Source organism: Amycolatopsis sp. NPDC059657, assembly GCF_042734395.1.
In the GTDB taxonomy this organism is placed as follows: Bacteria; Actinomycetota; Actinomycetes; order Mycobacteriales; family Pseudonocardiaceae; genus Amycolatopsis.
Window position 1 is genome coordinate 1 of sequence record NZ_JBHWEB010000028.1, and the last position, 49,098, is coordinate 49,098.

Below are 49,098 nucleotides of genomic sequence, written 5' to 3' on the forward strand. Positions count from 1 at the left end.
CACCGCCACACACACCCGAACAGCCTGACCCACACCCCTACGACCAGACCACAGTGGACACACCGGATGCGACGCCGGACACCCCACCACGCCCACCCCGCCACCAACAAGATCAACAACCACGCCAAGATCACCACAAAGATCAACGGTGGATCCAGGCTCACCGTTGCGAACGGGGCGTTGACCACCGCCAGGCCGCATGCGGGCCGAGGGGCTAGGTGGAGATGCTCGCCAGGAGCTGGCCGTTCTCGCCGCGGATCTCGAAGCGTTCGATCTCGCCGGGGCTCAGTGCGGTGCTCCCGGTGACCCGCAGCGGGTCGGGGGAGCCGTCGACGCCGTAACCCTTCACGGGCACGGTCCACGTCGTCACCACCCAAGCCGTGCCGCCGGCGCGTGGGATCGCCAGCAACTGGCAGCGCTTCGGTCCGACGATGCCGCGTAGCTCCAGGTCGACCGTGCTGCCCCACTCGCGGCCCTGCACGACGACCTCCGCGCCCACCGCGCTGCCCGCGTCGGACCAGCCGAACGAGCTCGAGCCACTACCGGGGGCTTGCGGCTTGGCCGAGCTGGGCGCCGCCGGCGCCGACTCGATGGGTGCGACGAGCGTGGTGCCGTCGACCGAGGAGGGCGTGAAGAAGGTCAGCGTGACCACAGGGCCCGCGATGATGAGCGCGACGGCGGCCGCGATCGCCAGCTGGCGGCCACGCCGTCTTTTGCGGCGGGTCGCCGCGGCCTCCTCGAGCAGTGCTCCGAGCACCCTCGGCGCCGGTTCCGGCACCGGCGGGCGTGGCCAGGTCGCCTTGACCCTGTCCAGCACGTCGGGCAGATGGTGCAGCTCAAGCAGGTCGAGCTGGCAGTTGGGGCAGTCCATGAGGTGCTCTTCGAACGCCGCGTTCTCCTTCTCGGAGAGCAGGCCGAGAACGTAAGCGGCGACGTCGGTATGGGTGGTCCCGCCCACCTCAGCTCACCCCCGTTCCTGCAAAGCGCGGCGCAGAGCGCGTACGGCGTGATAGATCCGAGACTTGACCGTACCCGGAGGGACACCAAGTGTCGCGGCCACTTCGTTCACGGTTCGGTCACGCAGATAGGTCTGCTGGAGTGCCTCCCGGTGTTCCGGGGACAGGTTGCGCAAGGCGTCATAGACCACTAACGCGGCGAGTGTCTTCTCCGACTCGTCCGGAACGCCGATGGTGTCCGCGTCGGCCTCCTCGACCTCTTGCGGGCGCGCGCGGCGGCTGCGCCAGCCGTCGATCACGATGCGCCTGGCGACGGTGAAAAGCCACGCGCGGAGCATCTCCGGCTGGCGGTCCAATTTGTCGGCGTTGCGCCAGGCCTTGATCAAAGTCTCCTGCACGACGTCTTCGGCCCACTGACGGTCATGTCCGGTTAAACCCAGAGTGAAGGCCATCAGTGGTCCGCCGAACTCGGCGTACAACGCTTTTGCCAGGTCATCATGGACACTCGAATCGGCGCCGTGATCGACAGTGTCGATGACGGGCTGCAGAGTTCGGCTGTGGCGTCCCACGGAACGACATCCTTACGGCGGCGGGGTTGCTCGTCTAGTGGCAAAACGGACTGAATGTTTTTTGAACCGTGTCGCGACCGTGACCGTATCCCCGTCCGAAGGCCCCCGACAAGCGTTGTTCCCCCGCAACGCCGAAAAAATCCACTATGGACGGTGAATGTCCAAAGTGGATCAAGTGCGCCCTTTTTCCGGCGCGGTCGTGCTTCCCCGGCCCCCGACAGGAGGAAGTCATGAAACTACGCACCACAGTGCGGCTCGCGGTCTGTTTCGCCGCGATGACAGCCGCCACGGCGTGCACTGCCACAGGATCTTCTGGATCTTCGAACACCGGCTACAACCAAGGAACAAACGCAGGTCACGGCGGTATGCAGATGCCGAAGGCCGACCCGAACGAGAAGCCGGCGATCCATGCGGTACGGGCATTCGATCTGGGCACGCTGGTCGTCGACACCCAGGGTCTCACGCTCTACCGCTCCGACAAGGACACCGCCAGCCCGCCGAAATCCAACTGCCAGGGCAATTGCGCCCAGGTGTGGATTCCGGCACGCGCGAACGGTGACCTCGATGTCACCGGCATGGACAAAGCGCTGATAGGACGGGTGACCAGGACTGACGGTAGTGACCAGTTGACGCTCGCGGGCTGGCCGCTTTACCGGTACATCAAGGACGAGATGCCGGGGGAGACCGGCGGCATGGGCGCCGACCAGGTCTGGTACCCGATCGCGCCGGACGGCAAGAAGATCGCGACGACAGTGGATGCGCGGCAGGCCAATGCACTCGGTTTCTGAACGTCTGCGCGCCGCGTCGGTGCTACTGGTCCTGCTGGTGTTCGGCCAGTTCGCGCTCGCCGCCGCGGCGGGTGCCCAGCCGCAAGCTCAGCCCATCACCTCATCCGACGAGACCCTGATCGTGAAGGTGCGTCTGGCCGGGCTGTGGGAAATGCCGGCAGGCGACTGGGCACGCACCCGCGGCGCGAGCCCGCGCGTCAAAGAGGTCGGCATGTCCATCATGGTCGACCACGGCAGGCTCGACGTGCAGGACCGCGCTCTCGCCGCTGAGCTGGGGATCGGCTTGCCTGACCGGCCCACCGCCGAGCAGCAGGGCTGGCTCGACGAGATGCAGAACGCGCGTACACCCGCCGAATTCGACCGTATCTTCGTGAATCGCCTGCGCGCGGCGCACGGCGTGATCTTCAGCGCCATCGCGCAGATCCGGGCAGGCACCCGGAACGACCGCATCCGCGCGTTCGCCACCACGGCGAACCAGGCGGTACTGCGCCACATCACGCTGCTGGAGAGCACCGGGCTGGCCGAGTTCGACGCGCTGCCCCAGCCGCAGCTGAATTCGGCGCCGGCGAGCGCGGCACTCGACCTCAAGGCCACCGACATCATCACCGTCGTCGTGCTGGCCTTGCTGCTGGGCGGCGCCACCGTGCTGCTGCTCTGGCTGATCCGCAACTCACGGACCCGCCTCAAACTTCGACCGGGAGAACTGAATGAGTGACGGCGTCCGGTCCATCGCGCAGATGTCCGCGCGACTGGCCTACGCGTTCATGTGCCTGACCTTGTGCTGGGGCGTGCTGACCGCCACCGGCTGGGTCCGCAATGTCACCGGCCGCAAGGCGCTGCGCGGCGGGCATCTCGCGCTCGCCGTGCTGACCTTGTCGTTCGGCGTGGTGCACGCGCTGAGCTTCCTGTTCCTGTCCACCGGCGCGTTCACGCTGCCGATGCTGACCTTGCCGCTGATGCCGGGCACCATGGCGCGCCACACGATCGGGATCATCGGGCTGGAACTGATGCTGGCGATCGCGATCACCGCGGGCCTGCACCGGTTCACCTCGTACCGTCGCTGGCTGTGGTTGCACCGAACGGCCTATCCGGCCGTGGCGTTGACCGCGTTGCATTCCCTGCTCGGCGCGATCGCGAACGGCAACATCGCGATCCTGTGGCTGGGCGGCATCACCCTGCTCGTGCCGACGGTGACGTTGGCAGTTCTGAGGTTCCTGCCGGTGCGCACCCTCGAGCGCATCGGCCTGGTGGAGGAGCAAGTCGCATGAAATTAACCTTGCGCGCCGGACCGCGGGTCAGCGTCGACAACGACCGCTGCGAGCTTTACGGCATTTGCCAGTACGAAGCACCCGACATCTTCCAGCTCGGCCGCGACGGCCGCCTGCGGTTCCGCCGCCAGCTCACCGAGGCCGACATCGAGCCGGTCATCGCCGCGGCTCGCTGCTGCCCGATGCAGGCCGTCAGAGTGAAAGGTCTGGCCGATGAGTGACGGCGACCGGATCGTCATCGTCGGCGCGGGCGTCGCGGGCCTGCGCGCCGCGGAGCGGCTACGGGAGCTCAACTTCGACGGCGAGATCGTCGTCGTCGGTGACGAGGCCCGCCGCCCGTATCACCGGCCGATGGTGTCGAAGCAGCTCATCATCGGCGCCGCCCGCCCGATCGACGTGTCCTTGCAGGCGTACCGTGACATCGATGTCCGCTGGCGCCTCGGCACCAGGGCGACGCACCTCGACTGCGCCGAGCGCACGGTCTACCTCCCCGGCGGCGAGTCGCTCTGGTACGACGGCCTGATCGTCGCGACCGGCTCGTATCCTCGTCACCTTCCGGGCGCGCCCCGGCACGACCCACGGGTACGCATCCTCCGCACGGTCGACGACGCCATGGCCGTCAAGCGCGCGCTCGGCGTCTCCACCAAGCCCGCGGTGGTGATCGGCAGCGGGCTCATCGGCTGCGAGTTCGCCGCGAGCATGCGCCAGATGGGCCGCGACGTGACGCTGGTCGGCCATTCCGACGCCCCGCTGCACCGGTTCGGGCCGATGATCTCCGAGTCGGTGACGAAACTGCAGCAGAACCATCGTGCGCGGCTGGCGATGAACAGCTCGGTCCGGCATTGGATCAGCACCAAGGACACGGTCGGCATGCATCTGACCAACAACAAGCTGATCGTGGCGAGCTGCGTCATCCTCGCCATCGGCAGTACCCCCGCGGTCGAATGGATGCGCGGCTCCGGCCTCGACCTGTCCGACGGCGTGCTCTGCGAGTCCAACCTGTTCGCCGAAGGCGCCCATGACGTCGTCGTGGCCGGCGACGTCGCCCGCTGGCCCAACCTCCGTTTCGACGAGGAACCCCGCCGCGTCGAGCACTGGATCAACGCGGTCGAGTCCGCCCGCGCGGCCGCCGAGAACCTGCTGGCGGGCCGTGCGGCCGCGAAGCCGTTCACCCCGCTGCCTCGCGCCTGGTCGACGTTGTACGACGTCCGCCTGCAGATGGTCGGCATGCCCTCGCTCGGCGAGGACACGGTCCGCCTCGCCGACGGCCTCACCGGCTTCGTCAGAGCGGGCAGGCTGGTCGGCCTCGCGGGCTGGGACATTCCCCGCACGATGCTCCACTGGACGGCGGAGCTCGAACGCCGTCTGCCCGCTCCCGCCTCGGTCGGCACGCCCGCCGAACCGGCCGCGGAGCCCGCACCCGTCTGGCAGCGGGTCGCGGAAACGCTCAGCGCCGTCTGAGTCAGGCGCCCCCAGGAACCGGCGCGCGATCGGCCCACTCGCGCGTTTCCGGCGTGAGGGTCGCATTCAGGAACTGTGGACTTCTTGGATGCGACCCTCACGACTTTCCCTTTCGGGCAGTGAACCCCGCCCCCGAATACGTCCGAAGTAATCGCTCACGGACGTGCCCTCCGGTCCACAGTGGCGGACAAACCGCCGGAGGGAGAAAACGGATGCGCCGCATCGGCATCATCGGGGCCGGACAGGCAGGATTGCTGCTGGCACTCGGCCTCCAGCAACAGGGCTACGAGACCACGGTCATCACCGACCGCGACGCCACGGCGATACTCGGCGGCCGCGTGCTCTCCAATCAATGCGTGTTCGAACCCGCACTGCGGCACGAACGCGCACTCGGCGTCAACTTCTGGGACGGCACCGCACCCGAGATCGCCGGCGTCTCGTTCACCTCGGGCCCGATCACCTGGAAGACCCCGCTCGACCGCCCTGCCCAATCCGTCGACCAGCGTCTGAAGATGTCCGACTGGCTCGCCGACTTCGCCGACCTTGGCGGTGCGGTCCGGCTCCACAAGGTCACCCCCGCCGACCTCGAGTCCTACGCCCGCGAGTTCGACCTCGTGCTCGTCGCGGCAGGCCGCGGTCCCCAGTTCGATGCACTTTTCGTACGGGACAACGAGTTCTCGCCGTATTCGGAACCCCAGCGGGCGATCTCGATGATGTACGTCGACGGCATCTCGGACCGTGTGTACCCCGGCGTCGACTTCAGCCTGGGGCCGGAGGGCGAGTACTTCGCGCTCCCGGTCCTCACCGCGACCGGCCCCGCCTACGGCATGTACTTCTCGGGAATCCCCGGCGGCCCCTTGGATTGCTGGGACGACGTGGCCGACATCGACCACCACTTCGAGGTCGCCGCCCGCCTGCTCGCCGAGTTCTTCCCGTGGGCCAAGGAACTACTGGACCACGCGACGCCGAACGGCCCGCTCGATCACCTCCACGGCCGCATCACCCCGATCGTGCGCGACCCCATCGGCCGCCTCCCGTCCGGCGCGCTGGTGCTCGCGATGGGCGACACCGCCATCACCAACGACCCGATAGCCGGCCAGGGCGCCAACCTGGCCGCGCACTGCGCCGCCGTCTATCAGGCCCGGATCATCGAACAGGGTGACGCGCCCTTCGACGAGGCCTTCATGCGCCGCAGCTTCGCCGACTTCTGGCCGCTCGCCCGGGTGACGACCCGGTTCAGCAACGACCTGCTCGCGCCGCCGCCTCCGCACGTACTGGCGACATTGGAGACCGCGCAGTCCGTTCCTGCGGTGGCTCACCGGTTCGCGCACCTCTTCGACGACCCGTCGGATTACGAGGGCTGGCTGACCGACGAGGCCGAGGCTTCGCGGTACCTGAGGTCGTTTGCCTGATCAGGGGTCGTGAGTGTTTAGGCCGGTTAGAACCGGCCGTACCACTCACGACCTAGCCGGTCGGGTCGCCGAGGAAGAGCTGACGCTCGGCCGGGGTGAGCTCCCGGGTGGTTCTGGCGTCGGCGAGTGAACGGACGAGGTCGAGTGAGTCGCAGGCCTCGCAATGCCAGACGCGGATGGTGCCGTCGCCGTTGGCGGTGACCAGCTGGCGGCTGTCGGGGGCGAAGGCGACAAGGTTGACCGGGGCGCCGAAGCCGCGGGCGGCGAAGGAGGAGTGGTTGCCCTCGTCGCCCCAGATGCGGATGGTGCCGTCGTCGCCGGTGCTGGCGAGCCAGTTCTCGTCGGCGCTGAAGGCGACGCTCCAGACCGGGCCGCCTTGATGGCCGCGCAGTACGAGTGGGACGCCTGAGCCGTCGGCCCGCCAGATGCGGACCGTTCCGTCGTTGCCGCCGCTGGCGAGCCACTTGCCGTCGGGGGAGAAGGCGACGCTCCAGACCATGCCGCGTTCATGGCCGCGCAGGACCACCGGCGCGGCCGAGCCGTCGACGTTCCAAATACGCACCGTGCCGTCGTAACCGGCGCTCGCGACGCGCTTGCTGTCGGGGCTGATGGCCACGCTGCGGATGCCACCGTCGTGGCCGCGTAAGAGAAGCGGGGTTCCGGAGCCGTCGGTGGACCAGACGCGGAGTATGCCGTCGTTGCCGCCGCTGGCCACCCAATTGCCGTCGGGGGAGAACGCGACGCTCCAGACGAGGCCGCGGTCGTCGGCGGTGCGGACGACCGGCGAGTCGGGCTTGTCCAGGTTCCAGATGCGCAGGGTGCCGTCTTCGCCCGCGCTGGCGACGAGCTTGCCGTCGGGGGAGAAGGCCGTGGCGAGCACGGCTTTGGTGTGTCCCTTGAGGTTGAGGGGATCGCGGCCGTCGGAGGGCCAGACCCGGACGATGGTGTCGTCACCGCCGCTGACGATGCGCTTGCCGTCGGGGCTGACCGCGACGCTCCAGACGGCGCCTTCGTGGCCTTGGAGGACCTGCGGCGCGCCGAGGCCGGTCGGGTCGGAGATCCTGACCGTGCCGTCGGTGCTGGCGCTGGCGAGTTCCTGGCCGTCGGGGCTGAACGCGATACCGGGGACCGAACCCTTGTGGCCGGGGAGCACCAACGGGTCGGTGCTGGCTGTGGTGTCCCAGATGCGCACCGAACCGTCGCTGCCCGCGCTGGCGACGCGCTGGCCGTCGGGGCTGAAGGCGACCGCGTCGACGGTGCCGTTGTTGCCGCGGAGCACCACCGGGTCCTTGCCGGGGTTCTGCCAGAGCCGGACCGTGCCGTCCGTGCTGCCACTGGCGATCTGCTTGCCGTCACGGCTGAAGGCGACGGCGCCGACCGTGTTGCCGTGGCCGCGCAGTATCACCGGTTCGGCTTCGGCGTCCGGGTCCCAGATGCGGACCATCGCGTCGCTGCCCGCCGTGGCGAGTGCCGTGCCGTCCGGGCTGAAGGCGACCGCGAGCGCGCGAGTGTGGCCGCGCAGCACCCGCGCTTCGCCGCCGGTGGCGAGGTTCCAGAGGCGGACCGTGCCGTCGTTGTGTGCGCTGGCGAGCCGTTTGCCGTCGGGGCTGAACTGGACCGCCCAGGTGGTGCCCGACGGCCCGCGCAGCACGCGGGGCTCGACGTCGGAGGTGACGTCCCAGATGAGGATGGCGCCGTCATTGGCGGCAGCGGCCACCGAGCGGCTGTCGGGGCTGAACACGGGAGTACGCAACGGGCCGTTGTGGCCGGCGAGCAGGCGTGGGGTGCTGCCGGGCATGCTGTGGCCGGTGCGTTCCCAGAGCCGGACGGTGCCGTCTTCGCCGCTGGTGGCTTCGAGACGGCCATCGGGGCTGTAGGCGATGCCGTAGGTCGGGCCGTGGCCGGTGGGAAGCACGGCACGGACCTTGGTGTCGACGATCGCCTGGCGCAACGCGGTCGCGGCTTCCTCGGTCGGTGCGGCGTCGACGGCCTTCTTGGCGAGCAGGAGGCCGAGTTCCGGGTCGATCTGGAGCTGGACGCGGGCGGCCGCGGCGAGCTGCCGGGAGTAGGCGGAGTCCTTGCCCGCCGTCGCACGGTCGGCGCGCATGAAGGCCATGCCCGCCAAGGTCGCCAGCATGATCACGACGGTGGCCGCCGCGCCGCAGGTGATGCCGGTGATGCGCAGGCGCCGCCGTCGCGCGGCGCGTTCGCGGTTGACGGTCGCGCGGCCCTCGGTGAGGAAGGCGAGTTCGAGGTCGTTGAGACGGTCGGCGGGGAAGTCGTGATACGAAGCCAGGCGGGTGCCACGGTAGAGGAAACCGTCCTCGCGGCCGTGCTTGTCCCACTCGGCGGCGGCTTCGGTGAGTTTGCGGTGCTGACGCAACAGCTCGCGGTCCTCGGCCAGCCAGCTTCGCAGTAACGGCCAGTTCCGGATGAGCGCCTCGTGCGCGATGGTGACGTTGTCCTCGTCGATCGAGATCAGCCTGGCCTGCGCGAGCTGCTCCAGCACGCGGGAGACCGCGACGCCGTTCGGGTTGTCGAGCAGCTCGCCGTGCCGGGCGCGGCGGCGGGTGTAGTCGGCGCCGTCGGTCAGCGACGTCAGCCGGAGCAGCAGTTCCTTGGCGAACTTCTGGCCCGTCGCGTCCAGCGAGCCGAACGCGCGATCGGCCGTGCGGGCCAGCGCGCCCTGCACGCCGCCGGTGTCGCGGTAGGCGGCGACGCTGAGGATCCGGCCGCGGCGGCGCGTCCAGGTCTCGCGCAACGCGTGTGACACCAGCGGCAACGCGCCCGGCTGGTCGGCCGCGTCCGCGAGCACCGCCTCGACGAGTGCCTGCTCGACCTTCAGGCCGGCGATCGAGGCAGGCTCGAGGATCACCGAGCGTAAGTCCTCCTCGTCCATCGGCCCGACGAGCAATTGACGGTCGCGTAACGCCGCCACCAGCGGCGGATGCTCGGCACAGTGCGCGTAAAAGTCGGCGCGGACGCCGAGTACCACGCGAATACGCCCGTCGATATTGTCGATCGAGTCAAGCAGATCAGTGATGAATTCGTCACGTTCGCGGCGATCCCGGCACAGCGTGAAGACTTCTTCGAACTGGTCGACTATGATGAGCAGCCCTGTTTGCGCGGATTTTCCTTCCAGTACATCCCTGATACGGGAACCGGCGACGGGTGCGCCATGCACCTCCGTCAACTTGGCGAAAAGTTCAGCCGCCGGATACTCACCGGGAGTGATCACCACGGGCAGCCATTCGCGCCCCTCGCCGCTCTTGTCATTCTGCAGCGCGGGAATGAGCCCGGCACGCAAAAGTGAGCTCTTGCCGATTCCGGACGGGCCGAATACGGCGAGAAATGGTGATTCAGTCAGCCTTTTGCACAGTTCGTCGATCAATTTGCCGCGGCCGAAGAACCGTTCGGCGTCCGCACTCTGGAACGTCGCGAGTCCCAGGTAGGGGGCGGTGTCCACCCGGTCTGTCTGTTCTGGACTGTCCTTGGCGCCGAGCTGGGCGTCGAGTGCGCGCCACCGTTCGGCCCACACCGAATCGTCGCCACCGCAAGCACGAACGTAGGCGAGCGTCACCGCGAGCGTCGGGAGCGCGTCGCCGCCCGCGGCCTCGGACAACACGGTGACCGAGTAGTGCGAGCGGCGCGAAAGCTCCCGGTAGCTCGGTCTACCGGCGATCTCCCGCAATTGCCTTAACTCGACCGCGAAAGCCTGCAGCGGGCCCGCGGTGGGATCGATAGCGCGTTCAGGCCGTCCCACGTCGTCCTTCCCCCAGTTGGTTACCAACCCCTGGAACCTGTGTTACACGACTGTTGCTCAAGGTATCGAGCCGATAGGGCGATTGCCGCCGAATGGACCAGGAATAGAGGGCCGTTCGGACGCGTTTTGTCCGGCTCATTGTTTGTCCGGGCACTCGTGAGCACCCCGGACAACTCCTCGGCTGCTAGACCGGGTAGCGGCGCACCGGGCTTTGGGGGCTCGGCGCCGGCGGGTTCGCCGGTGTCACTGCGCCACCGGGCCGCGGTGAGGTTCCCGCTTTCCGTATACGTCGTGTTCCGCAGGAGTGTCGTCCTGGGTGTGGAGCGCACAATTGTATGCGGCGAGTTTTCACGGCGGCCTTGGACAACAAAATGAGGCCTGAATGTTAAGAATCCATTTCACCGTGGAGGATTTGGCGCGATTACGCATGGTCGCGGGGCTGGGCCCGGTCGCGGAGAGTGTCTTCGCGCTCGACCAGTTCGGCAGGACCAGCAGCGTGCCGTTCCTCCGGTGGCGTCGCCAGGTGCGCGGCACACTCGGCACGGCGAAGGACACCCCGCCGCTGGACGAACTCCTGTCACTGCTTGAGCAGGACAGCGATGACCGGCTGGCCGCGAGCGTGTTCGAGTTCTGTTCCGCCGCGGTGATCCCGTACTGGGATCAGGTGCGTGCCCATCTCGAGTCGGTCCGTGACGCGCTGGGCCGGGTCGCGATCACCAACGGTGTCGAAGGCCTGCTGAGCGCGTTGCATCCCAAGCTGAACTGGGCCGCGCCGGTGCTGGAGATACCCAGCGAGACCGACCGCGACATCCATCTCGACGGACGTGGCCTGCTGCTGAGCCCGTCCGTGTTCCTGTTCGGCCGCACCTCCGTGGTGCTGGAATCCGAGCGGACGACCGGTATCCCGGCGCTGGTGTTCTCCGTCCCCGTCACCGGAGATCTCCTGCGCACTGAGGATCCCAACGATCACGCGCTCGAAGCCCTGGTCGGGCACACCAGGGCCGCCGCGCTGCAGGCGCTCACCGAGAGCTGCACGACCGGTGAGCTGTCCCAGCGCCTCGGCATCTCGCTGGCGGGCGCGAGCAAGCACGCGACCGTGCTGCGCAAGGCCGGGCTGGTGATGACCGCCCGCAGCCGCAACTCGGTGCTGCACTCGCTCACCGGGCTCGGCGTGGCGCTGCTGCAGAGCAGAGGGCCGCGCGTGCGCCAGCCCGAAGTCGTCTGAAATCCCCCTTCTCGAAAGACCCCGCTTTTTGAAAGGAATGCATCATGAGCACCAATCCGTTCGAAGACCCCGACGCCACCTACCTGGTGCTGGTCAACGACGAGGGTCAGCACTCGCTCTGGCCGTCGTTCGCGACGGTTCCGGCGGGCTGGACGGTCGCGCTGGCCGAGACGGACCGTCAGTCCGCGCTCGACCACATCACCGCGAACTGGACGGACCTGCGCCCGAAGAGCCTGATCGAGGCGATGGACGCATGAGCGCGCTTCCCCTGATCATCGAGGGTGACGGCGCGTCGATCCACGACCGGATCCAGCTCGACCGCCCCGACATCCGCAAGGCGCTCACCGAGCACGGCGCCGTGCTCTTCCGCGGCTTCGAGGTCGGCGGCGTCGACGGCCTCGACCAGGCCGTGCGCGAGCTCTCCGGCGCGCCGCTGACGTACTCCGAGCGCTCCACCCCGCGCAGCCGGATCAGCGGGAACGTCTACACCTCGACGGATTACCCGCCGCAGGAGGAGATCTTCGCCCACAACGAGAACTCCTACCAGGCCGTGTGGCCGCTGACGCTGTACTTCTACTGCATCGAGCCGCCGCTGACCCAGGGCGCGACCCCGCTCTCGTCGACCCGCGCGGTCTACGAGTCGATCGACCGGGACATCCGCGCCGAGTTCGAGCGGCGCAAGTGGATGACCGTGCGCAACTACAGCGACGAGCTCGGCCTGCCGTGGCGCGAGGCGTTCAACACCGAGGACCGCGCCGAGGTCGACGCCTACTGCGCGCACAACGGCATCGAGACCGAGTGGCTCGACGGGACCAGGCTGCGGACGCGCGCCGTGCGCGAGCCCGCGCACGACCATCCGGTGACCGGCGAGCGGGTCTGGTTCAACCACGCCACGTTCTTCCACGTCAGCACGCTGCCAGCGGAGATCCGCGAAGGACTGCTGGAGATGTGCGGCGAGGAGAACCTGCCCAACAACACCTACTACGGCGACGGCGCGCCGATCCCGGACGAGGTCGTCGAGCACCTGCGCTCGTGCTACCGCGCCGCGTCCACGCGGTTCGACTACCAGCGCGATGACCTGCTGGTCGTCGACAACATGCTCGCCACCCACGCCCGCGAGCCGTTCACCGGGCGGCGCCGGATCGCCGTCGCGATGGCCGAGCCCTCGAACGCCTGACCGGGCCTTTTCGCTGGAGCGTCAAAGGCATAGAGCCCCGCACACGCTTCGGCCAGGCTCCTAGGGGCGTGTTTCACAGGTCTTGTTCGCGATCTCCGCGCCCAGGCGGTCCCTGGCGGCACCGTGCGATCACCCGAGTACAACCCGGTACGAGGGTGATCACACGGCACCGCCAGGAACCACCTGGATCACGAAGCTCATCGAACAGACCTGTGAAACACGCCCCAGAGCGACGAAAGGAAAGCACGTGCAACGCCTGAACCTGCCAGCCGAGGACGTCGACGCGATCTGGACCGTCGTCGACGAGCTCGCGGCCCGTTACGACACCGTCGAGTCCGCCGAGTTCCAGGCGGAGGCCCGTGTCTTCGCCGACGAGCTGCCGCGCCGCGTGCGCCGCGCGCTCAACGACTTCCGGCTCACCGAACCGACCGGCGTCTTCGTGGTGTCCGGGCTGCCGGTCGACGACGCCGACCTCGGGCCGACCCCGAAGCACTGGAAGGACAAGCCGGCGCAGGTCCCGACCCTGCGCTACGACATCGCGTTCTTCCTGATCTCGCATCTGCTCGGCGAGCCGATCGGCTGGGCGACCCAGCAGGACGGCCGGATCATGCACGACATCTTCCCGATCAAGGAGCACTCCGGCGAGCAGATCGGCTGGGGGAGCGACGAACTGCTCACCTGGCACACCGAGGACGCGTTCCACCCGCTGCGCACCGACTACCTCGCGCTGATGTGCCTGCGCAACCCGGACGACGTCGAGACGACAGCCGCCGACATCGCGGACGTTCAGATCGACGACGACCTCAAGAAGGCGCTGTCCGAGGAGCGCTACTTCATCCTCCCCGACAACTCCCACCGCCCGGAGAACGCGGTCGAATCGTCCACAGAGGACGCTCAGATCGCCCAGCTCAAGCTGCGCAGCCGTCAGCGTGTCGAGAAGGCGCTGAGCGAGCCGGAGCCGGTGGCCGTCCTTTTCGGATCGCCGGACGACCCGTACCTCGTCTGCGACCCGTTCTACATGCAGGACGTGCAGGGCGAGGAAGAGGAGAAGGTGCTCGACAAGTTCTTCGCCGCTGTCGACGCCGCGATGGGCGGGGTCGTACTGAAGCCCGGCGAAATCCTCTTCATCGACAACTACCGCGTGGTGCACGGCCGCAAGCCGTTCCGCGCGCGGTTCGACGGCACCGACCGGTGGCTGCGACGGCTGAACATCGCGCGCGATGTGCGCAAGTCGCGGGAATTCCGGCTGAGCGCGGACAACCGCGTCATCTACTGAGCTAGGGGTCAGCGTGAATCTCAGGTTTCTGCTGGAGTCGTTCGACGAGCAGGTCCGCCGCGTCCCGGACGCGACGGCCGTCAAGTCCGCCACGGACTCGGTGACCTATGCCGAGCTGGACGCTCGCGCCACCCGGCTCGCGGGGCACCTCGCCGGGCGCGGGGTCGGGCCGGATGTGCTCGTCGGCATCTGCGCCGAGCGCGGGATCGACCTGGTGGTCGGCCTGCTCGGGATCGTGAAGGCGGGCGGCGCGTACTTGCCGCTCGACCCGGCGCACCCGGCGGACCGCCTGGGATTCATGCTGGCCGACGCCCGCGTCGCCACGGTGGTGACGCAACGGCACCTGGCCGACCGGCTGCCGGTCGTCGCGGATTCGCTGGTGTACCTGGAAGACGACCGGGATGAAGCCCGCTTTATCCCGGTCAAGCCCAGGCCGGAACACCTGGCGTACGTCATCTACACCTCCGGTTCGACCGGGCGCCCCAAGGGTGTTCAGATCGAACACCGCCAGCTCGCGAGCTACCTCGCCTGCTGCGAGCAGGACTACCCGGGCCTCGCGGGAACCGCGCTGCTGCACGGTTCGGTCGCGTTCGACCTGACCGTGACCACTGTCTGGGGGCCGCTGGTCGTCGGCGGCTGCATCGTGGTCGGCGACCTCGACGACACGAGCCCCGGTTGGCGGCCGACATTCGTCAAAGCGACTCCAAGTCACCTGCCGCTGTTGCTCGGCCTGCCTGATGAGTACTCGCCGAGCGCCGAGCTCGTCGTCGGCGGTGAGGCTTTGCCGGGTGACGTCGTGGCTCGATGGCGCGCGCGCCATCCGGGCGCGACCGTCATCAATGAATACGGGCCGACCGAGGCCACGGTCGGGTGTGTGGCGTTCCGTATCGAACCTGGTCAGGACCTCGTGGCCGGCGCGGTCGCGATCGGCGGCTCGATGCGGGATGCCCGTTCCTACGTGCTGGACGAGCGGCTCCAGCCGGTCCGCGGCGACGAGCCGGGGGAGTTGTACGTCGCAGGCGCCGGACTGGCCCGCGGCTATCACGACCGGCCCGCGCTGACGGCCGAGCGGTTCGTCGCGGACCCGTTCCGTGCGGGCGAGCGGATGTACCGCACCGGCGACGTCGTCCGCTGGGACAACACCGGGAACCTGCACTACCTGGGCCGATCCGACGACCAGGTCAAGATTCGCGGCTACCGCATCGAACCTGGCGAGATCGAAGCCGCGCTGGCGAAGCACCCGGCCGTCGACCACGTCGCCGTCGTCGCTCGCGGCGACGAGGACAAGCGGCTCGTCGCCTACATCGTGCCCGCAGCGGAGCTGCCGGACCTGCGTGAGTTCCTGGCGCCGACCCTGCCGGAGCACATGATCCCCAGCGCCTTCGTGACGCTGACCGAGTTGCCCCTCGCACCGAGCGGCAAGCTCGACCGCGACGCACTGCCCGACCCCGCGCAGCCGCAAGAAGCGCTGGTCAGCGCACCGCGGACCGCCACAGAGCAGGTTATCGCCGACATCTGGGCCGACGTGCTCGGCATCGAGGACATCGACGTCGAGAAGGACTTCTTCGAACTCGGCGGCAACTCGCTGCTCGCGTTCCGGGTGGTGCCGCGGATGCGTGCGGCCCTGGGTGTGAAGCTGCCGACCCGGGTGCTGTTCGACACCAGGACCGTCGCCGACCTCGCGGCGAAGGTCGACACCTCCGCCAGCGGTGAAGAGGCCGAGATCCCGGTCGTCGCCCGCACCGGGAAGCTGCCGCTTTCGGCTTCACAAAGGCGGTTCTGGTTCTTCCACGAGTTCGACCCGGCCGCCGTCGAGTACAACGTCCACTTCGGATTCCGGATCACCGGCGACCTCGACATCGACAGGCTCCGTATCGCCTGCCGCGAGCTGCTCGCGCGCCACGAGTCACTGCGGACCACGGTCACGCTCGTCGACGACGAGCCGGTCCAGGTGATCCACCCGGCCGGTGCGCCCGATCTGTCCATTAAGGACCTCGACGACCTCGAAGCGCAGGTGCGCGCCGAGGTGACCGTTCCCTTCGACATCCGTAACGGCCAGGTCGTGCGTTTCCTCGTGCTGCGCGGCGAAAACGAGCACCTCCTGCTGTTCGGCCTGCATCACATCGCGGTGGACGGCTGGTCCATCGGCCTGCTCGCCGAGGACCTCAGCGCGCTCTACAACCGGAAGAAGCTGCCCGCGCTGCCGATGCAGTACGCCGACTACGCCTCCTGGCAACGCGGCCGTCTCACCGAAACCGCTCTGGAACCGCATCTGCGCTACTGGCGCGAGAAGCTCGACGGCCTCGCCCCGCTGCAGCTCCCGACTGATCGTCCCCGCCCTGCCGTGATGACCTCGGTCGGCCGCGACCACCGCTTCAGTCTCTCCGTGGAGACCACCAAGCGGCTGAACGAGCTGAGCGCGAAGCACGGCGCCACGCTCTTCATGACCCTCGTCGCCGCCTGCCAGCTGCTGTTCGCCAGGCACTCCGGCCAGCGGGACGTCGCGCTCGGCTCGATCGTGTCCGGCCGGGTCCGGCCCGAGCTGGAACGGCTCGTCGGCTGCTTCATCAACACGATCGCCATCCGGTCCACTGTGGAGGGACGCGAGTCCTTCGCCGATCTGCTCGCCCAGGTCAAGGAGACTGTGCTCGAGGCGTTCACCCACCAGGACGTGCCGTTCGAACGGCTCGTCGACGAACTCTGCGAGGACCGCGACGCCAGCCGCACCCCGCTCGTGCAGGCCATGGTCGGCCTGCAGACCGGACTCGTGCGTTCGCTCGACTTCGACGGCGCCGTCAGCGAGCGCTTCGAACCGGCGCGCGTGTCCGCGGTCTGCGACCTCTCGATCGAGTTCACCGAGCACGACGGCGGAATCGACGCGATCGTCAGCTACAACACCGATCTCTTCGACACCGTGACCATCGAGCGGATGTGCGAGCGCCTCGAGGTGCTGCTGACCGGCCTGCTCGACGCCGAGGACCGGCCGATGGCCGAGCTGCCCATGGCGGCGGCCGGGGAACGCGCGCTCCTCGCGCGGTGGAACGACACCGCGACCGCCGACCCCGGCGGCACGGTCGTGAGCACGTTCGAGGCACGCGTCCGCAGCACACCCGGCGCGATCGCCGTGGTCTCGGAAGCGGAAACCCTCACCTTCACCGAACTCAACGTCCGCGCGAACCGTCTCGCGCACCTGCTCAGGTCCCGCGGCGTCGGTGCCGAATCACGTGTGCCGGTCCTGCTGAGCCGGTCGGCGAACAGCGTCGTGGCCATGCTCGGCATCATGAAAGCGGGCGGGGCCTACGTTCCGCTGCACGCGAGCTACCCGGCGGAACGGGCACGGTTCGTGCTCGACGAGGTGGGCGCGACCCTCCTCGTGACCGACCGGACCATGCTGGCCAAGGCGCGGTCGATCGGGTCGCCGCTGGTCGTCGTGGAGGACGAGCCCGCGCAGCCGGCCGAAAACCCCGGTCACGAGATCCACGCCGAACAGCTGGCGAACGTCATCTACACCTCGGGCTCGACGGGCACGCCCAAGGGCGTCGGCGTCACCCACCACAACCTGGTCGCGCTCACCACGGACCGGCGATGGCGCGGTGCCGCGCACGAGCGGGTACTGGCCCACATCCCGTACTCGTTCGACCCGTCCGCCATCGAGCTGTGGGTGCCGCTGCTGAACGGCGGCCGGACCGTGATCGCGCCGGAAGAAGAAGTCACGCCAGAGCTGCTGTCCGCCCAGATCACCACGCATGGCGTGACCTGTCTCGTGGTGCCGACAGCCGTGTTCAACCTCTTCGCGGACATCGACCCCGCTTGCTTCACCGGCCTCAAGGAGATCGTGACCGGCGGCGAAGCGGCTTCCGTGGCCGCGTTCGACCGCGTCCGGCAGCACTGCCCCGGCACGACGGTCACCAACTCCTACGGTCCGACGGAAGCGACCGTCGCCGTCACCTCCCATCCGGCGGCCGACGCGATCGGGACGCCGATGGACAACACGCAGGCTTTCGTGCTCGACGGCTACCTCGAACCGGTCCCGCCCGGTGTGCCGGGCGAGCTGTATCTCGCCGGAACCGGGATCGCGCGCGGATACTTCGGCAGGCCCGCGTTGACCGCCGAACGGTTCGTGGCCAACCCGTTCGGCGACGGCCGCCTCTACCGCACAGGCGATCTCGCCCGCTGGACGCCCGGCGGCGAGCTGGTGTATCTCGGCCGCGCCGACGACCAGGTCAAGATTCGCGGGTTCCGCATCGAACTCGGCGAGGTCGAGACCGCGCTGCGCACACACCCCGGGATCGCCGAAGCAGTGGTCGTGGTCCGGGGGGACGATGAGCGTAAACACCTTGTCGCGTATGTGATCCCCGCGGGGGAGTCCATTCCGGACCTGAAGGAGTATCTGAGCCGCTCGCTGCCCGAGTACATGATCCCGGCCGCTTTTGTCACGGTGACGGAATTCCCGTTGACCGCGAATGGCAAGGTCGACCAGCGCGCGCTGCCCGATCCGCGTCCGGAATCCGCCGACGGCTATCTCGCGCCAGTCGGTGCTGTGCAGGAACAGCTCTGCCGAATTTGGGCGGATGCGGTCGGGGTTGACCGCGTCGGTATCGAGGACAACTTCTTCGGGCTCGGCGGCGACTCGATCCTCGCCATCCAGGTCGTATCCAAGGCACAGCGCGCAGGCCTGCGGATGACGTCGAAAGACCTCTTCCGCTGGCAGACGATCGCGGGCCTCGCACCGCATGTCGTCGCCGAACAGGCCGTCGACCGGACCGGCCGCGTGTCGGGCGAGGTCCCGCTCACGCCGATCCAGCACTTCCTGTTCGACCGGTTCACCGTGCCCGAGGTCTTCGACCAGTACGTCGTCATCGACCTGCCGGAGGACCAGACCGCGCTGCGGAAGGCCATCGACGCGCTGATCGAGCACCACGACGCGCTCCGGATGCACTACACGCACGAGCAGGGCGTCTGGTCGCAGTACAACCACGAAACCGCGTCGGGCCGCTTCCTCGACGAGCCGCTCGTCAAGACCGAAGTCGTTGGCGAGAACCTGCGGCTGAGCATTCACCACCTCGTGGTCGACGGCGTCTCGTGGCGGGTGCTGCTCGAAGACCTGCGCACCGCGTACGACCAGGTCCGCGCGGGCAAGCCGGTCGACCTCGGCCCGAAGAGCACCTCGTTCCGCGAATGGGCGTTGAGGCTGACCGAGCACGTCAAGAACGGCGGCTTCGACGACGAACTCGCGCACTGGACCGCGATCGAAGACGGACCGGCGCTGCCACAGGACAAGGACGGCGCGAACACCGTCGCCAGCGCACGCACCACCACCGCCGGGCTGGACGCCGAAACCACCCGCTCGCTCCTGCGTGACGTGCCGGACGTCTACCGCACAGAGATCAACGACGTCCTCCTCGCCGCGCTCACGCGCGTGCTTGCGGAATGGACCGGCGGCGATCGCGTGCTGCTCGGGATGGAGGGTCACGGCCGCGAAGAACTCTTCGGCGACGTCGACCTCGGCCGGACGGTCGGCTGGTTCACCAGCTACTTCCCTGTCGCGCTCACCGACGAACGCGGCGGACACGGCGAACTCCTGAAGTCGGTCAAGGAACAGCTGCGTGCCATCCCGCGCAAGGGCATCGGCCACGGCGCGCTGCGCTACCTCGGCGCGCTCGCCGACGGCCCGCGCCCGCAGGTGAGCTTCAACTACCTCGGGCAGCTGGACACCGCGATCGAGCTGGCGCAGGACCCCGCCGAGGTCAGGGTGCACGCATTGGAGATCGTCGGCCTGGTCAAGGACGGACGGCTCGATTTCACCTGGAGCTACTCGGCGAACCTGCACGATGCCGCCACGGTCGAACGGCTGGCGACCGAGTTCGCCGCCCAGGTCGCGGCTCTGGTCGAGCACTGCCTGCGGCCGGGCGCGGGCGGGCGGACACCGTCCGACTTCCCGCTCGCCGGGCTCGATCAGTCCACAGTGGATCGCCTGGTCGGCGACGGCCGCGCGATCGAGGACATCTACCCGCTCACGCCGATGCAGAGCGGCATCCTCTACGACTCGATGATGGCGCCGGACTCGAACGCCTACGTCGCCCAGTTCGACGTCGTGGTCGCGGGCGTCACCGACCCGGTGGCGCTGGGCGCGGCCTGGCAGCGGGTCGTCGACCGGACCCCGGTGCTCCGCACGGAACTCGTCACCGAAGGCGTCGACGAGCCGTTGCAGCTGGTCCGCCGCGAGGTCCGCGTGCCGATCACGCACCACGAATCGGCCGAAGGTGTCCTGGAGCGCGAGTGGGCGCGGGGTCTGAAGGCGACCGATCGGCCGCTGATGCGCGTCGCGCTGATCCGGTTGTCGGACACCGAAGTCCGGATGATCTGGACCACGCATCACATCCTGCTCGACGGCTGGAGTGGGCACCGCCTGCTCGGCGACGTCTGCGCGGCCTACTCCGGGCTTCCGGCAGGACCGGCGCGGCGCCCGTTCCGCGACTACGTCGAATGGCTGGCCGCTCAGGACCAGACCGTCGCCGAAGCGCACTGGCGCTCCGCGCTCGCCGGGTTCTCGGCGCCGACGAAACTCCCGTTCGACCGGCTGCCCGCCGCGACCTACCGGCCGCGCTCGACCGGCGGGGTCACCGTCGAGGTGCCGGAAACCGTCACGCGGCGCCTGTCCGAGCTGGCGCGCACGCACAAGTTCACGATGAACACGCTGGTCCAGGGCGCCTGGGCGATGACACTTTCCCGGTACGCCGGTGAAACTGACGTCTGCTTCGGCGCGACCGTGTCCGGCAGGCCGACCGAGCTGACCGGCGCCGAGGACATCGTCGGCATCTTCATCAACACCCTGCCGGTACGTGCGGACGTCGATGCGGACCGGGAAGTCGTGCCGTGGCTGCTCGCGTTGCAGGACGCCCAGGCGCAGTCACGGGCCTTCGAGTCCGTCTCGCTCCCGCAGATCCAGGCCTGGAGCACTGGCGCGCAGCTGTTCGACAGCATCGTGGTGTTCGAGAACTATCCGATCGAGCGGGTGACCTCCGCGGCTCATGTGCGTGAGGTCAGCGCCAAGGAGATCAACGGCTATCCGCTCAACGTCGTCGCGTATCCCGGCGAACGACTGTCCTTTGTGTTCCGTTTCGATCCGGCGCTGTTCGACGCGGCGACCTTGGAGCGGCTCGGCGAGAACCTGGTCGCGCTGCTGACCGGCATCGCCGACGACGCCGACCGCAGGATCGGCGCGATCCCGATGCTGACGGACGCCGACCGGGCCGCTTTCGCGGAGTGGAACGACACCACGGCGGAGTACCCGGAGTGCTCGGTCCACGGGTTGTTCGAGCGGCATGCGCTCGCCGCGCCCGACGCGCTCGCCGTGGACGATCTCACCTACGCCGAGGTGAACGGGCGAGCCAACGCCGTCGCGCGCGACCTGATCGAACATGGTGTGACCGCCGAAGCACGGGTGGCCTTGCTGCTGGGCAGGTCGGCGGACGTCGTGATCGCCATGCTCGGCGTGCTCAAGGCAGGTGCCGTCTACGTGCCGCTGCACACCGGCTACCCGCCGGACCGGCTGCGCTGGATCGCCCAGGACGTCGACGCGGTCGCCATCCTCACCGACCGGGACCTGGCGCGCCAAGCGGAAGCGACCGGACTCCCGCAGATCATGGTCGGGCAGGACACGGCCGAAAACCTCGACCTCGCGGTCGATCCGGACCGCCTGGCGTACGTCATGTTCACATCCGGCTCGACCGGAACGCCCAAGGGCGTGGCGATCAGCCACCGCAACATCGTGACGCTCGGGGCCGACCGCCGCTGGCGGGAGCCGCAACGGGTGCTGTTCCACTCGTCGCACGCCTTCGACGCCGCCACCTACGAGATCTGGGTGCCGTTGCTGACCGGCGGCCAGGTGATCGTCGCTCCGCGCGAGCTGGACGCCGCGACGCTGCGGCGGCTGGTGGCCGAGCATGACGTCACCTCGACGTTCATCACGGCGGCCCTGTTCGCACACTTCGCCGAGGAGGCGCCCGACTGCTTCGCGGGGCTGCGCGAGGTGATCGCCGGTGGCGACGTGGTTTCGGTCGCCGCGGTCGATCGGGTCATCAAGCACTGTCCTGACACGACGGTCACGAACGGCTATGGTCCGACCGAGGCCACGACGTTCGCAGCGATGGGACGGCTGGGCGGCACGACCGCGCCCATCGGACGGCCAGTGGACAACATCAGGGCTCACGTCCTCGACGCCCGTCTCAATCCGGTGCCGCCTGGCGTGCCGGGGGAGTTGTACCTCGCTGGTGAAGGGCTCGCGCGTGGGTACCTCGGCAGGCTCGCGCTGACAGCCGAGCGGTTCGTCGCCGATCCGTTCGGGACCGGCGGCAGGCTCTACCGCACGGGTGACATCGTGCGCTGGACGGCCGACGGGCAGCTTGAGTTCATCGGCCGCGTGGACGGTCAGGTCAAGATCCGCGGGTTCCGCATCGAACTCGGCGAGATCGAAGCCGCGTTGCGCGAACAGCAAGGTGTCGTGGTCGCCCGCGAGGACAACGGCCGCAAGTACCTGGCCGCGTACATCGTCGGCGAGGCACCGGATCTGAGCGGTGTACTGCCCGAATACATGATCCCGTCCGTGTTCGTCCAGCTCGACCAGATTCCGTTGAACAGCAACGGAAAGGTCGACCGGAAGGCGCTGCCGGAGCCGAAGGTCCAGGCGACCGCGGAGTTCGTCGCGCCGCGTAACCCGACCGAGAAGGCCATCGGCCGCATCTGGGCCGAACTGCTCCAGCTCGACCGGATCGGCGTGCACGACAGCTTCTTCGCGCTCGGCGGCGACTCGATCACCGCGCTCCGGCTCGTCTCCCGGGTCCGGCGGGCGTTCGGCGTCGAGGTCTCGCCCCGGGAGCTGTTCGACGCGCCGACCATCGGCGAACTGGCCATGACCGTGCAAGACCGCATTCTCGCCACGATTGGGGACGCTCGATGAGCATCGACGACCGGATGGCCGCGATACCCGAGCATCTGCGGGAGCAGCTGCTCGCCCGGCTGGCCGGCGAGGCTCCGGAGGAGATCGACGACGAGATCACCCCGGTCGACGGCAACGGGCCGCTGCCGCTTTCCTCGGCGCAGCAACGACTCTGGTTCATGTACGAGCTGGATCCCGACAGCATCGAGTACTTGGTTCCGCGCGTGCTCCGGCTCACCGGCAACCTTGATGTCGAGGCGCTGAAGCTGGCGGTCAACCGGCTCGTGGCGCGGCACGCCTCGCTGCGCACCACGTTCGACGCGATCGACGGCCAAGGCGTCCAGTTCATCCACGAACCGTCCGAAGTGGACCTCCCGGTCACCGAAACGGCAGACCTCGCGGCCGAGTTGCTCGCCGAGGTGCAGACACCGTTCGATCTTCGGTCGGGCGTGTTCCGTGCGAAGCTGCTGCGGCTCGGTCCCGACGAGCATGTGCTTGTGCTGGCGATGCATCACATCGTCACCGACGGCTGGTCCATGGGCGTGCTCGTCGATGAGCTGAACACGCTTTACAGCGGCGGCCTGCTAGCGCCGATCCCGCTGCGATACGCCGATTTCGCTTCCTGGCAACGGGAGCAGGACGTCGATCTGACGTACTGGAAGGACCGGCTCGACGGGTTGTCCCCGCTGGAGTTGCCGACCGATCTGCCGCGCCCGGCAGTGCGGAACCCGATCGGCGCGGCACGCGTGTTCGAGGTGCCGGAACGGGTCGTCTCGCGACTCAAGGCGGCGGGCGGCCAGCGCGGCGCGACGTTGTTCATGACGCTGGTCGCCGCCGCGCAGGTGCTGCTGTCCCGCTACTCCGGGCAGGCCGATATCGCCGTCGGCACAGCCACCTCCGGCCGGACCAGGGTCGAGCTGGAGAACCTGGTCGGGTTCTTCGTCAACACGCTGGTCCTGCGGTCCACAGTGGACGAGCGCAGGACGTTCACCGAGCTGCTCGACTCGGTCAGGGAGACCGTGCTGGACGCGTCCGCCCACGAGGACGTCCCGTTCCAGCGGTTGGTCGAGGCGTTGCGTCCCGACCGCGATCCGAGCCGTCCGCCGCTGGTCGACGTGATCGTCAACCTGCAGAACACGCCCGCGGTGACCACGAGGCTCCCAGGTCTCCGGGTCGAGGAGATCGAGCCGCCGACGGTCGTTTCCGGCCTCGATCTCGGGTTCGACTTCACCGAGGTGGACGGCGGGCTCACCGCGTACCTGCGCTACAACACGAGCCTGTTCACGGACGCCACCGCCGAACGCGTCGTGACCCAGCTGCTCACCCTGCTGACCGCGATCGCCGCCAATCCGCAGGCCAAGCTCGCCGACCTGGACATGCTCACCGACCGCGAGACACTGACGCGCGTATGGCCGGGTGAGGGCATCGGCCCGGAGACCAAGACGGTGCCGGAACTGTTCGCCGAGCAGGTCGCGGCGAACCCGGGCGCGCAGGCCGTTGTGTTCCAAGACGAGTCGCTCACTTACGCCGAGCTGGACGAGCGCTCGGACCACCTCGCCGCGTACCTGCGCGAACAGGGTGCCGGGCCAGAACGGTTCGTCGGCATCGCGCTCCCGCGCTCACTAGACATGATCGTCGCCGTACTCGCGATCCAGAAGACGGGCGCCGCATACCTCCCGCTCGACCCGGACTACCCGGCCGACCGGCTCCGCATGATGATCGACGACGCCCAGCCCATCCTCGTCCTCGACGACCGGGATAAAGCGGGCTTTACGCCAGAGCGGGATAAAGCCCGCTTTATCCCGGTCGAGCTGAAGCCGGAGAACGCCGCGTACGTCATCTATACGTCGGGCTCGACGGGGCGTCCCAAGGCTGTGGTCGTCAGTCACACGGGCGTGCACGACATGGTGCTGACCCAGCGGGAGCGCATGGGCGCCGGGCCGGACGCGCGGGTACTGCAGTTCGCGTCGCTCAGTTTCGACGGCGCCTTCTGGGAAATCGCGATGGCGTTGCTCTCGGGTGGCACGCTCGTGCTCGCGACGGCCGAGCAGCGCCTGCCCGGTGACGCCATGGTCGAGCTGATCGCCGACCAGCGGATCACCCACCTGAACCTGCCGCCGACCGCGGTCGCCGCGCTGCCCCAGCACGCGATCCCGGCAGGCGCGAACCTCGTCGTCTGCGGTGAGGCGTGCCCGCCGGGGCTCGCCGAGGACTGGTCGGCAGGCAGGCGCATGTTCAACGGCTACGGCCCGACCGAGTCGACCGTCTGCGCCACGCTGAGCGATCCGCTCACCCCGGCCGACGCGCTGACCGGCGTCGTGTCGATCGGCCGCCCGATCCCAAGCGTGCGCACCTACGTGCTCGACGATCACCTCCGGCCCGCGCCGGTCGGCGTGCCCGGCGAGCTGTATCTCGCCGGAACCCGCCTGGCCAGGGGCTATCTGCATCAGCTCGGGCTGACCGCGACCCGGTTCGTGGCCGACCCCTTCGGGCCTCCCGGATCACGCATGTACCGCACCGGCGACCGGGCGCGCTGGCTCGCCGACGGCAGGCTGGAGTTCGCCGGCCGTGCCGATGACCAGGTCAAACTGCGTGGCTTCCGCATCGAACTCGGCGAGATCGAAGCCGTCCTGTCGCAGCACCCCGAGGTGAGCCAGGCCGCGATGGCGGTCAAGGATCGCCGCCTCGTCGGATACGTCGTCGGCTCGCCGGACCTGGCCGAGCTGCGCGGATACCTGCGCGACCGGCTGCCGGAGCACATGGTGCCCGCCGCGTTCGTGCTGCTCGACAAGCTGCCGCTGACGGTCAACGGCAAGATCGACCGCCGCGCGCTGCCGGAGCCGACCGGTGTGCGCGAGGTGGACGGGTACGTCGAACCGCGCACGCTCAACGAGAAGATCCTGACCGAGGTGTGGTCGGAGCTGCTCGGGGTGGACCGGGTCGGTGTGCACGACAACTTCTTCGACCTCGGCGGCGACTCGATCCTCGGTCTCCAGGTGGTGGCCCGCGCGCGGACGGCAGGGCTGAAGCTGACGCCCAAGCAGATGTTCCTGCGCCAGACCGTCGCCGAACTCGCGACCGAAGCCCTCGCCGAGGTCGCCACGGCCGTCGACCAGCGGCCGGTCACCGGCGACGTCCCGCTGACGGCCATCCAGCACTGGTTCTTCGACCACCTGGCCGACAGCGTCGACCGATTCCACCAGTCTGTCTACCTGGAACTGATCGACGACGTGGACGAAGCCGCGCTCGGCAAGGCGTTGAACGCCCTGTACGAGCACCACGACGCGCTTCGCCTGCGTGTCGAGGACGGCAAGCAGTACAACGCGGCACCCGAGCCGATCGAATTGCTGACCAACTTCGATGAGGACGCGATTCTCCAAGCGCAGCAAGGGTTCCAGCTGGACAGGGGGCCGCTGATCCGGGCGCTCTTGTTCGGCGGGAAGCGGCTGTACCTCGTGGTGCACCACCTGGTCGTCGACGGTGTGTCGTGGCGGATCCTGCTCGGTGACCTGGACCAGGCGTATCAGCAGGCGAGCCGCGGCCACCGTATCGACCTCGGCCCGAAGACGACCTCGTTCCGCGACTGGGCACACCGGATCACGACCCACGACTTCGAGGAGGAACGCGCCTACTGGACGTCGGTGCCGTCCACTGTGGACTTGCCGGTGGACGGCACCGGAGCCAACACCGTCGGCTCCATGCGGACCGTGACCACGCGGATGGACGCGGACGCGGTGCTGCGCAAGGTGCCCGAGGTCTACCGCACGCAGGTCAACGACGTGCTCCTCAGCGCGCTCGCGCGCGTGCTGACCGAGTGGGCAGGCGGGGAGACCGCGCTCGTCGAACTCGAGGGCCACGGCCGTGAGGAGCTGTTCGACGACGTCGACCTGTCCCGCACGGTCGGCTGGTTCACCACGATGTACCCGTGTGCGCTCACGCTGCCGCGCGGTGACTGGGGTGACGTCCTCAAGTCCGTCAAGGAACAGCTGCGCGCCGTGCCCCGGCACGGGATCGGCTACGGCTACCTCGGCATCGAGGGCCCGCGGCCGCAGGTCGCGTTCAACTACCTCGGGCGGATGGACAACTCGATCGACGGCGCGCTCTACACCGGCCGCTGCCCTGATCCCGGCGGCGCCGAGCGGGTGCCGCACCAGGCCAGGCAACACCTGATCGAGATCAACAGCGTCGTGCTCGACGGGCAGCTGGAGTTCCGCTGGGCTTACTCGGCCGAGGTACACCACGAGGACACGATCGCCGGTCTGGCCGAGCGGCTCATCGCGGCGCTCGAAGAGATCGTCGAGTACTGCGCGCGGCCCGAAGCAGGCGGCTGCACACCGTCGGACTTCCCGCTGGCCAAGCTCGACCAGGCTGGAGTCGACCGGCTCGGCAAGTCCATTGAGGACGTCTACCCGCTCACCCCGATGCAGAGTGGCATGCTGTTCCACTCGCTGGCCGAGTCGGGCACCGACGTCTACGCGGGACATTTCGGCGCCGTGCTGGACGGTGTCACGGACCCGGCACTGCTGGCCGAGGCCTGGCAGCGCGTACTCGACCGCACGCCGGCGCTGCGGACGGCCGTGGTCTGGGAAGACGTGCCGGAACCGCTGCAGGTCGTGCGTTCGGGTGTCCGGCTGCCGATCACGCACCTCGACTGGCGCGACCGGCCCGACCAGGCCGAGGCGCTGGCCGAATTGTGGGCGAACCGGACAGGGGAACGGCTCGATCTCGCCACCGCGCCACTGCTGCGGATGACGATGGTTCGTCTGACGAACGACCGCGTCCAGCTGTTCTGGACCGCGCATCACCTGCTCGCGGACGGCTGGAGCTTCGCACAGGTACTGACCGACGTGTTCACCGAGCACGCGATCCTCTCCGGCGACCGCACGTTGTCTCCGGTGATCAGGCGGCCCTATCGCGACTACGTGGCCTGGCTCGCCGAGCAGGATCAGGACGCCGCCGAGTCCTACTGGCGTGGCCTGATGTCCGGGTTCGCGGCACCCACCCCGCTGCCGTTCGACCGGTCCTCGGTCAAGGCCCACCGCAGCCGGTCGTCCCGCGATGTCCGCCTGACGATTTCGCCGGAGCAGTCGCAGCGGCTGTTCGAGCGGGCCCGCAAGGCCCGGCTCACGATGAACACACTGGTACAGGGCGCGTGGGCGATCCTGCTGTCGCGCTACACCGGCGAACGCGACGTCTGCTTCGGCTCGACCGTTTCCGGGCGGCCGGCCGACCTGCCCGGCTCGGAGTCGATCGTCGGCCTGTTCATCAACATGGTCCCGGTCCGCGTCGATGTCCCCACCGGCGACGCCGTGATCCCGTGGCTGCGAAGCCTGCAGGACACGCAGGTCGAGTCGCGGCAGTACGAATACCTTTCGCTGGCCCAGATCCAGGGCTTCAGCGATGTCCCGCGTGGGACGACGTTGTTCGACAGCATCGTCGTCTTCGAGAACTACCCGTATGACGACGACGCGGCCGCCCGCTATGGGCTGAGCGTGAGCGACTACTCCGGCGACGAGCACACGAACTACGCGCTCACGCTGTCCGCCTTCGCGGCGGAGGAGTTGCAGTTGCTGCTGGGCTACGACCCCGAGTTGTTCGACGAGTCCACTGTGGACCGGATGATGGGGCACCTGGAGACGCTGCTCGTCTCGATCGCGGACGACGTCTCACTCGGCGAGCTGGAGCTGCTGACCGCGCCCGAGCGTGATCGGCTGCTGCTCGAATGGAACGACACCGCCGCCGAATTCCCGTCTGCCCGGCTGATCCACGAGCTGTTCGCCGAGCAGGCCGCGGTGAACCCCGACGCGGTCGCGGTCAGCCGCGGTGAAAAAGCGCTGACGTTCGCCGAACTGGACGTTCGCGCGAACCGGCTCGCCCATCGCCTGGTCGAACTCGGTGCCGGGCCGGATGTGCTGATCGGCGTCTGCGTCGAACGCGGTGTCGAAGCGATCGTCGCGCTGCTGGCCGTGTTGAAGTCGGGCAGCGCGTTCGTTCCGCTCGACCCCGACTACCCGCCGAAGATGCTGACCACGATGCTCGAAGACGCGGCCGCGCCGGTCGTGATCACGCAGCAGCACCTGGCGGACCGGGTGTCCGGTGCGGTGCTCGTGGACGTCGACACCGAGTTCGACCACCCGGCCACCGCGCCGAAGACCGAGGTCACGACCTCAGATCTCGCGTACGTCGTCTACACATCGGGGTCGACCGGCAAGCCCAAGGGCGTGATGGTCGAACACCGCCACCTCTGCCACATGATGCGGGCGTGGGACGAGCGTTACGGCCTCACCCCGCTGAAGCCGCGTGCGCTGTCGGTGTCGAGCCTGTCGGTGGACCTGTTCTTCGGTGACTTCGTGCTGTCGGCGATGTTCGGCGGCGCGATGATCGTCTGCCCGACCGAGCTGGTCGCCGACCCGCCCGCACTGCTCGCCCTGATCCGCTCCAGCCGGGCCGACCTGATGGTCACCGTTCCCACGCTGGCCAAGGCGCTGGCGGCCGAGGGCGGTTTGGACACGCTCAAGGTCCTCATGGTCGGTTCCGAAGGCTGGCCCGCCGCCGACGCGCTGAAGATCCTCGACGCCGTCGGCCAGGACACCGTGCTGGTCAACGCCTATGGCGCCACCGAGACCACGGTGGACTCGACGGTGTTCCAGGTCGGCGCCGAACCACTCGGCGACGCGGCTTATGTGCCGGTCGGGAAACCGTTCCGCAACACCAGCATCTACGTGCTCGACGCGACCATGCGTCCGGTGCCGGTCGGGGTCGCGGGGGAGTGCTACATCGGCGGCGACGGCATCGCACGCGGCTACTGGAACCGGCCCGAGCTGAGCGCCGAGCGGTTCCTGGATAACCCGTTCGGGCCCGGCAGGCTCTACCGGACCGGTGACCTGGTGCGCTGGCGCGCCGACGGGAACCTCGAATGCCTTGGCCGTGCCGACGACCAGGTCAAGATCCGCGGCTTCCGCGTCGAGCTCGGTGACGTCGAGTCGGTGCTCGCCCGGCATCCTGGTGTCGCCGAAGTCGCCGTCGCCGCGCGCAAGGACGATGGGCCCGCACGACTCGTCGGCTACATCGTGCCGAGCGGTCAAGCGCCGGAGGTGCGGGACCTGCGTGCGTTCGCGGCAGATAACCTGCCGGTCCACGCCGTGCCGTCGGCCTTCGTGGTGCTGGACGCGTTGCCGCTGAGTCCGAGCGGGACGGTCAACCGGCGCGCGCTGCCCGTCCCGGACGGTGTGATCGAGACCGGTGAACCTTATGTCGCGCCGCGCAACGCGACCGAAACCGTGCTCGCCGAGATCTGGGCCGAGGTGCTCAAGGCCGAGCGGGTCGGCATGCACGACAACTTCTTCGACCTCGGCGGCGACTCGATCCTGAGCATCCAGGTGATCTCGCGTGTCCGGTCTCGCCTTGGCGCGGCGCCGTCACCCCGGCAGCTGTTCGACACGCCGACCGTCGCCGGTCTGGCCGAGGTCGTCGAACCGTCCACTGCGGACACCACGCTCGTGCGGGTCGACCGGGACGGGCCGTTGCCACTGTCGTTCGCGCAGCAGCGACTGTGGTTCCTCAGTGAGTTCGAGCCGGACAGCACCGAGTACAACACGACGTTCGCGCTCAAGCTCAAGGGCAAGCTCGACGTCAACGCGCTGCGCTCGGCGCTGGCCCAGCTCGTGGAGCGTCACGAACCCCTGCGGACCACCTTCGGCACGGTCGACGGGCTCGGTGTGCAGGTGATCCGGCCCGCCGCGGTGGACCTCGTGGTGAGCGACGGAGATCTGCAGGCTGAGGTCTCGCGGCCGTTCGACCTGCACGAGGGTGTCTTCCGTGCCACGTTGTTCGAGACCGGGGCGGACGAGCACGTGCTCGCGCTGGTCATGCACCACATCGCCACCGACGGCTGGTCGATGGGCATTCTCGCGAACGAGCTGAGCGCTTGCTACGCGGCCGCGCTGAACGGCACAAAAGCCGACCTGCCGCCGCTTCCGGTCCAGTACGCGGACTACGCGGTCTGGCAGCGTGAACACCTCGCGCTCGACGAGCACCTCGAGTATTGGCGTGGCCGTCTCGACGGCCTCGTCCCGCTCGAGCTGCCGATCGACCGGCCGCGTCCCGCCGTCCGCGAGGCGGCCGGTGAGATGCGGATGATCGAGTTCTCGCCGGAGCTGGCTGGGGCGCTGAAGGCGTTGGCGCGTAAGCAAGACGCGACGCTGTTCATGGTGCTGACCGCGGCCGTGCAGTTGCTGCTCGCCCGGTACTCGGGTCAGCAGGACATCACTGTCGGTACCGCGACCTCGGGTCGCAACCGCGCCGAGCTGGAAGGCTTGATCGGGTTCTTCGTCAACACGGTGATCCTGCGGTCCACAGTGGACGAGTCGGTGTCGTTCGGTGGGCTGCTCGGCCAGGTGCGTGACACCGCGCTGGAGGCGTTCACCCACGAAGAGGTCCCGTTCGAGCGGCTGGTCGAGGTGCTCAAGCCCGAACGCGACCCGAGCCGCAACGCATTGGTCGAGGTCATGGTCGGGCTGGAGACCAGCCAGTCCAGCGGTCTCGCCATGCCCGGTCTGGACGCTGAAGAGCTGCCGCTCGTCAGTGGCGACGTCAGTCATGACCTCACGTTCGACTTCTTCGAGCGCCAAGGTGAACTGCTGCTCGCGATCGGCTACAGCACCGCGTTGTTCGACGAGAGCACCATCTCGCGGATGACCGAGCACCTGAAGACACTGCTCACCGCGGTCGTGGCCTCGCCGGACACCAGGTTGCGGGAACTGTCCACAGTGGACCTGCCCCAGTGGCACGGCCCCGAGCACGAGGTCCCGCGGACCAGCTTGGCCGAGTTGTTCGAGCAGCAGGCCGAGGCGACCCCGGACGCGACCGCGGTCGTGTGCGACGGGAAATCGCTGACCTTCGCCGAGCTGAACGCCCGTGCCAACCAGGTCGCCCATCACCTGATCTCGCGTGATGTCGGCCCGGAGCAGGTGGTCGGCCTGACCTCGTCGAGGTCGCTGACCACGGTCATCGCGATGTTCGGCGTGCTCAAGGCCGGCGCCGCGTACCTGCCGCTGGACCCCGACCTGCCCGACGAGCGGCTCGACTACATGATCCGCGACGCGGCACCCGCGCTGGTGCTCGACGAGCGGTTGCCGACCGGTGGTCCGGTCACGAACCCGGGTGTCCGGCCCCATCCGGAGAACCCGGCCTACGTGATCTACACGTCCGGGTCGACCGGGAAGCCCAAGGGCGTCGTACTCCCGCATCGCGGCCTGACGAACCTGTTCTTCAACCACACCAGGGACTTCTTCCGGCCGGAGAGCGCGGGCGAACGGTTCCGCGTCGCGCTGACCGCGGCGTTCTCGTTCGACACCTCGCTCGAAGGCGTGCTGGCGATGGTCGACGGCCACGAGCTGCACGTCATCGACGACCTCACCAGGCGTGACCCCGAAGCGCTGGTCGCGTACGTCGAGGAGCACCGGATCGACCTGCTCGACCTCACCCCGTCCTATGCCGAGCAACTGGTCCCGGCCGGCCTGGTGAACTCGCCGAAGCACAACCCGAAGGTGGTCATGCTCGGCGGCGAGGCCGCGGGCGAGCAGCTCTGGCGCGACCTGCGCGCGTCCGGCAGCACCGGCTACAACTTCTACGGCCCGACCGAGTGCACTGTGGACACCCTGTACTGCCAGGTCGGGGCGAGCGAACGGCCGCTCATCGGCAAGCCGGTCTGGAACACCCAGGTCTACGTGCTCGACCGCTGGCTGCGTCCGGTGCCGGTCGGCGTGCCCGGTGACCTTTACTTCGCTGGCGTCCAGCTGGCGAGGGGGTACTTGAACCGGTCCGCACTGACGGCCGAACGGTTCGTCGCCGACCCCTTCGGGCCCGGCCGGATGTACCGGACCGGTGACCTCGCGCGGTGGGCGGCCGACGGCGCGATCGAGTATCTCGGCCGGGTCGACGACCAGGTCAAGGTGCGCGGCTACCGGATCGAACTGGGCGAGATCGAGGTCGTGCTCGCCGCGCATCCCGGTGTCGCGCAGGCGACAGCTGTCGTCCGCACCGGGCCGACCGGTGTGCCGCGCATCGTCGCGTACGTGACCGGTGATGCCCCGGCCGTGTCGGACCTGCGCGACTTCGCGCGGCAGTCACTGCCGAACTACATGGTGCCCTCGGCTTTCGTGGTGCTGGACGAGTTCCCGGTGACGTCAAGCGGCAAGGTCGACCGGAACGCGCTCCCGGCACCGGAAGCCGACGCCGAACCGGACGACGGTTACATCGCGCCGCGGTCGGACACCGAGGCGACGCTCGCGGGCGTCTGGGCGGACGTGCTCGGGCTGGAGCGGGTCGGGGTCGAGGACAACTTCTTCGACCTCGGCGGAGACTCGATCCTGAGCATCCAGGTGGTCTCCAAGATCCGGCAGGCCGGACTGGCGATGACCTCGAAAGACCTGTTCCTCAACCAGACGATCGCGCAGCTCGCCACGGTCGTCGTGCCCACCGTCGACACGGCCTCGGAGCAGGGCCCGATCGAAGGACCGGTGCCGCTGATCCCGATCCAGCGCGACTTCCTCGACAACGACCCGGTCGCGCCGCATCACCTGACCCAGTCGATGCTCATCGACGTCACCGCCTCCTCCGGCGATGTGCAGGCCGCGCTTTCGGCGCTCGTCGAGCATCACGACGCGCTGCGGATGCGGTTCGTCCGTGACGGCGAGGGCTGGCGTCAGCACTATGGACCGGTCGAGCCGATCGCTTTGGCGCAACACGACCTGGCCGAGTCGGACGACCAGTACGTCGCGATGAACGAGCTGGCTGTCGAGGCAGACTCCACTTTGGACTTGGAGCACGGGCCGTTGCTGCGTGCGCTGCTGTTCGACCTCGGCACGCGCAAGCAGCTGTTCCTGACCGCGCACCACCTGGTGGTCGACGGCGTCTCGTGGCGCATCCTGCTCGAAGACCTGGAGCTGCTGCTCAAGGGCGAGAAGCTGGCGCCGAAGACCTCGTCGTTCAAGGCATGGGCCGAGCGGCTCGCCCAGCACGTGGCCGACGGCGGTTTCGACGACGAGGTCTCGCACTGGACCTCGCTGCCCGAAACGGGACTGCTGCCGGTCGACGGCACCGGCCCGAACGTCGTGGCGTCCACGCGAACGGTCAAGGTCACGCTGTCCGAAGGGGACACCGAAGTCCTGCTGCACCAGGCCGCCGGGAAGTTCCGGACGCGGGTCAACGACGTCCTGCTCGCCGGGCTCGCGTCGGCGCTGGGCAAGTGGACTGGCCACGAGCAGGTCTCGATCGACCTCGAAGGCCATGGGCGCGAGGAGATCTTCGACGACATCGACCTGTCGCGCACCGCGGGCTGGTTCACGACGCTCTACCCTGTCGTGCTTCCTGCCGCGGCCAAGGACTGGCCGTCGCTGGTCAAGGCCGTGCGCCGGCAGGTGCGCGCGGTGCCCGGCAACGGGCTCGGCTATGGCGCGCTGCGCTACCTCGGGTCGCTGCCCGAGCGGCGCTCGGAGGTGGTGTTCAACTACCACGGGCAGGTCGGCGAGGCCGCCGAAACGGGACCGCTCGGCCGTGAGCAGAGTCCGGACGAACGCGTCGCGCACCTGCTCGAGGTCGTCGGTGCCGCGGTCGGCGGGAGGCTGGAATTCACCTGGTACTACTCGGAAAACGTGCACGCCGCCGAGACGGTCGAGCGGGTCGCCGCCGACTTCCGGGACGCGCTGCGGGCCATGGCCGACTACGTGACGGGACGCTGATGGACGCCGAGACCTTCACCGCACTGCTCGCCAAACACGGCGTGCCGGGCGCGCAACTCGTGGTCCGGCGCGGCGGCGAGACCCTCTCGCTGGCCGCGGGGGAGGAGCGGCTCGGTTCGGGCCGCGCGGTCACCGCCGAGTCGCGGTTCCCCCTCGGGTCCCTGACCAAGCCGTTCACGGCCGCGCTGGCGATGACGCTGGTCGCCGACGAGGATCTCGACCTCGACGAACCACTGGCCAGGCTTCCGGTGACGCTGCGGCAGCTGCTCAGCCACACCAGCGGCCTGGAGTCCAATGTGGACGAGGACGGCTCACGGTCTCGCTGGGCGGCGAAGTACAGGCGCCAGCCGGATTTCACGCCGGGCACGGTGTTCTCCTACTCGAATGTCGGCTACGTCCTCGCCGGGCATCTCGCGGAAGAGGTCATCGGGATGGACTGGGCCGAGGCGCTCGAAGCGATCCTCGAAGTCGCGGTCGAGGATCCCACGGTCAGCGGGCACAGCGGGCGGATCCCGGTTGAGCAGATCATGTCGTCGCTGGAGGCGCCGAACGGCGGCCTCTCGCTCAGTGCGGCGAATCTAGTGAAGTTCCTAGAAAACGACATCAATGCCGAGATGTGCGACGAACAGCTCGACGCTGTCGAAATCGGGCCGTTCGGCATGGCCGACGGCTGGGGCCTCGGCTGGGCTCGTCTCGGCTCATTCTGGGGACACGACGGAACCGGCGACGGCACGTCCGCGCATTTGCGGTTTTCCGACGACGTCGCGATCGCATTGACCGCCAATGCCGGTACCGCACCGGCATTGTGGGTCGACATCCTCGCCGAACTCGATTTCGCGCCACCGACATCCGAACGCGTCCCGGTTCCGGCACCACTCGACCGCGCGGGCGTCTACGTTAATGGCGATGCCGAATTCGTCATCGACGTTTCGGATGGGCAGTTGTTCATGGGCGGCGTGCCGCTCACGTGCTTCGAGGATCTGACCTTCCAGATACGCGACAACTCCGGCACCGCTTACGGCGGCCGCTTCCTGTCCGGCGAACTGTTGCAGGTCACCGGGCGCTTGGCGCGGAGGCGGGTGTGATCCCCCTTTCGCGCAACCGCGGCTACAACATCCTCTGGAGCAGCCAGCTGTTTTCGGAGCTGGCCACCGAGATCACCCAGGTCGCGTTCCCGTTGCTGATCATCGCGATGGCCGGGTCGCCGTTGCAGCTCGGGCTCGTGTCTTCGGTGCTCATGGCCGCGCACATGGCGGCGATCGTGCCTGCCGGGGTGATCGCCGACCGGTGGGACCGCAAGAAGGTCATGGTGGTGTGCCAGGGAATCCGGGCCGCCGTGATGACCGCGCTGACCATCGCCGTGCTGATGGACGCGGCGTCGTTCCAGCTGGTGCTGGCGGTCGCGGTGCTCGAAGGGTTCCTCGGCTCGGTGTTCGATCCGGCGGAGCACGCCGCGCTGCCGCAGGTGGTGCCGCCCGAGCAGCTGGAGCAGGCGGTCGCGCGCAATACCGCGCGGCCGTTCATCGCGACACTGCTCGGCCCGGCAGCGGCCGGGCTGCTGTTCACCGTCCACCACGTCAACCCGTTCGCCGCCGACGCGGTGATGCTCGGCGGGTCGTTCGTCGCGCTGTGTTTCCTGCGCCTGCCGCATCGGCCTGCCGTGCCTGCCGAGGACCGAAGCGTCGGCGGTGACATCGCCGAGGGGTTCCGGTGGGTGCTCGGGCAGCGGCTGATCCGTACGACATTGGTGTGGATGATCTTCGTCAATCTCGTTTTCAGCGCGTTGATCATTATCATCTTGGCAGTGTCCGGTGAGGAGAAAGTGGGGCCAGGCGAGATCGGCCTGACCATGGCGTGCCTGGGCGCGGGCGGACTTCTCGGCGGGATATTCGCGGACCGGCTGCGCGGCCTGCTGACCGCGCCGGTGATCCTGATCGGGTTCGGCTGGGTCGCCACGACGCTGATCGTCGCGATGGCGTTCGTGCCACCGGGGATCATGCTCGGGGTGCTGCTGGGCGCGGCGATGTTCCTGGTGCCCGTCGCCAACACGACCGTGATGACCTACCAGCTGGTCACGACCCCTGACGCGCTGCGCGGGCGGTTGAGCAGCATCGCCGGTTTCTGTTCCGGTGGCGCCGGTGCGCTCGGCCCGTTGCTCGGCGGGTTCCTCGCTTCGGCCGGCACGACCACCGGGGTGCTCGTGTGCGCCGGCGCGCTGGGGCTGGTCGCGCTCGGCACCACGGTGAGCCCGGTGTTCCGCCGGTTCCCGGAGGCAGTGCTCGCGTGACCGTGTTGCGCTGTCTCGGTTCCACCAGGCCATGGCGGTCGTTGTGGTACCTCGGCGCGGGCGCGGTCGGCGCGCTGCCGATGCTCGCGCTGGTCAAATGGGTGCTCAAGACGAACACGCCGATCGGCTATCTCACCGGGCTGGTGCTGATCGTGATGGTGAACGTCCTGCTCGCGGCACCGCTGGCGGCCATCGAGCGGCGGCGGCTGAAGGTCATCGACCGGCGCTCGCCGTCGCGGGCGCCACTCGGCAAGAACCGGCTGTGGCGTGAACTCGGGTACGCGGTCGCGTTCACGGTCGTTATCGCGGTGCTCGACTTCTTGGTCGTCATCGTCGCGCTGAGCGTGCTGATCGTGCCGCTGTCACCCTTGCTCGAGTTCGTGCTCGACCTCGGTTCGATCGTCAACCTCGACGACGGCCCGGTGCCCAGTCCGATCGTCGTGCTGGTCGGGATCGCGCTGCTGCCGGTCGCCGCCTACCTGATCAGCCTGGTCGCCCGCACGCAGGCGGCGTTCGCCCGGCGGCTGCTGACCCGGCCGGACGCCGCGCTCGCCGACCGCGTCGCGGAGCTGACCCGGTCCCGCACCCGCCTGGTCGACGCCTTCGAAGCCGAACGCAAGCGCATCGAGCGCGACCTGCACGACGGCGCGCAGCAACGTCTCGTCGCGCTCACCATGACACTCGGCATCGCGGAACTCGACCTCGCGGGCCTGGGCGGCGAAGGCCCCCGGCTGGTCTCGAAAGCCCGAGCCGAAGCCGAATGCGTGCTCGCCGAGTTGCGCGAGCTCATCCGCGGCATCCATCCCCAAGTCCTGACCGACCGAGGCGTCGAAGCGGCCGTCGCCGAGATAGCCGACCGCTGCCCGATACCCGTCGAAGTCCACCTCGACCTCCCGCGTGCCCCGTCCGCGGTCGAGGCGGTGGCGTACTTCGCCGTCAGCGAGGCGTTGGCCAACGTCGTCAAGCACAGCCGAGCCGCTCGCGCGGACGTCACCGGGCGCTTCGCCGACGGCGTGGCGGTGGTGACGATCGCGGACGACGGCGACGGCGGCGCGGACCCCGTCAACGGCACCGGCCTGCAGGGCCTCGCCGACCGGGTGGCGGTCGTCGGCGGAAGGCTGACCCTGTCCAGCCCGCCGGGCGGACCGACCGAACTGCGAGTGGAGTTGCCATGGGCCTGCGCATAGCCATCGCCGAGGACGCCGTCCTCCTGCGCGAAGGCCTCGTGGCCTTACTCGAACGCTTCGGCCACCAGGTAGTCGCGGCCGTCGGCGATGCCGAGGAACTGACCGAAGTGGTCGACGAGATCAAGCCCGACATCATGGTCACGGACGTCCGCATGCCCCCGGACTTCACCGACGAAGGCCTCCGCGCGGCCGTGAACCTGCGCGCCCGCCACCCCGACCTCGCGGTGCTCGTGCTGACCCAATACGTCGCGACGACCTACGCCTTCGAACTGCTCGAAGCGGACGGGCGTGGTCGCGCGGGCGGCCTGGGGTACCTGCTCAAGGACCGCGTGGGCGCGGTGCGGGAGTTCGTCGACGCCGTCGAGCGCATCGCGGCGGGCGGGACGATCATCGACCCCGAAGTCGTCCGGCAGTTGCTGCGGCGCGAGCAAAAGGACCAGCCACTCGCCCGCCTCACCGCCCGTGAGCGGGAGGTGCTCGCGTTGATGGCCGAGGGCCGCGCGAACGCGGCGATCGCCGAATGCCTCTGCGTAAGCCAAGCAGCGGTCGCGAAGTACATCAACGCGATCTTCACCAAGCTCGACCTCTCCCGCGCCGAAGGCCACCACCGCGTCCTAGCCGTGCTGACCTACCTACGCGGCTAAGGGCTCGTGAGTGTTTAGGCCGGTTAGAACCGGCCGTACCACTCACGACCCCAGGTACCCCAACGCCAACCTCGCGTACACGGCGGGCGGTCTCGCGTGCAGGAGCGGCAAGTTCGCGTACGGGAAGAGCAATCTCGCGTTCGTAGAGAGCAAACCGGCGGAGGCGAGCCCTTGCTCCCCGCGTACACGAGATCGCTCCTCCTGCACGGCGGATTGCCCTTCGTGCACGCGAGATTGCTCTTCCCGTACGCGAGATTGCCGGTCCTGCACGGGTGTTGGCCGTCTGTGCACGACCCCTGGTCAGAAGGTGCCGACCCAGCGGAGCTTGGGCCAGAGGGTGGGCCAAGGTTCGAGTGGCGTCCGGCAGACGAGCACGGGCTTGCCCTCGTCGAGATGCGGCAGGTCGAACTTGAGCGAGGCCGCGACCGCGCACTGGGCGAAGTGCGGCGCCAATGTCGCCGCGTCGGTGCCGACGGCGATCACCACGGTCTTGTCGTCGCCGGGGAACCCGAAGTCGTAGTACGAGTTGTGCGGGCTGTACGCGGCGGGTAATCCCGACGCCGGGCCGAAGCGGTCCAAAGCGCCCGCCTCCGCGTAGTTCCAGCCCAGCAAGGCCGTGTGCGCGCGATCCGGCTCCGGCAGCGAGAGGTAGACGTCCGCGACCTGGTCGGTCAGCCGGTCCCAGCCGGCCTGCCCGAGCTGGGCGTCGCCGACTCCGCTCAGCGGTGAATCGGCGCCATAAGCGTCGATCGGCAGAACGGGCACCGACATGACCGCGGCGAGAATGGCGTTGGCCACGATGGCAACGGTCATCAGCACGCGCCAGGGCAGTGACTTCAGCCAGGCCACCGCGGGCACGCAGCCGACGGCGAGCGAAACGGTCAGCAGGCCCTCGGTGTACCGCGCGAAACCGCCGATCGCCACGAGCAGCACCACGAGCACGACATAAGCGACGCCGAGCGACCGATACGCCGGGCGCCGGAAGAGCCAGACCAGGCCGGTCACCCACAGGGGCGTCAGGAACAGCCCGATCATGATCAACTGCCCGATCACGAAACCGATCGCGGTGTCCACCCCGAACGACCCGGAAAGCTCCGAGGCCATCGAAAACTGCGGCCAGCCGTTCACGCCCTGCCAGATCAACACCGGCGCCGCGATGACCAGCCCGGCCGCGAGCCCGCCGAGCAGATACCGGCTGCGCAGCACCTGCCGCGGCCCGGCGATCAGCAGCCCGGCGAAGAGCCCGATCACCAGGAGTACCACCAGATACTTCGCGAGCATGCCGACGCCGACGACCGCGCCGATCGCCAGCCACAGCCGGGCGTCGCGGGTGCGCAGCAGCCGGATGACCAGCCAGCAGACCGTCACCCAGACGACGTGGTCGACCGCGGTCGGGTGCAGCACGTGCCCGGCTGCCATGGTCGCCAGTGAGGCCGACGCCGCGACCGAGGCGAGTACCTGCGCGCGGCCTCCACCACCGAGTTCGCGGGCGATCAAGGCGGCGACGCACACCGAAAGGCCGGTCAGCAGCGCGGGGATCACGCGGATGGCGAACAGCGTGTCGCCGAACAGGAACGTCTGCACCCGCGAGAGCAGTGCGACCAGAGGTGGCTGGTCGATGTAGCCCCAAGCGAGGTTGCGGCCCGCCACCCGGAAGTACAGCTCGTCCATGTAATAGCCGTAACGACCGGCCAGCACGAGTAAACCGGCGGTCAGCGCGACGCTCACGCCGAGTACCGCCCGCCAGTGGAATCTCGGGATACCGGTGAGGGCCTGGGCGGATGTATCGGGAATCGCTGTGGTGGCCGGCACGGGCATGCACCTCCGGAACGGAATTGTCTGTCCGGCAGGATCCCTTAATGTCACCGAATTGCGCAATGGTCTTGATTTCTAGGGAAAACGTGCAGGTCAGCCTCGACGTGGCGGTGTGCGCAGTGAGATTTGATTGCTGTTGATTATTTTCCTGCTAGCCTCGGAATCGTCCCGGTGATCTCGCCGGTGAGTCTCCGGTCGAATTCCCTCTTGAAATGGCCGGTGGGCTCCAAGCACGACAAAACCTAAACCTTCAACGTAAAGGTGCTTGTGATCCGAATGCAGGACAGTAAAATCGCGACCAGCCCCGGCAACCTGACCCAGTTCGAATACCTGGCGCTGAACAGCCCGTTGAACCTCTCGGACGGCCACGCCCGCCAGGCCCTCACCCCGGCACAGGCCGGGATCATCGACGAACTGCCGAGCCTGTGGGCGGACGCGGTCAAGCGTCCGGTCGAAGAGGTGGAACGCTCCGCACAGCGTGCCTACTTCGAACTGCTGGGCCAGCACAGTCATCCCGGCGCCGACGGCCGGGTGCTCGCCTGCTACTCGTCTTCGGTGGCGATGGAGATCTTCGCACGCGCGCTGGCCACCACGACCGACGCGATCGGGCTGGTGCACCCGACCTTCGACAACATCCCGGACATCCTGCGCGGCGTCGGCATGCGGCTGGTTCCGGTCGAGGAGCACTGGCTGCACGACGACGACCTGCCTGCCGACCTGCTCCGCTCGCTCGGCTGCCTGTTCGTCACCACGCCGAACAACCCCACCGGCAAGGTCGTGACCGAGGAACGCCTGCGCCGCCTCGCCGCGCAGTGCGCCGAACACGGTGTCGTGCTCACTTTGGACACTTCGTTCCGCGGTTTCGACACCCGCGCGCATTACGACCACTACGCGGTACTCGAGCAGTCCGGCTGCCGCTGGGTTGTCATCGAGGACACCGGCAAGCTGTGGCCGACGCTGGAGCTCAAGATCGGCTGGCTCGCCTCGTCGGCGAATGTCGGCCTGCCGCTGGCGAAGGTCTACTCGGACATCCTGCTCGGCGTCTCGCCGCTGGTGCTGTCGATGGTGAAGCGCTTCTCGGAGGACGCCGCAGGCGGCGGGCTCGCCGAGTTGCACCAGTTCATCGCGGCCAACCGCGCGACACTCCGCAATGGACTCGCGGGCATCCCGGACATCAGCTTCCCCGACCCGGACAGCCGCGCCAGTGTCGAGCGGCTCGACGTCGGCTCGCGTACCGGGCTGGAGGTCTGGACCGCGTTGCGTGAGCACAACGTCTTCGCGCTGCCGTGCCACCAGTTCCACTGGGCGCGCCCGCAGGAAGGCGAGCACTCGCTGCGCATCGCGCTGTCCCGCTCGGCGGAAGCGGTCACCAAGGCCACCAACGCGCTGCGGGCCGTGCTGGGCTGATGGACTCCGCCGGGCCACTGTCCCATCGGCGGCGGTGGAGCCAGGGAGTCGTCCAGCAGGTGGGCCCGGCCGGGGTGATCGACCTCGGGCCGGGCTACCTCGACCCCGGGCTGCTGCCTGTCGATCTCTTGTCGAAGGCTTACCGCGACGCGCTCGCGGAGTTCGGTTCCGCGGCGCTGGCGTACGGTGATGATCAAGGCGCGCTGCCGTTCCGGGCGGCGGCCGCGCGCCGGGCCGGCTGCACGGATGGGCACGTGCTCGTCACGGCGGGTACTTCCCATGCGCTGTATCTCATCGCGACGATGTTCGCGTCCACAGAGGACGTTGTATTGGTCGAGCGCTACGCCTACGACCTCGGCCGCAAGATCCTCACCGACCGTGGGCTGCGCACCCGCGCGGTCGGCATGGACGGCGACGGCATGGACCCGCAGGCGCTGCACGACGCGATCATCGCCGAACGGGGGAGGGTCGCGTTCGTCTACCTGAACCCGACTTTTCACAACCCGACCGGCATCGTCGTGCCCGAAGCACGCAGGCGTGCGCTGCTCGAAGTCGCGGCCAGGCACGGCGTGCTCGTCGTCGAGGACGACGCGTACGCCGACCTCGCGCTGGACGGCGACGTGCCCCGGTCGATGGCGGAACTCGCCGGGTACGAGGGCGTGATCCGGCTGCGGACGTTCTCCAAGACCATCGCGCCCGGCCTGCGTCTCGGCTTCCTCATCGCTGACCCGCGAGTCGTGAAACGCCTGGTACGCCACGGTTTGTTCGCCAGCGGCGGGTCGGCCAACCACGTCACGTCGCTCGCCGTCGCGACCCTGCTGGAGTCCGGCGACTACGACCGGCACCTGGCGTGGCTGCGCAACCAGCTCAAGGCGCGGCGCGACGCGCTCGTGGACAACCTCAGCGGGCCGTTCGACTTCGGCGTGCCCACCGGCGGCTACTTCCTCTGGCTGCGCTTCGCCGGGGAGGTGCGCGTCCCGGCCGAGGTGAACGTCGCCGCCGGTGCCCGGTTCGGCGACGGGCCGGGCTCGGCCGTCCGGCTGGCGTACAGCCTCAACTCACCCGAACGACTGGCCGCCGCGGGACGCGCGCTGGCCGGTTCGTGGATCCCCAGTTTGGAGTGGACATGACCAGCACGATCGCGGGCCCGGTCGGATACAGCCTGCCGCTGTCGCCGACCGGCGACGCTTCGATGATCACCCCGCCGCCATGGCATTTCGCGGGCGACGTGATCATGGTCGACTACCGGATCGACCCCGAGGTGGCCAGGCGTTTCCTGCCGCCGGAGCTGAGCCTCGGCGATGACCCCGGCGCCGCGGCGGCGGTGTTCGCCGACTGGCAGTGGTGCTCCGACGACGGCGCGGAACTCGCCGACCCGGCGCGCTGCCAGTTCACCGAGTTCCTGATCCTGATCGCCTGCGAGTACGAAGGCCGTCAGCTCGCGCGCTGCCCGTACGCCTGGGTCGACGCGCCGGTGCCGATGATCCGCGGCTGGATCCAGGGCATGCCCAAGCAGTTCGGCGACATCCACCAGATCCGTCCGAAGACCGTCGGCCGCGCGGGTCCGCGCCCCGGCGCGCCCGGCCGGTTCGACGGGACGCTGTCGGTGCACGGCAAGCGTGTCGCGGAAGCCACCGTGCTCCCGTCGCACCAGATCGCCGAGCCGCCGCTTCTGCACGCTGTTCCCTTGGTGCACACCCGGTTCTTCCCCGGCTGGGTCTCCGGCGAGACCCCGCTTTCGCAGCTCGTCACCTCGGAGGTGACCGACGTCGAGTTCTCCGAAATCTGGACAGGCGCGGCGGATCTGCGCCTGTTCGACGCCCTGGACCCCGACTTCGCAGGCCTGGCGCCGGTCGAGGTCGGCTCCGGCTATGTGTTCTCGTACGCGGAGACGTTGCGCGGAGGCAAGCTGCTCTGAGGTTTTCCCATCGGGCTGCCCGCACGGACGCCGGGCCTGATCACAGCGTGGTGCGGGCAGCCCTCCTGTTCCCCGTGTCGTTGGGGAACCTGGGGGAGCCGGCTTGGGGGGTTAGCTCCTGCGCACAAGTGAAACATCGGGCGGGGCTTCGAGCAGTAGTGGACAGTGGACGATCGTGGTAGTGCCAGCCTTTCCGCCAAACGTGTCATCGAGATTTCATGCGCTCTCTCTAGTGTCCCGGCAGGAACGCCGGTCACGTCCGGCAGAGCTGCGAATGAACGGGAACACGTATGTCCGATGTGTTGCACAAGCTGGTCTCCCTGTTGCTCACAGGGGCGCTGATCGGTCTGGTCGGCTGGCTCAGCGTTTCGGTACGCAAGAAGAAGGTCGCCAAGGCCGAAGCGGCCGCGCCGGCGCCGGTCGAAGATCGCTCGCAGGCTCTGCTGCGTCAGGCACAGCAGTTCGACCGGAGCAGGGACGAGATGGCCGCACAGGGGCGCCTGGCGGAAGCGATGACACACGCGCAGGCGGCGGCCCAGCACTGGCGCGAGCTCACCCGGGCGCGCCCAGGCCGCTTCCAGGCCGAACAGCAGGCGGCCTTGAAACGCCTGAACGAACTGGAAACCGCGGCACACGCCTGAGATGCCCGCAGCCATCTGGACCGGCCGGAACAGTGACCTGGACACGGTGACGGCCGACATCTCCCGAGCACTCGGAAGCGAACTCGGCCTCAATCCGGCACCAGCGGCCATGACACTGTCCGCCGAGGGCGACGGCGTCCCGGCAGGAAGCCTGCTGCCACCGCGCGAGCGGTTCAGCGGAATGCCCGCGCCGACCCACTGTTTCGTCTACGTCGACGCCCAGGCGCCCAGGCCGTTCGAACTACGCGCCTCGATCATGAGCGGACGCTCGGGGCTGCGCCGCAGCGTCGGCCTGGGGCATCTGCTCTACGCCGTGCCCTTGGCGGTGCCGGTGCGCACCCGGGTGGCGCTGGGTGCGTCGCGGTTCGAAGGGGACCCGGCGATCACGGGCCGCTTGAACGCCTTGCTGGACAAGGCCAACGCACTGGCCGTCACGAAGGCCGGGCCTGACCACAACCACACCTGGCAGGTGGAGCGGCTGCTGGCGATCGAGCCGCTTCAGCAGGGCGGGCTGCTGGTCGTGCGCACGCTTCATCGCCAGAGCCCGAGCGGCTGGCGTCTCAGGTCCGACGCGGTGCTGGACTTCGCGGCTCGGGTGGAAACAGCACTCCGGTAGCGAACGCACACCACACAGTCCGAAGTGGACCTCGCGGGCTCAGGTCTCCGGGGAATGGCCGTCTCAGCCGTGGCTGGCGGCGAATCCCACGGCGACCCAGCCCTGCGACTGCCTGCGCAGTTCGAAGCCATAGGCGATCGCGCCGGGGTCGTTGCCGTGCAACGTCTTGACGCTTTCCCAGGAGTAGTCACCTGGTTCGTCCGGGCGATAAGGCGCCGACCAGTACTGGGGTGACGTGCCGCCGCAACTGCGGTGTCCCCAGAACTTCACCGACTTCGTGCTGTCGGTGAACACGGTCCGCGCCGTGTCGTCGATGGTCCACCAGTCCTCGCAGTTCGGACTGCCTGCCACCGCGGTACCGGTGACGGCGAGCCCGCTGAGCAGCGAGACCACCGCGGCCACACTGCCGGCATGCCACAAACGCATCGATTTCCCCCTTGAAGTGATCAGTCCGAGCGAAGTGTACCGAAATGTCTGGTTCGCTGGCCAGGTGCTTTCGTTTCATTTCTTTTTCACGGCGCGACGTAAGAGTCGGGATCCGCTGTGAGCTGTCGCACTCATTCAGGTCGCCGGCTGCACTCGAAAGGCGGTTGACGAGGCCGCATCACTCGAAGGTCGGCTGCGTGGTGTGACGTGTTCGTCCACTGCAGACGATCAAACGATCATCGGCGGCGGCGAGCCGGACATATAAGTAAAGCTCTATGCAACTTTTCTTTACCAATGGAACACCTCCGCTTGGTTTTGCGGTATCTCTTGTGTCGGGGTCGGTCACCGTCACCGTCGCCGGTCATGCCGCCACTGCCACATCGCCGTCGATCGCGGAGGAATTGAACAATGAGCAAGGTGACTAGCGAGTGGGAACACGCGCCGCCGTCGGGGACGGGGAGGTGGCGATCGCTGCGGGAGAATCTGCGCTACGACGTTCCGGCGTCGTTGGTCGTGTTCCTCGTCGCGGTTCCGTTGTCGCTGGGAATCGCACTCGCGTCGGGTGCGCCGATCGTCGCCGGCCTGATCGCCGCCGTCGTCGGCGGCGTCGTGGCGGGCGCGCTCGGTGGTTCGGTGCTTCAGGTCAGCGGGCCCGCGGCGGGGCTGACGGTGATCATGGCCGATGCCATCAACCAGTTCGGCTGGGTGACCACTTGCGCCATCACCCTGCTGGCGGGTGCGCTTCAGGTGGTGCTCGGCTTGAGCCGGATCGCACGGGCCGCGCTGGCGATCTCGCCCGCGGTCGTGCACGGGATGCTCGCCGGTATCGGCGTGACCATCGTGCTCGCCCAGCTCCACGTGGTGCTCGGCGGCGGGCCGGAGAGTTCGCCGATCGCCAACATCAAGGCGCTGCCACGGCAGATCATCGAGCACCACGAGCCCGCTGTGCTGATCGGCGTGCTCACGATCATCGTGCTGGTGTTCTGGGGCAAGATGCCGCAGGCGATCCAGAAGATCCCGGGACCGCTGGCAGCGGTGGTGCTGGCGACGGTACTGGCGGCCACGACCGGACTGGACGTGGCGAAGGTGGAGACTCCCGCCAATCTGCTCGACATCAGGTTCGTGCCGGTGTTCCCGTCCGGTGGCTGGTTCGGGTTCGGCATGGCCGTGGTGACGATCGCACTGGTGGCGAGTGTCGAGAGCCTGCTCTCGGCCGTGGCGACCGACAAGATGCACAAGGGACAGCGTGCCGACCTCAACCGTGAACTGATCGGGCAGGGCGCGGCGAACATGGCCTCCGGCGCGCTGGGCGGCCTGCCGGTCACCGGCGTGATCGTGCGCAGCTCGACCAATGTCCACGCGGGTGCCAGGACCAGGATGTCCGCGATACTGCACGGCTTGTGGATTTTGCTGTTCGTCGTGGTCTTCGCGGGGCTCCTGCGCACCATTCCGCTGGCCGCTTTGGCCGGGCTGCTCGTCTACGTGGGCGCGAAGCTGCTGAACCTCACGCACGCGCGGGAGGTTCGCCGCCACGGTGACCTGCCCGTGTACCTGATCACGCTGGCCGGCGTGGTGTGCTTGGACTTGCTGACCGGGGTGATGATCGGGATCGGGCTCGCGGCGGTGCTCATGCTGCGCCGTCTGCTGTGGTCCGGAATCCGGGCCGAACCCGATGGCGAACACTGGCGTGTCGTGGTCGAGGGTGCGCTCGCCGCGCTGTCGATTCCCCGGTTGTCCTTGGTGCTGGGCGGTTTGCCCCGCGGCAGCAGGGTGACGTTGGAGCTCGTGGTCGACTACATGGACCACGCCGCGTTCGACACGCTGACCACCTGGCAGAAAGCGCACGAGAGCACCGGCGGGATCGTGATCGTCGACGAGGTCGGTCACCCGTGGTTCGAACGTGGACGGGCAGGTGAGCCGACCGTGCACAAGGCGAAGGCGAATCCGGTGGTACCGCGCTGGTTCGCGCCGTGGTCGGACTGGCAGCAGGCGGAAGGCCCCGCGCTGACACCCGGTTCGGGCGTCAGCGTGCCGCTGCAGAGTTCGATGCGGCGCGGCACGGAGGAGTTCCAGCGGCGGACCTCGAAGCTGGTGAAACCGGCGTTGAGCAAGCTGGCCGATTCACAGCAGCCGCAGACCCTGTTCATCACCTGTGGCGATGCCAGGATCGTGCCCAACCTGATCACCACGAGCGGGCCAGGTGACCTGTTCACCGTGCGCAACATCGGGAATCTGGTGCCCGACAACGCGGGCAGCGACAACGGCACGGACACCTCGATCGGTGCCGCGCTGGAGTTCGCCGTCGGCGTGCTGAAGGTGCGGGAGATCGTCGTCTGCGGGCACTCGTCCTGCGGGGCGATGAAGGCGCTGCTCGACGGCGCGCCTTCCGGGGCGCCGGCGTTGAGTTCCTGGCTGCGTCACGGTGAGGCGAGCCTGGCGCGGTCGCGCTCGCATCCGATGATCGGTATCGAGGGCGAGCCGACACCGACGGGGCCCAACCAGCTCGCTCTGCACAACGTGCTGCAGCAGCTGGACCGGTTGCGGGAGTACCCCGTGGTCCGCCGTGCCGAAGAGCTCGACGAGGTCGAACTGGTCGGCATGTACTTCGATGTCGGTGCCGCGCAAGTGCATCTCTACGACACCCGCACCGGCTACTTCAGCACGACGGGCAGGTCCGTGCCTGCCGGCAGGGACGCGGCGTTGGCGGCACTGGCGACAACCGGCCACGTCATGCCGAAGACCGGTTCGGCGATCCGGCACCCGTAGCGGAGACTCCCTTCGCCGGATCCAAAGGTCGTCGCGTCAGGTGGTGACCTGCCGGTGCTGGTCTTGGCCTGGTGGCGTGTTCAGGTCCGCTCCTGCCACGCCACCAGGCCATTGTCGTCCATTGTGGACAGATCGAATGGTCGCGGTCATCGCGAACGACACCGAGTACGGCCTGACCGCAGGCATCATCACCGAGGACTCGGGCCGCGGCTTCGCGATCGCGCGCCGCCTGCGCACCGGCATCGTCCACGTCGGCGACCAGACCATCGACGACGTGACCATCGGGGGCCGCCACGGCCAATTCCCCTTCTGACCGATGGCGCGGGGTCGATAAACCCGATTGACGCATAAGTGCCAGTGGGCAATCATGAATGCACGCGATCAAGCAGAGGGGCCACGATGACGAACATGTGGGAGCGAGGGACGCAGCGGCCAGGCATGGCCGTCGCGATCGCTGTCGTGTGCCCGTCGCCCGGTGGCCATCGGAATCCTGGCTCCATGCCCGCGAAGATTGTGATCTGTGTGACTTCTTGGCCATGACGTAGTACTCGTCATGTCACGGGAGCCGCTCATCGGAAAACCGATTCGGGCGGCTTTCTTCTTTGTCATCCCTTTTATTGGTCACCCCATTCTCCGCGCGCGGTTCGGCAACCAGCCGGGACTCATAACCCCGGCCGACGTGGATCGACACCACGGCGCGCGACCACCTGATCTCCGTTGGTCGTGAGTGTTCCCAACCGTTGGTAACCCCGGGGAAAAAAACGAGCCCGAAAAAAGCGCATTGCGGTGATTAACACGGACCCCCACGGTCCCCCGG

The 49,098-nt window shown here is 68.4% G+C and carries 28 protein-coding genes; 23 read left to right on the forward strand and 5 right to left on the reverse strand.

All coding sequences use genetic code 11. The features are described from left to right. Window positions 1-214: 214 nt before the first annotated feature. Both ACFV15_RS17515 and ACFV15_RS17520 read right to left on the reverse strand, forming a co-directional pair. Window positions 215-958, reverse strand: a complete 744-nt coding sequence (locus ACFV15_RS17515; RefSeq protein ID WP_378351496.1) for a zf-HC2 domain-containing protein — start codon at window positions 956-958, stop codon at window positions 215-217. A gap of 6 nt (window positions 959-964) precedes the next feature. Beyond that, on the reverse strand, window positions 965-1,525 hold the full coding sequence (locus ACFV15_RS17520) for a sigma-70 family RNA polymerase sigma factor (RefSeq protein WP_378351497.1): 561 nt from the start codon (window positions 1,523-1,525) through the stop codon (window positions 965-967). A gap of 230 nt (window positions 1,526-1,755) precedes the next feature. On the opposite strand from ACFV15_RS17520, the gene ACFV15_RS17525 reads away from it, so the two are divergent. The 6 genes from ACFV15_RS17525 to ACFV15_RS17550 all read left to right on the forward strand — a co-directional run bounded on the left by ACFV15_RS17525 (window position 1,756) and on the right by ACFV15_RS17550 (window position 6,454). Further along, the gene (locus tag ACFV15_RS17525) at window positions 1,756-2,313 is read left to right on the forward strand and encodes a hypothetical protein (RefSeq protein ID WP_378351498.1); all 558 of its coding nucleotides are present in this window, start codon (window positions 1,756-1,758) and stop codon (window positions 2,311-2,313) included. Continuing rightward, window positions 2,297-3,028 carry a DUF4142 domain-containing protein gene (locus ACFV15_RS17530; protein WP_378351499.1) on the forward strand — a complete coding sequence of 244 codons (732 nt, stop codon included), beginning with the start codon at window positions 2,297-2,299 and terminating at the stop codon, window positions 3,026-3,028. Before ACFV15_RS17525 ends, ACFV15_RS17530 begins: the two co-directional genes overlap by 17 nt. Further along, entirely contained in the window at window positions 3,021-3,581 is a 561-nt protein-coding gene (locus ACFV15_RS17535) for a hypothetical protein (RefSeq protein WP_378351500.1), read from the forward strand. The genes ACFV15_RS17530 and ACFV15_RS17535 overlap by 8 nt, the downstream gene beginning before the upstream one ends. Beyond that, entirely contained in the window at window positions 3,578-3,802 is a 225-nt protein-coding gene (locus ACFV15_RS17540; protein ID WP_378351501.1) for a ferredoxin, read from the forward strand. The genes ACFV15_RS17535 and ACFV15_RS17540 overlap by 4 nt, the downstream gene beginning before the upstream one ends. Continuing rightward, window positions 3,795-5,042 (forward strand): NAD(P)/FAD-dependent oxidoreductase, encoded by a 1,248-nt coding sequence (locus tag ACFV15_RS17545; protein WP_378351502.1) that lies wholly within the window; start codon window positions 3,795-3,797, stop codon window positions 5,040-5,042. The genes ACFV15_RS17540 and ACFV15_RS17545 overlap by 8 nt, the downstream gene beginning before the upstream one ends. A gap of 212 nt (window positions 5,043-5,254) precedes the next feature. Then, on the forward strand, window positions 5,255-6,454 hold the full coding sequence (locus ACFV15_RS17550) for a styrene monooxygenase/indole monooxygenase family protein (RefSeq protein ID WP_378351503.1): 1,200 nt from the start codon (window positions 5,255-5,257) through the stop codon (window positions 6,452-6,454). 52 nt (window positions 6,455-6,506) lie between these two features. Here the strand turns inward: ACFV15_RS17550 and ACFV15_RS17555 are convergent, their stop codons facing one another. Next, window positions 6,507-10,217, reverse strand: a complete 3,711-nt coding sequence (locus tag ACFV15_RS17555) for a hypothetical protein (protein ID WP_378351504.1) — start codon at window positions 10,215-10,217, stop codon at window positions 6,507-6,509. A gap of 382 nt (window positions 10,218-10,599) precedes the next feature. Here ACFV15_RS17555 and ACFV15_RS17560 point away from each other — a divergent pair, with 382 nt between their 5' ends. From ACFV15_RS17560 to ACFV15_RS17605, 10 genes are all read left to right on the forward strand, one after another. Further along, complete coding sequence (locus tag ACFV15_RS17560; RefSeq protein WP_378351505.1) at window positions 10,600-11,442, forward strand: ArsR/SmtB family transcription factor; 843 nt, start codon at window positions 10,600-10,602, stop codon at window positions 11,440-11,442. Window positions 11,443-11,486: 44 nt separating this feature from the next. Next, window positions 11,487-11,699 (forward strand): MbtH family protein, encoded by a 213-nt coding sequence (locus tag ACFV15_RS17565; protein ID WP_378351506.1) that lies wholly within the window; start codon window positions 11,487-11,489, stop codon window positions 11,697-11,699. Beyond that, window positions 11,696-12,619 carry a TauD/TfdA family dioxygenase gene (locus tag ACFV15_RS17570; RefSeq protein ID WP_378351507.1) on the forward strand — a complete coding sequence of 308 codons (924 nt, stop codon included), beginning with the start codon at window positions 11,696-11,698 and terminating at the stop codon, window positions 12,617-12,619. Before ACFV15_RS17565 ends, ACFV15_RS17570 begins: the two co-directional genes overlap by 4 nt. Window positions 12,620-12,866: 247 nt before the next feature. After that, a complete protein-coding gene (gntD, locus tag ACFV15_RS17575) occupies window positions 12,867-13,895 on the forward strand; it encodes a guanitoxin biosynthesis L-enduracididine beta-hydroxylase GntD (protein ID WP_378351508.1) in 1,029 nt (342 codons plus the stop codon). Between the two features lie 13 nt (window positions 13,896-13,908). After that, the gene (locus ACFV15_RS17580) at window positions 13,909-22,854 is read left to right on the forward strand and encodes an amino acid adenylation domain-containing protein (protein WP_378351509.1); all 8,946 of its coding nucleotides are present in this window, start codon (window positions 13,909-13,911) and stop codon (window positions 22,852-22,854) included. Next, on the forward strand, window positions 22,851-34,574 hold the full coding sequence (locus ACFV15_RS17585) for an amino acid adenylation domain-containing protein (RefSeq protein WP_378351510.1): 11,724 nt from the start codon (window positions 22,851-22,853) through the stop codon (window positions 34,572-34,574). The genes ACFV15_RS17580 and ACFV15_RS17585 overlap by 4 nt, the downstream gene beginning before the upstream one ends. After that, a complete protein-coding gene (locus ACFV15_RS17590; protein ID WP_378351511.1) occupies window positions 34,574-35,659 on the forward strand; it encodes a serine hydrolase domain-containing protein in 1,086 nt (361 codons plus the stop codon). Before ACFV15_RS17585 ends, ACFV15_RS17590 begins: the two co-directional genes overlap by 1 nt. After that, entirely contained in the window at window positions 35,656-36,861 is a 1,206-nt protein-coding gene (locus ACFV15_RS17595) for an MFS transporter (protein WP_378351512.1), read from the forward strand. The genes ACFV15_RS17590 and ACFV15_RS17595 overlap by 4 nt, the downstream gene beginning before the upstream one ends. Continuing rightward, a complete protein-coding gene (locus ACFV15_RS17600) occupies window positions 36,858-38,048 on the forward strand; it encodes a histidine kinase (RefSeq protein WP_378351513.1) in 1,191 nt (396 codons plus the stop codon). The genes ACFV15_RS17595 and ACFV15_RS17600 overlap by 4 nt, the downstream gene beginning before the upstream one ends. Then, window positions 38,039-38,692, forward strand: coding sequence for a response regulator (locus ACFV15_RS17605; protein WP_378351553.1), 654 nt, complete (start codon window positions 38,039-38,041; stop codon window positions 38,690-38,692). Before ACFV15_RS17600 ends, ACFV15_RS17605 begins: the two co-directional genes overlap by 10 nt. A 300-nt stretch (window positions 38,693-38,992) precedes the next feature. Here ACFV15_RS17605 and ACFV15_RS17610 read toward each other — a convergent pair whose 3' ends face one another. Then, window positions 38,993-40,504: a glycosyltransferase family 39 protein gene (locus tag ACFV15_RS17610; RefSeq protein ID WP_378351514.1), complete on the reverse strand. Its 1,512-nt coding sequence runs from the start codon at window positions 40,502-40,504 to the stop codon at window positions 38,993-38,995. Between the two features lie 279 nt (window positions 40,505-40,783). Between ACFV15_RS17610 and mppP the strand changes: the two genes are divergently transcribed. The 5 genes from mppP to ACFV15_RS17635 all read left to right on the forward strand — a co-directional run bounded on the left by mppP (window position 40,784) and on the right by ACFV15_RS17635 (window position 45,089). Beyond that, complete coding sequence (mppP, locus tag ACFV15_RS17615) at window positions 40,784-41,914, forward strand: enduracididine biosynthesis enzyme MppP (RefSeq protein WP_378351515.1); 1,131 nt, start codon at window positions 40,784-40,786, stop codon at window positions 41,912-41,914. Next, the gene (locus ACFV15_RS17620; RefSeq protein ID WP_378351516.1) at window positions 41,914-43,044 is read left to right on the forward strand and encodes a PLP-dependent aminotransferase family protein; all 1,131 of its coding nucleotides are present in this window, start codon (window positions 41,914-41,916) and stop codon (window positions 43,042-43,044) included. Before mppP ends, ACFV15_RS17620 begins: the two co-directional genes overlap by 1 nt. After that, window positions 43,041-43,832 carry an enduracididine biosynthesis enzyme MppR gene (mppR, locus tag ACFV15_RS17625; RefSeq protein WP_378351517.1) on the forward strand — a complete coding sequence of 264 codons (792 nt, stop codon included), beginning with the start codon at window positions 43,041-43,043 and terminating at the stop codon, window positions 43,830-43,832. The genes ACFV15_RS17620 and mppR overlap by 4 nt, the downstream gene beginning before the upstream one ends. A gap of 290 nt (window positions 43,833-44,122) precedes the next feature. Next, window positions 44,123-44,473 (forward strand): hypothetical protein, encoded by a 351-nt coding sequence (locus ACFV15_RS17630; protein ID WP_378351518.1) that lies wholly within the window; start codon window positions 44,123-44,125, stop codon window positions 44,471-44,473. A 1-nt stretch (window position 44,474) separates the two neighbouring features. Beyond that, window positions 44,475-45,089, forward strand: coding sequence for a hypothetical protein (locus ACFV15_RS17635; protein ID WP_378351519.1), 615 nt, complete (start codon window positions 44,475-44,477; stop codon window positions 45,087-45,089). A gap of 63 nt (window positions 45,090-45,152) precedes the next feature. Here the strand turns inward: ACFV15_RS17635 and ACFV15_RS17640 are convergent, their stop codons facing one another. Next, window positions 45,153-45,515: a hypothetical protein gene (locus ACFV15_RS17640; protein WP_378351520.1), complete on the reverse strand. Its 363-nt coding sequence runs from the start codon at window positions 45,513-45,515 to the stop codon at window positions 45,153-45,155. 408 nt (window positions 45,516-45,923) lie between these two features. On the opposite strand from ACFV15_RS17640, the gene ACFV15_RS17645 reads away from it, so the two are divergent. Further along, the gene (locus tag ACFV15_RS17645) at window positions 45,924-48,281 is read left to right on the forward strand and encodes a SulP family inorganic anion transporter (RefSeq protein ID WP_378351521.1); all 2,358 of its coding nucleotides are present in this window, start codon (window positions 45,924-45,926) and stop codon (window positions 48,279-48,281) included. Window positions 48,282-48,402: 121 nt separating this feature from the next. Further along, a complete protein-coding gene (locus ACFV15_RS17650; protein ID WP_378351522.1) occupies window positions 48,403-48,594 on the forward strand; it encodes an aldehyde dehydrogenase family protein in 192 nt (63 codons plus the stop codon). Window positions 48,595-49,098 lie beyond the last annotated feature (504 nt).

What these genes read in the sequence shown, in the direction of transcription:
- ACFV15_RS17525 (WP_378351498.1), top strand. Translation starts at nt 1,756, where the DNA reads ATGAAACTACGCACCACAGTGCGGCTCGCGGTCTGTTTCGCCGCGATG.
- ACFV15_RS17530 (WP_378351499.1), top strand. Translation starts at nt 2,297, where the DNA reads ATGCACTCGGTTTCTGAACGTCTGCGCGCCGCGTCGGTGCTACTGGTC.
- ACFV15_RS17535 (WP_378351500.1), top strand. Translation starts at nt 3,021, where the DNA reads ATGAGTGACGGCGTCCGGTCCATCGCGCAGATGTCCGCGCGACTGGCC.
- ACFV15_RS17540 (WP_378351501.1), top strand. Translation starts at nt 3,578, where the DNA reads ATGAAATTAACCTTGCGCGCCGGACCGCGGGTCAGCGTCGACAACGAC.
- ACFV15_RS17545 (WP_378351502.1), top strand. Translation starts at nt 3,795, where the DNA reads ATGAGTGACGGCGACCGGATCGTCATCGTCGGCGCGGGCGTCGCGGGC.
- ACFV15_RS17550 (WP_378351503.1), top strand. Translation starts at nt 5,255, where the DNA reads ATGCGCCGCATCGGCATCATCGGGGCCGGACAGGCAGGATTGCTGCTG.
- ACFV15_RS17560 (WP_378351505.1), top strand. Translation starts at nt 10,600, where the DNA reads ATGTTAAGAATCCATTTCACCGTGGAGGATTTGGCGCGATTACGCATG.
- ACFV15_RS17565 (WP_378351506.1), top strand. Translation starts at nt 11,487, where the DNA reads ATGAGCACCAATCCGTTCGAAGACCCCGACGCCACCTACCTGGTGCTG.
- ACFV15_RS17570 (WP_378351507.1), top strand. Translation starts at nt 11,696, where the DNA reads ATGAGCGCGCTTCCCCTGATCATCGAGGGTGACGGCGCGTCGATCCAC.
- ACFV15_RS17585 (WP_378351510.1), top strand. Translation starts at nt 22,851, where the DNA reads ATGAGCATCGACGACCGGATGGCCGCGATACCCGAGCATCTGCGGGAG.
- ACFV15_RS17590 (WP_378351511.1), top strand. Translation starts at nt 34,574, where the DNA reads ATGGACGCCGAGACCTTCACCGCACTGCTCGCCAAACACGGCGTGCCG.
- mppP (WP_378351515.1), top strand. Translation starts at nt 40,784, where the DNA reads ATGCAGGACAGTAAAATCGCGACCAGCCCCGGCAACCTGACCCAGTTC.
- ACFV15_RS17620 (WP_378351516.1), top strand. Translation starts at nt 41,914, where the DNA reads ATGGACTCCGCCGGGCCACTGTCCCATCGGCGGCGGTGGAGCCAGGGA.
- mppR (WP_378351517.1), top strand. Translation starts at nt 43,041, where the DNA reads ATGACCAGCACGATCGCGGGCCCGGTCGGATACAGCCTGCCGCTGTCG.
- ACFV15_RS17630 (WP_378351518.1), top strand. Translation starts at nt 44,123, where the DNA reads ATGTCCGATGTGTTGCACAAGCTGGTCTCCCTGTTGCTCACAGGGGCG.
- ACFV15_RS17635 (WP_378351519.1), top strand. Translation starts at nt 44,475, where the DNA reads ATGCCCGCAGCCATCTGGACCGGCCGGAACAGTGACCTGGACACGGTG.
- ACFV15_RS17640 (WP_378351520.1), bottom strand. Translation starts at nt 45,515, where the DNA reads ATGCGTTTGTGGCATGCCGGCAGTGTGGCCGCGGTGGTCTCGCTGCTC.
- ACFV15_RS17645 (WP_378351521.1), top strand. Translation starts at nt 45,924, where the DNA reads ATGAGCAAGGTGACTAGCGAGTGGGAACACGCGCCGCCGTCGGGGACG.